Raw genomic sequence first — 53928 nt, forward strand, 5'->3', positions numbered from 1 at the left:
TGCGAGGAGAGCTGCACCGTTGCGCTGCGGCCGTCCGCCGACTCCGCCCGCTCGACGCGCAGACCCGTGAAGTCCGCGGTAGGGACGCTCCGGACGTACGCGGAGACGGCGGCCGCGACATCCGGGCTCCGCAGAGTCGGGCGGAACCCCCTCTCGGTCTCGAGCACCTCCTCTAGCGCGAAGGCCTCGGAGCCGACGAGGGCGGCGCCGTCAGCTAGGGTGAACAGCCGCTTGCGCTCGAGGTAGAGCGAGGTCGCCGCGACCACGAGCAGGACGAGCGCGACACCGAGCAGCCCGTAGAAGATCGTGAGCGGGAGGGTGGAGCCCCGCTCGTCCTTCACCGTGAACCCCAGAACCGCGACACCTGCCCGGTCGCTGTGGCGTGCAGCGGCACTGAGAGCGGGACTTCGGCGACGAGCACGGGCGGCACCAGCGGGAGGGCGGCGCGGAGGTCGACGGAGACGGTCACGAAGGCGCGGCGGGTGAGACAGGCGGCGGGCGTGCAGGTGATCGTGAGCTTCGCCTTCTCCGTGATGCCGTGGTCGGCCAGCGCGAACTCCAGCGCCCGTGCCGCGCTGGCCTTCGCGGAGGGCAGGTCGGGGGCCTGCACGAACACTCGCGCCGCCTGCCGGGCGGCGCCCTCCACGGCGAACGCGGCGGCCTGGATGCTGGCCATCGTGAGAACGAGGTACACGGTCGGCACGAGGAGCAGGAGGCCGACCGTCAGGAACTCCAGCGATGCCGAGCCCCGATCGTCAGCGAAGCGACTCGACCGCGGCATGGCCCGACACCTCCAGAGCCGTGGGTCCGAGCAGCCCGACGAGCGGCAGGGGCGCCCGCACGGTGATGATCAGCGCGCGGCGGCCCAGGTACGAGCCGGTGGCGGCCGTGACATCCCGCGCGTACTGCTCGCCCAGCGCGGTCGAGATCAGGTCGGCCGTGCGCGCGACGCCGTCTTTCGCGGAGTTGTCGGCGAGCGCCCCGAACCGGGCGCCCTCCGCGGCCGCATCGACGAGCGTGTTGCGCACGAGCAGCGCGAGCCCGAGCTGCAGCACGCCGAGGGTCAGTACCGTGAGGAGAGCGCCGACCATGACGAACTCGGCCACGGCCGAACCGGACTCGTCGTTCAGTACCCGGCGCACTCAGAACCCGGTGACGCGCTCGATGGCCTGCTGGAACACGGCGCTCAGTGCCGGTCCGGCGAGGCCCCAGATGATGATGACGAGGCCCGCGGTCATGAGGGTGATGAGCACCCAGCCGGGAACGTCACCGCGGTCGTCAGAGAGGGAAGGAAGTCGGCTCATGCAGACCATCGTGGTTCGGCGGGCCACGCGGGCCCGCCGACTGTCCACAGCCCCTACGCGAACCCGAACACCGGCGGCAGCGCCACGACCATGAGCAGCACCCATCCCGCGAACACCGGCAGGTACCCGGTCTGCCAGCGCTCGACGTGCACCGCCGGCCGCCCCTGCAGCACGCGCGCGATGAGGTAGGCCGTGACCGCGAGGTTCACGAGCAGCAGCACGTTCAGGCCGAGCGCCGCGACACGGTTGGCCGTGAAGCCGAACTCCCCCACCCGCGCCAGCATCGACACGAGCACCAGCACGTCGAGCACGATCGCCGCGACGACCGCGACGAGCCTCAGAACGTCCATGGTCCGGATGCCTCGGCCCGACTCCCGCGCGGAGATCCCGTAGACCACCAGCCCGAGCACCACGAGCAGAAGCACATCGAACACCGCGAGCAGGTCGCGGTCGAACTCGCGCCCGATCCCCACCGCCGCGTAGCCGACCGCGGCCACGAGCAGCATCACCGCGAACAGCGGCGTGAAGATCGCGGTGAGCACGGGGGCGAGGTTCTCGATGACGCTCTTCTTCGCCTCGACCAGCCAGGCGGCCACCACAGTGGCACCGGCGGCGCCCGAGGGCAGCACCCAGTTCATGACCTCGCCGATCGCGTCCGGGGCGATCGGGGCGAGGATGAGGCTCGTGAGACCGAGCAGCACCGCCCCGCCCAGGGCGATGAGCGCGTAGTAGATGACCCACTCGCCGGTGAACCTCACGAAGTCCATACGGCGGGCGGATGACCGCAGGTCGCCGCCCACGTACGCGACACCGACCACGAACCAGAGCACGATCGGCAGGTGGATCGCGACGAGGATGCCCGTGGCCGAGTCCGACTCGAACGGGAACAGCGTCACCACCGCCGCGAGCGCCGCCACGACGGCCAGCAGCGCGAGAGCCCGCGCCACCGGCATCCGGCGCAGCACTGCGAAGTACGCGGCGAGCACCGGCAGCACGAAGAGGCTGACGTCCCGCAGGAACCAGCTGGCCTCGGCGCCGGGCGTGACCGCGAGGAGGCGCCCGACCTGGATCAGCACCGCCGCGAGCAGGGCGAACCCGAGCACGACCACGAGAGGCTGGCGCGGCTCGCCGTCGGTGCGGGAGATCGCGAGCTGCTTCCAGAGGCGGTCGCTGTGCTCGCGGGCGAACTCGGCGGTGAGGGCATCCACCTCGCCGAGCCGCTTCACGGCGATGAGGAACGCCTCGTCGGGGGCGAGTCCGGCCGTCTCGAGGTCGGCGACCTGCTCCCGCAGGTGGCCCTCGAGCTCGTCGGCGTCGGCGGCATCCACGGCACGGCCGCGAAGGATGGCGGCGCGCCATCCGGCGATCTGGTTCTCGGTCTCGGCGTCCATGCTTACGCTCCCGCCGGGGCGGCGAGGCCCCATAGGCCGCCCAGGGTGCGGGTGGCGGTGTCCCACTGGCGGCGCTGCTCGGCGAGCTGCGCACGACCGGTCTCGGTGATCTTGTAGTACTTGCGGCGACGGCCCTCGGGCGAGACGCCCCACTCGGTGCTGACATAGCCGAGGCGGTCGAGCCTGTGGAGGAGCGGGTAGAGCATGCCGTCGGTCCACTCCAGCTCGCCGCCGGAGAGCTCGCGCACCCGCTTGAGGATGGCGTAGCCGTAGTTCTCGCCCTCGACGAGGATCGCGAGGACGAGCGGCGTCGCCATGGCGGCGACGAGGTCCTTGTCGATGTTCACGAGGACAGCATACCTAGGAGAGCTAGGTATATGTACTAGTGCCGCGTGGCGGGGGTGTTCCTCGGGTCGGGGGTGTCGCCGGGGTAGGGCACGTCCGGGCGCAGGCGCTGGAGGTCGGCGACCTCGCTCGCGGCAATCTTGCCCGTGCGGGCCCGCTCGGCCATGTGCAGTGCCCACGCGTCGTTGCTGGGGTTGAGGCCGTCTGCCTGCAGACCTGAGTTCTGCTGCATGATGACCCACGCGTATGCCGCGCGCTGCTTCTTGCTCGACCTCAGGTACTTGCGGAGCAGTGAGATGAAGAACGGCAGGAAGAGGAGGCCGATCAGGAAGTAGATGACTCCGCGACCCGGCTCCTCCGTATCGAGTACGACCGCGATCGGCCCGCCGACGATCCCCAGGAGCGCGCCGAGCCCGCAGATGACGATCTGGGTCTTCCAATAGCCGTTGCCTGAATACGGTGCGGTGGCCATGGTTCGGAGCTTAACAGCTCGGCACGACGCGTCAGAACCCCACCTGCAGCACGGCGATCCCCGGGAAGATCGCGAAGGCGATGGTGATCGGGAGGATCAGGAACACCAGCGGCACGAGCATCCCGATCTCCTTCTTGCCCGCCGCCTCGAGCAGCCGGCCCTTGGCCTCTTCACGCGCGTCCTGGGCCTGGGCGCGCAGCACCTCGACGAGCGGCGTTCCGCGGTCGAGCGCGCCGAGCACCTGATCGGCGCAGCGGGCGAAGGGCGGCAGGTCGAGGTCTCGCGCCAGCGCGCCGAGGGTGTCGGCGAACGGCAGGCCGGTGCTGACGGATGCCACGACTCCCGCCAGCTCGCCGGCGAGCTCACCGTGGCTGACCTTGGCCACCCGCCGCAGCGCGTCAACCACGCCCTCGCCCGCGGAGAGGCACAGCGCGAGGAACTCCAGCACCACGGGCAGCTCGGCGGTAAGCCGCGCGAGCCGGGCAGAGGCCGCGCGGTGCAGCAGGCGATCCGGGAGCAGCACGCCGGCCGCAGCCGAGACCGCGACGATCACGAGCTGCACCGGCACCGGGACAGGCCGCGTGAACCCCAGCGCGAGGGCGACCGCGACACCGAAGGCGAGGCCCGCGAGACTCCAGAGCAGCTGGCGCGAGCGGAAGGCGGCGAGGGTGAGCGGCGAACCGGCCTGGCGCAGGCGGCGGGCCGTGGCATCCGCGCCGCCCAGGATCGAACCGAGCGCGCGCTGGCCGCGCTCGATCACCGGGGCCAGCACCAGCCCCACGACCGGGAGCGGCCCCGGCGGCGGGGGCGAACTGGCTTCCCGCGCCGACTCCGACACGTCCGCGAGGTACGGCGCGACCCGGCGGGCGAGCCGCGGGCGGCTCATGCGCGGGACGAGGCCGACCACGATCCACAGCCCGAACCCGAGCCCCAGTCCGCACACGACAGCCCAAGCGATCTGCCCGCTCACGCGAACCACCGCCGCTCCTCGGGCAGCCTGCCGACCGCGAGCATCACCCGGTACGCGACCACCGACACCGCGAGGCCCGCGACGATCAGCGCGGTCCCGCCTGGCGTGGCGTACGCGACGGCCGCCTCGGGCCGCGACGCGAGCAGCGCGAGCACGATCCACGGCGCCGCGACCCCCAGTTTCGCCGCGTTCATCACCCACGACTGCCGCGCCTCGATCTCGGAGCGGATCGCCGCCTCCTCCCGCAGGTACGCCCCCAGGTTCCGCAGGATCGTGGTGAGCTCGCCGCCGCCGACCTCCCGCGACATGCGCAGGGTCTCGAGCACGCGATCCGCCACCGGGTCTGCGAGCCGGGCCTTGAGAGTGTCCAGGCACGGGCCGAAGCTGCCCGTGAGGCGGTAGTCGGCGGCGAACTCCGCGAAGGCCGTCCTGGTGAGGGCAGGGCCGGCGACGCCGAGGCCCGCGACCGCATCGGGCAGCGCGAGCCCGGCCCGCACGGCCGACACGAGGTGGTCCACCACGTCGGGCCAGACGACCCGGGTCGCGCGGCGGTGGGCGCGGGCCCGCCAGGAGACGAGCAGGGCCGGCAGGGCGAGCGCGGCGGCTCCGGCGGCGAGCGCGAGCACCGCGACAGGGGCGAGCGCGAAGGCGGCGGATGCCACGGCCGCTCCCATCACGAGGGACACCGCGCCGAGCATCCCGGGCGTGATGCGCTCGAGCCCCGCCTGGGTGAGCCGCTCCCGCCAGAGTGCTGCGAGCCGGGAGTGCCGTGGCATCCCGCCCTGCTTTCTCGGCCAGAGCCAGGGCGAGGCGCACAGCAGGACGCCCGCGGCGAGGAGTGCGCCGAGCAGTGCGCTCACCTCGCCGCCCCCAGCACGGCCGCGGGGTCGAGCCCCGCCGCGGCGAACTTCGCGGTGCGCGCGGGGTAGCCGCCCGTTGCGACCAACTCTCCGGAGCGCCGCGCGAAGATCGTACTCGCCTCGACGATGCCGCCCTCGGTGCGGCCGGTGGGCGCGAGGATCTCCATCACGCGGCGGGTTCCCGTGCGGTCGAGCTCGCACTGGACGACGAGGTCGACGCAGGCGGCGACCGTGGGCACGACGAAGGCGGAGTCGATGTTGCGCCCCGCCAGCAGCGGGAGGGTGCAGAGCTTGACGAGGGCGTCCCGGGCGCTGTTCGCGTGGATGCTCGACATGCCGGGCAGCCCGCTGTTGAGCGCGATGAGCAGGTCGAGGGACTCCGCCTCGCGCACCTCCCCCACCACGATCCGGTCGGGCCGCATCCGGAGAGCCTCCTTGATCAGCCGCCGCAGGGTGACCTCGCCGGTGCCCTCGAGGCTGGGCTGCCGGCACTGCAGCGCGACGGTGTCCGGTGCGTCGAGGGCGAGCTCGAACGTCTCCTCGACGGTGACGATCCGCTCGTTCAGCCGCGCCGACGAGAGGAGAGCACCGAGCATCGTCGTCTTGCCGCTCTGGGTGGCGCCGCTCACCACGATGTTCTGCTGCGCTATCACGCCCATGTGGAGGAACTGCGCCGCCTGCTCAGACAGGCTGCCGAGCGCGACGAGACCGCCGAGATCGCGGATGCACCGGTTGAACTTGCGCACGTTGACGGACCAGTGGCGTCGAGTGATGTCCGGGATGACGACGTGGAGCCGTGACCCGTCGGGCAGGGACGCATCCACGAACGGGGAGCTCAGGTCGACCCGTCGCCCGGATGACTGCAGCATCCGCTCCACGAGGTCGCGCACCTCCCCCTCCTCGAGCACCAGCGGCGTCTGCTCCGGCACGCCGGACCTTGCGACGAACACGGCATCGGGGGCGTTGATCCACAGCTCCTCGACGGACGGATCGTCGAAGTACGGCTGCAGCGGGCCGAACCCGGTCAGTACCGCGACGACCTCCCTGGCCGCCTGTGCCTCGTCCTGCAAGAGGGGCACGGACCCGCCAAGGGCCCGCTCGCTGTAGCGCCGCACCTCGTCCCGCACGTAGGTCTCCGCGAGCTCCGCGTCCGCGGCGAGGTCGATACCTTCCCGCCGCACACGCTCACGCACGTGGCCGGCGATGGTCGTGAGGGCGTCGGGCATGCGGCTGATCCTCTGGGAAGCGGCATCCCGCGTGAGGGCGTTTTCCACAGGGTCAAAACGTGTCTTCGAGCGCCGACGGAGAATTCAGTTTGAAGTGGCGCGCTAGTCGATACGGGATGGGTCTAGCGATAGTCGCTGTGCTCACAGCTTGCGCGTCTCCGGTGCCGATGACTGCCAGTTCGGATGCGTCAGACCCGGCCTGCGCGGCGGTCATCGTCAGGCTTCCCGAGGATGTCGTGGGCCTTGCGATTCGAGAGACCACAGCCCAGGCCACAGGAGCGTGGGGGTCGCCGGCTCAGGTACTACTTCGTTGCGGAGTCGCGCCGCCCGCTCCCTCCAGCCTGCCGTGCGCAGAGTACGGCGGAGTTGATTGGCTCGTGGACAGCACGGCCGCGGATTCCTATGTCATGTCCACTACGTACGGCCGTACGCCAGCCGTCGAGGTAGTCCTCAGCGACAGGCTCGACCAGCCAGCCGCGGTCCTCGCTGACATCGCCGGGGCAGTGGACGTCATTGCAGCCACACGACGGTGCCTGTGAGGGCGTTTTCCACAGCGGGTAGACAGATTAGTCGTGGCGCTGGGTGCAAAATGCGTGCAGCCAGTGCAGGATTGTTGCGTGACCTTCAGCCTTCACCCCATCGCGGGTACCCCCAACTACCTCATCCGCCAGAAGAAGGCGGACGAGCACTTGGTCACACTGGTCGCCGAGGTCGTCGAATACCCGGACGGATACACGCTCTACCGCATGGATGCCACGGGCGAACTGGCCACGGAGCTGCCCACGCCGGACGACGCGCTCGCCTTCTACAAGGCCTGGGTCATCGAGACCAACCCGACCATCGAGGGGATCGTCGAGGGCTAGTCCGCCGCGCCAAGCGCTCGCAGTGTGCGCTTCGGCGCGCGAGTTGCCCCAAAGTGTTGAGTTCGGGCATGAGGCAGGACAGATTGGGGCAACTCGCGAGGTAGTGAGCCCCCTTAACGACGCAGGCGCCCCGACACGAATGCCCGGGCGCCTGACGAGTGGACTAGATCAGCTGTAGACGGCCGCGACGGTGCGGCGGTCCTGCAGGAGCTGGGGCCACAGGCGACGGCGGTCGCGCACGACGAAGCCGCGGGCGATGAAGCGGTCTTTGCCGTCGAAGCGCGGCGTGTAGGGCGAGCGGCCGTGCATGGCGCGCAGGTTGTCGAGCATGAGCAGGTCGCCGGGCTGCAGGTTGTGGGCGTCCCGGTTCTCGATGTAGACCTGCACGACCTTCTCGAGCAGCTTCTGCGCGTCTGCGGTGATGCCGTGCATGAGGTCCTGGTCGACGAGGACGTAGGGGTCGTCATCCGGCCCGCTGAGAATGGGGAACGGGCCGCGGATCGCGTCGGGGTCCGGGATGAACGGCTGGAACGACTCGTCGATGGTGGTCGCCCACAGCGGCTGGCGGAGCTTGGCGACCTCCTCCGGCGAGAACAGCTCGGCGATCTTGCGGCCGGAGAACGCGTAAGTGTACGCCTCCGGGTCGCCGCGCAGGGCGCCGAGGATCACGTAGTCGGGCTTGAAGTCGGAGAAGCACTGCTCGGTGTGGGCCTCGAGCTCGACGCGGGAGCCCTGCGACTGCTGGGTGGTGGCGAGCTTGGGGTTCGGCACCATGTCCTGGATGAGGTGGCCGTTGCCCTCGGCCTCGTAGGCGATCATCGTGCCGAGCAGCTGGGCGAGAACTGCCTGCTGCTTCGCGAACGTGGTCTTGGCGCCGAGGCCGAGCTTGTTGTCGAGGGGGGTGTCGACAAGGTCGTCGTCGACGATGAGGCCGCGGATCACGAGGATGCCCGTGTCGGAGCCCACGTTGGAGAAGTTCAGGATCGCGTCGCGAACCTCGACAGGCACGTTGAACGACGCGGCCGCGGCCTGGAGGTTGAAGTCATCGGGCTGGGTGTTCGCGTCGGCGGTGATGGTCAGCGCAGCGGTGCGGATAGCCTCGGCCTGCGCGGCATCGAGAGTGAAAAGGCTCGGCTGGAGCTCGTGAACGGTAATGTCGCTCTCCTTGTTTCTCTGGGCGGCGCTGGTTGGCGTCGCTACCTAAATTACACCCCCGTTTTCGAGTGTAAGGGTACCCTCAGTAGCCTCATAGGACCTTCGTCCCTCCTAGACTCGTAGCTGCCAGCGGGAGTGGTGAAATTGGCAGACACGCAGGATTTAGGTTCCTGTGCTTTCGAGCGTGCGGGTTCAAGTCCCGCCTTCCGCACCGGATGCTCACCGGTCACGCGACCGGCGCGACCCGCGCGTAGACCGGCACCGCCACCGCGACGACCACCGCGTGCATGAGGCCGAGCGCGAGCGCCCCGGTGAGGTTCGTGCCGGGGATGAACTGCACAATCGCGAGAACGACGTCCGGCACCCACGACAGCACCAGCGCGACCGGCACGAGAACCCGCAGCACGCGTGCGGGGTTCGCGGCCCGGCCGCGGACGATCCGCCAGCCGACGTAGCCCGCCAGCACGCCCGCCACCGTGAACGCGAGGTAGACCGGGGGCATGAGCGGCGCGTAGGCGCTCGAGGCGCCGGCGGCCACCGCGGAGAGGGCGATGACCGAGTTGACGACCCCGGCGACGGCGACCGCGGCGACGAGGAGAAGGGCGGTGCGCGGCACGGACGAGGTGCTGCTGGAGACGGTGTGCGTGGTCATGGGGGGGCTCCCTGTAATTAGTACGGATTTGGTACTAATGCACGATACGCCTGAGCTCTGCCGGGGGAAAGTCCCCGGCCGAGAGTTACTCCAGCGGGAGTAGGCCGTCGATCTGGTCCGCAGCGTCGAGGATCGACTGCAGCAGCTCGGCGAGCTGCGCTCGGGCGCCCGGGTCGACCGGCTCGAGCAGGCGCCCCACCTCGGCCGTGACCCGGGTGACCAGAGTCTCCGCAATCTCGCGCCCCCGCGCGGTGGGCACGATGAGGCTCGCACGGCGATCGGCCGGATCGGTCTCGCGCTCCACGAGCCCGCTCGACAGCATCCGGGCCAGCACGCCCGTCATGGTCGACTTGCCGACGCGGACGTAGCGGCCGAGCTCCCCGACCGTCTGCGGGCGGCGGGAGACGGCCACCAGGAGCCGGCCGGTCCGGAAGTCGAATCCCAACTCCTCCGAGATCACCTCGTAGCGGTCGGTGACGAGAGCGGCGATCCTGATCAGGGCCGGGCCGGCGAGGGCTGTGGCATCCACGCACGAAGTCTAGGCCGAGGCAAGGGGCAGCCTCTGTCGCCCTCCCGTTCTACGCTAGGAGAATGGCCCGCACGTACTCCCTGCGCCGTCGGTGGCGCTCCCATGACTTCGACATCGTCAACGATGACGACAACGTGCGCGGCCAGGTCATCCAGTCGCCGGCGGGATTCACGGTGTACCTGATCGGCGAGTTCCAGCCGCTGCTCCCCGCCCTGCCCGACGCCGAGTCGGCGCTCGAGGCGTTCGAGTCCTGGGCGTCGAAGAACAGCACCGCGACCATCCCGGTGCTCCCCAAGCGCGACAAGCCCTAGTCGGCCGAGCGGCTCCCCCGCGGCTCCGCGATGAGCGCCTCCAGGGGCATCATCGCGGCACCGAGCGCCACCGTGTCGCCCCCGAACCGGCACGCGGCGAGCGCGAACTGCGAGCCCGGGCGCACGAGCGCCTCGGCGCGCGTGGCCTCCTCGATGCGCGAGCTGAGGCCCTCCATGAGCCGCAGTCCGACCCATCCGCCGATCACGACCCGCTCGGGGTTGGTCAGGTTCACGAGCCCGCCGAGCGCGGAGCCGAGCGTCGCAACGAGCTCGTCGACCACGGAGACCGCGACCGGGTCCGTGGACTCGAGCAGCTCGCCGATCGCCCGCCACCCCGAGCCCTCGAACCTTCCGCCGGCTTCGCGCCACTGCTCGAGGATCGCGTCCGCGCCTAGGTAGGCCTCCACGCAGCCGTGCCCGCCGCAGCGGCACAGGCGGCCGCCGCGGACGATCTTGACGTGGCCCCACTCCCCCGCGCTGCTGGTGAGCCCGCGGGCGAGCTCGCCCTTGGAGACGATCGCGAGGCCGACGCCGCGGCCGAGAAGTACGACGAGAGCCTCGCCGACACCGCGGGCCGAGCCGTCCCACAGCTCGGCCATCGCCTGCGTCTTGGCGCCGTTCTCGGCGAACACGGGGATGTCGTGCGAGACGAGGTCGGCGACCGGGATGGGCGGCCAGCCGAGGCTCTGCGCGTAGAGCACCTGGCGGCCGTCGGCATCCGACTCGACAATGCCGGGCAGGCCCAGGCCGATGCCGACCATGCGCTCCCACGCCTGCGGGTTGCGGTCGCGCAGGGCGTCGAGGGCCTCGTCGAGGTCGGCGGCGATCGCCTCGATCGGCTCCCCCGCGCGCCCGCCCCTGAATTCGCGGTCGATGCGCGCCATCGAGAGGTCGAACAGCTCCACCGCGACCCCGCGCTCGCCGACATCCGCACCGAGGAAGTAGGCGCCCGCCGGGTTGGGGGCGAGCAGCGTCACGGGCCGCCCGCCGCTCGAGGCCACGGACCCCGCCTCGATGATGAGCCCCTCGGAGATGAGCTCCGAGACGAGGTTGGTGACGGAGGCCACGGAGAGGCCGGACTCGCGGGCGAGTTCGGCGCGCGAGGTCTGGCCGGTGAGGATCACACTCCGCAGCGCCTGGGCGCGGTTGCGCTGCCGCACCTCGCTGACCGTCGCGGGACCCGCTGCGGTGGTTGCGCTGCGCCCGGTCATGAACCCCGAACCTACCAAGTCTGGTCGCCGCCGGAGGGATAGATGCGGCTGATCGTCGTCTCACTCGTCGCGATGACCCGGATGCCGCGGTCGGAGCGCTCGACCCGCACCCGGGCATCCACCCCCTCGCCGTCGACAACCCGCGCGCTGCCCGCACCGGCGACCTCGTACTCGAGCCAGTCGCCGGCGGAGAGGTCGACGACGAGCTCCTCCGTCACACGGTACGGCCGGCCGTCGCTCTGCTCGAACGGGTTCTCGGGGTTGTCGCCCTTCCGCGCCCAGCGCAGCGGCACGGTGTCGTCATCCCGGATGCCCGCCACCCCGCCCCTCGCGGCGACCGAGTACGACTCCCCGGCGCCGCGGAAGCCGTAGCCCCACGCCGGGATCACCGCCGGTCTCGAGGCCAGCAGCGCGGACACCACCTCGGGCTGCCAGCGCACGTTCTCGACCTTCATCGCCTCGAGCAGGTCGTCGAACACCCGCTTGGCCTCGACGGGCGTGATCGCGGCGGGATCGTCGATCGACGCGACCACCCGGTCCCAGCCCTCGGGGGCGACGATCGACGCGGGCGAGGTGCGCGTGTCGATCTTCTTCCAGGGCCAGAAGTTCCAGCCGATGTTGTGCGCCTCGTACAGGCGGAAGGCGGTGTAGATCCACTCGAGCGTGTTCTCGCCGCCCTCGCCCATGTAGATGGGCAGGCCGAGTCGGTCCCGCGCGTCCAGGAACCTCTGGATCGTCGCGACGTCGGGCGACGACCAGTACTTGTGGAACTGCAGGAGCGAGTTCTCGTCCCACACCTCCGTGAAGATGTCCCAGTTCGTGGCCCAGTGGGCGCCCTCGTACACGATGAGGTGGTCGGGGTCGATCGCCCGGATCTCGCGCGTGAGGTCGCGGTAGAGCTCGGCGAGGGCATCCGCGTAGGTGTACTGCCACTCGTTGGGCAGGGGCTCGTTGAGCAGGTCGTAGCCGAGCACCACGGTCTCATCCCGGTAGCGGGTGGCGAGGTCGCGCCACAGCCGCAGCGTGAGGTCGCGGTAGCGGGGCTCCATGAACAGCTCCGGGAGGTTCTGCGGGGAGTCGTCGATGTTCGTGCCGGTCTGGCCGCCGGGGGCGCCGTGCAGGTCGAGCAGCACCCAGAGGCGGTGCTCGCGGCACCACTCGATGAGGCTGTCGATCAGCGCGTAGCCGGCCTCGATCGGCTCGCCGTTCTCGTCCTGGATGACGCGCGAGTTGATCGGGAGGCGGACATGGTCGAATCCGGATTCCGCGATCAGCGCGATATCCGCGCGCGTGATGAAGTTCGCCCGGAACCCCTCCCAGAACTGCTCGGCGCCCGTGACGCCCAGGAGCCGCTCGGTGAGCCACTCGATCTCGCGCGGGGACTCAGCCCCCGGCCCGAACCGCCACATGTAGCCCTCCGGCAGCATCCAGTTGCCGAGCCCGACGCCGCGCAGGAGCAGCTCGCGGCCGGCGCCGTCGACGAGCCGGGCATCCCGGGCGCGCACGAAGCCGTCGAAGGTCGCGGGGCGGCGCTCGAAGACGGGGGTGGGGAGTAGGTCGGTCATGATGCCTTTACTTGAGTCCGGAGAGGGCGAAGCCCTGGATGACATAGCGCTGGAAGACGATGAACACGATGAGGATCGGGATGACCATCACGGAGGCCGCCGCCATCTGCAGCGAGGGGTTGACGGCGAGCTGCTGGTTGAGCAGCGCGAGCCCCACCGAGAGCGTGTAGAGCTTCTGGTCGCTCGCGATGATGAGCGGCCAGAGGAAGCTGTTCCAGCCGGAGATGAAGGTGAGCACGACCTGCACGGCGAGGATCGGCCGCGACATGGGCAGGACGATCTGCCAGAACGTGCGGAACTCCCCTGCGCCGTCGAGGCGCGCGGCCTCGAGCATCTCGGTGGGGATGGTCGTCATGAACTGGCGGAACAGGAAGATGCTGAAGCCGCTCACCAGGGTCGGCAGGGCGATGCCCACCAGGGTGTTGGTGAGCTTCATGCCGTTGAGGATCAGGTAGGTCGGGATCATCGTGACCTGCACCGGGATCATCATCGTCGCGAGCACGAGGAAGAACATCCAGCGGCGGCCCCGGAAGTCGAACTTCGCGAACGCGTACCCGGCCATCGCCATGAGGAGGAGGCCGATGAAGCCGATCGCGACGACGATGACGGTGTTGAGGAAGTAGCGCCCGAAGTCGAGCTCGGTGAAGAGCGTCTGGTACCACTCGAGAGTGGGCTCCTGCGGGAGGATCGTGGGCGGGAAGTCGATGGACTCGCGCTGCGGCTTGAGCGAGGTCGCGATCATCCAGATGAACGGGAACGCGGTGATGAGGGCGCCGACGCCAAGGGCGATGCCGATCGAGAGGGTGAGGCCTCGCGAGCGGCGGCGGTTCGAGGTATCCCGGTTAGTACTCATCGTCGGCCCTCCGCAGGCGCAGCTGGATCAGCGTGATGATGGCGATGATCGCGAACAGGACCACCGAGCCGGCGCTCGCGTAGCCGAACTGGTTGAGCCGGAAGCCCTCCTTGTACAGGAAGATCGACACGGAGGTCGTGGCCCCGAGCGGACCGCCGTCGGTGAGCACGAAGGGCTCGTCGAAGAACTGCAGCCACGCGATCGTGGTCGTCACCGAGACGAAGAAGATCGCGAACCGGAGCAGCGGGACGGTGATCGAGAAGGTCTTGCGCCACTCGCCCGCGCCGTCGATGGATGCCGCTTCGAGGTACTCCTTCGGCACGCCCTGCAGCGCCGCGAGGAAGATGATGATGTTGAGGCCGGTGCCGCGCCAGACGGCGACGAGGCCGACGGAGAACTTGGAGAGCCAGGGGTCGGAGAGCCACTGGACGGGCTCCGCCCCGACGAGCGACAGCAGGTAGTTGAAGAGGCCGAACTGGGTGTTGTAGAGGTAGCTCCACACCAGGGAGACGGCCACGATCGCCGTGATCGCCGGGATGAAGTAGAACGAGCGCAGCGCCCGGAAGAACCAGTTCTGGCTCCGGTTGAGCAGCAGGGCTGTGGTGAGCGAGAGGACGACGATCGCGGGGACGCCGATCACGGCGAAGAGGCCCGTGTTGCCGAGCGCCTGCCAGAAGTCCGGATCGGCGAAGAGCTTCACGTAGTTGTCGGCGCCGACGAAGTCGACGTTGCTCCAGCTCGCGAACGCCGAGATGTTCATGTCCGTCGTGCTGATGACGGCGGCGACGAGGATCGGGAAGATGCCGAACGTGATCAGCAGCAGCATCGCCGGTGAGACGAACAGGTAGGGAGTCAGGCGGTTGCGCACGATCATCCTTTCCTGGTCGAGGTGGGGTGGGGGCCGCCCGGGCGGGCGGCCCCCGGTAGTGCTACTTGAGGGAGAGGCCCTTGGTGGCGTCGAAGAACGTGGCCAGCGACGAGTCGCGGTCGGCCCCGGTCAGCACGATCGCGTTGAGGGCGTTGAGCAGGCCGGTGCCGACCACGCCGTCCCAGTTGGCGACGATGGGCAGAACGCGGGCCGTGGCGAGCTGGTCGGTGTAGACCTTCACGTTCGGGTCGGCGTTGAGCGTGGCATCCGTGAGGGCCGCGTTCACCGTGGGCAGGGCGCCGGTCAGGTCGTACCAGGCGAGCTGCTGCTCGGGCTGGGAGATGTACTCGAGCAGCTTGAGCGAGGTGTCCTTCTGGTCGGTGTTGTACCAGACGCCCAGGTTCGAGCCCGCGAAGAGCGAGATCGATCCGCCGTCACCGGCGGGCAGCGGGCTGGCCTGCCACTTGCCGTCGAGCTCGGGCGCGGCATCCGAGATGCCCTTGCCCAGGTACGGGCCGCTCACGAGCATCGGGGCGATGCCGGAGATGAACCCCTGCTGCTGGTCGAAGTCGCTGTTCGTCGGAACGCTGCCGTCGGCGTAGAGGCCGGTGTAGAGGTCCACCGCGTCGGAGAACTCGGGAGTGTCGAAGTTCACGTTGCCGTCGGCGTCGATCACCTCGCCTCCCATGCTCCACGTCATCTCGATGGGCAGCGGCGCGTCCCACTGGGGGATGTAGTAGCCGTACTGCCCGTCACCGCGGCCCGCGAGGGTCTTCGCGTCGGCGCGAAGCTCGTCCCAGGTGGCGGGCGGGGCGTCGATGCCGTTCTCGGCGAGGATGTCGGTGCGGGTGAACAGAACGCGCGTGTCGCTCGTCCACGGGATGCTCACGATCTTGCCGTCGACCGCGGTCGAGGCGCCGGCCACGCCCGCAGGGAAGTTCTCCGGCGCGAGGCCCGGGTAGTTCGCGAGCTCGTCGTCGAGGGGCAGGAGCGCGCCGGCCTCGGCGAACGTGGCGAGCTTCGAGAGGCCGATCTCCAGGATGTCGGGGCCGGAGCCGGACGCGACGGCGGTGGTGAGCTTCTCGTCGATCGAGTCCCAGGGGATCGCGACCACGTCCACGTCGATGCCGCTGTCGGCGACGAGCTTCTCGAAGTTCGCCCCGGAGTCGCCCATCACCCAGACGGTGAGGGGGCCGTCGGCCTCCGCGGGCGCCGAGGGGGCGCAGCCGCTCACGCCGAGAGCGAGGCCCGCGATGGCGATGCCCGCCAGCACGGAGGTTGCTGTTCTCTTCATTGAGGTTCCTTTTCTCTGTGTGTGCATTATCTAGGTGGTGCGGTATGGGTAGTGCAATCAGGCGGCGGAATGCGCGACCGCGGCCCGATGGTCTTCGATGAGGCGCCGGTACCAGTGGGCGCTCAGCTTGGGGATCCGCTCCTGGGTGCGGTAGTCGACCCAGACGAGGCCGAAGCGCTTGCTATAGCCCTCGGCCCACTCGAAGTTGTCGAGGAACGACCACGCGTAGTACCCGCGCAGGTCGACCCCGGCCTCGATGGCGTCCCCGGCCGCGGAGAGGTAGCCGCGCAGGTAGTCCACGCGCTCGGTGTCGACGACGTCTCCGTTCGGGTCGACGTAGTCGTTGTAGCTCGCGCCGTTCTCGGTGACGTAGATCGGCAGCGGGGTGAACTCGCGCGAGACGCGGGTGAGTACCGACGTGAGCGAGGCCGGGATGACCGACCAGCCGAACGACGTCGTCGCGGGCTCGGCCGGCACTTCGAGCACGTCGAAGGGCTGCGACTCGTCGTGGCTCGCGATCACGCGCTGGTAGTGGTTGACCCCGGCGAAGTCGGTGGGCGCGGCGATGATCGCGAGGTCGCCGTCCAGCACGACCTCGGCGAGGCCGCGCTCTCCGAGCGTGTCCCACACGGCGGCGGAGTACTCGCCGAGGTACACGGGGTCGAGGAAGATGCGGTTGCTCGACGCGTCGAGGCGGAGGGCCGCGGCGGCGTCATCCGGAGCGTCGGTCGCTGGGACGATGTCGGTGACGATGTTGGTGATGCCGACGGATGCCCCCGGCCGCGCCGCGCGGATGCCGGCGACCGCCAGCCCGTGAGCGAGGTTGAGGTGGTGGGCGGCGTGGATCGCGGCGCGGTAGTCCTGGCGGCCGGGAGCGTGCGCGCCCCTGCCGTAGCCGAGGAAGGAACTGCACCACGGCTCGTTGAGCGTGACCCAGTCGCTCGCGAGGTCGCCGAGCGCCTCGACTGTCTTGGTCGCGAACTCCGCGAAGCGGTACGCGGTGTCGCGCACCGGCCAGCCGCCCTCGTCCTCGAGCGGCTGCGGCAGGTCCCAGTGGTAGAGCGTGACGAGCGGCCGGATGCCCCGTGCCGAGAGCCCCGCGAGCAGCTCGCGGTAGAACGCAACCGCCGCCGGGTTGAGGTGGCCGCGCCCGCCCGGCTGCAGCCGCGACCACGACACCGAGAGACGGTAGTCGGTCACGCCCAGGCTTGCGAGCACATCGAGGTCGGCCTCCCACCGGTGGTAGTGGTCGCACGCGATGTCGCCGGTGTCGCCGTGGTGGCTGAGGCCGGGGGTGTGCGAGAACGTGTCCCAGATGCTCGGACCGCGGCCGCCCTCGTGCGCCGCACCCTCGATCTGGTAGGCCGCGGTGGCGAGCCCCCAGCGGAAGCCCCCCGGGAAGACGCCGACGTTCTCGACGGAGGCCTCGGCGCGGAGCCGGGCGGCGGGAGTGGTGTCGGTCATCGTTGATCGCATTCGGGTCGGGGTGCCGGGCTCTCGTCCCGACTTATTTCAAGACTTACTATAAGCCCTGTTGGAAGTATGTCAAGTCGCATCCCGGGGATATCCCCAGCGTGTAGGGGCGCAGCACCTAGTACCCTGACTGGAACGCCCTGACTGCCGCCCCCTCTGGCGCGCAGCCGACGACTGGAGCCCTGCCCCTTGGTACACGCCGCACTCATTCCCTGGCTCGACCCCGCAGCAATCGCCGGCGCCGGAGCCTGGGCCCTGCCCTTGGTCTGCGCGATCGTCTTCGCGGAGACGGGCCTGCTCCTGGGCTTCCTCCTCCCCGGCGACACCCTGCTGATCATCACGGGCGTGTTCACGTTCTCGGGAGTGATCCACATCGACATCTGGTGGGTCTGCCTGGCGATCAGCCTCGCGGCGTTCCTCGGCGGTGAAGTGGGGTACCTCATCGGGCACCGGGTGGGCCCGCGGATCTTCGAGCGGAAAGAGAGTGGACTGTTCTCCATCGAGAACGTCAAGCGCACCAACGGATTCTTCGAGCGCTTCGGCGGCCTCGCAGTCATCGTCGCCCGCTTCGTGCCGATCGTGCGCACCTTCGCCCCAGTCGCCGCCGGCGTCGGCCACATGAACTACCGCAAGTACTCCCTGTACAACGCGGTCGGCGCCCTGATCTGGGGCTCGGGCCTCACGTTCGTCGGCTTCCTGCTGGGATACATCCCGCCGGTGAAGGACTTCGTCGTCGAGTACATCGACCTGATCCTGCTCGCGGCCGTCGTCATCACCCTTGTGCCGACGATCTTCCACTACGTGCAGTCGATGCTGAAGGCCCGCAAGAAGCGCGCTGCCGGCGTGATCAGCGACGCCGAGGCCGAGGCGCTCGTGCTGAGGCCGAACGAGTTCGACCAGAAGCTGGGCGACTAGCTAGAGGGGCGCCTGCCCTGCGCGAGTCTGCAGAAACTGCCCTTCGCGCTCGGATCTGGAGCACATTGTGCAGACTCGCGCGCGCAGGCCACCACGACAGTGCAGAAAGTGCGCCGCATCCGCGGAGCTGGAGCAGGTTTCGACGACTCGCGGACGAGGGTCTAGATCACGGCACGACTCGCGGACGAGGGTCTAGATCACGGCACCACTCGCGGACGAGGGTCTAGATCACGGCGCGATGCGCGGACGAGGGTCTAGATCACGGCACGACTCGCGGACGAGGGTCTAGATCACGGCGCGATGCGCGCCCTCAGGGCCGCGATCGCCTGCTGCGCGCCGCGGCGGACGTCGATCTCGGGGTCCCTGAGCAGGGGCTCGATCACTTCGATGTTGGAGCCGATGACGCCGAGGGCACGGGCCGCGGCAGCGCGGACCCGCGGGACCTCGTCGGTGAGAAGCTCGGTGAGGATCGGCTCCACGTCGAGCTTCCGCGCCGCGGCGACCCTCGCGGCCATCTCGCGGACGCGCCAGGCCTGGTTGTTGAGGGCGGCGGTCACGGCGAGCACCGCCGAGTCGTTCCAGACGTAGAGCAGGGCGCGCGTGCCCCACAGCTCGGGCCAGTAGAGCACGGGTGCTCCGTCGAGGATGCCGCGGGCGTGCTCGCCGCCCACGTAGAGGAGGAAGTCCTCCCCCTCGTTGTTGCCGGCGAGCAGCGACAGCGAGCGGAGTACGACGGTGTTCTCGCCGTACTCCGCCACTGCTGCAGCGAGCCGCGCCTCGATGGGCAGCTCTACGGGGACGGGGGAAACGCGGTCACCTGGCACGCGTCAACCCTACGTGCTCGCGTCACCCCCGGCGCTACGAGCGCGGCTCCCAGCGGAACATGACCTTCGCGGCGAGGAGTGCGACGACCGTCCAGGCCACCGTCGGGAGGAGCAGCAGCGGCACCCTAGACAGGTCGCCGCCGTACCAGACGATCGTCATGAGCTCGGGGATCGCGCCCAGGGGCAGCGCCTGCTTGACGAGCCCGAGATCCTGGGTGCCGGTGAGGGTCACCCAGAACGACACGCCCACCGCGACGAAGAACAGCGGCAGCGTCGTGAACTGCGCGTGCTCCGGCGAGGTCGTCACCCCGGCTGTGGCGATCGCGAACCCCGCGAACATCACGTCGACGAGCACCACCACCGGGACGAGCAGCCAGACGTGGACGGGCACGGTCGAGGCGGAGATCGCGAGCCCGGTCATGATGATGCCGACCTGGAGGAGGCCCACGAGGATGATCGGGGCGATGAGCCCGGCGATGATCGCGGGGTCGGAGGCGGCGGTGCTTCGCAGGCGCTTGAGGAACAGGTTCTGGCGGCGCGCCGCGAGCGTCGTAGTGCCCGTGACGTAGACGCCGAGGCCGAGCATCGTCGCGATCTGCAGGGTCGCCGCGAAGGCCAGCCCGCCCTCCGGTGCACGGTTGAGGATGAAGATGCCGCCGATGACCAGCGGGGAGAGAATGCCGAGCGTTGCGACGAGGCGGTTGCGCACGAGCATCCGGAGTTCTGAGACGGCGATGGCGATCATGACTGGGCTCCAATGGTGAGGTCGCGGAAGAGGTCGTCGAGGGAGGAGCTGGTGGCGCTCAGCTGGTCGAGGCGGTGGCCGCCACGGTCTGCCCACGCGAGCAGGGCGGTGAGATCGCCCTGCAGGTCGTCGGTGGTCACGACCACGAGCCCGTGCTCGGTGGCGGTGATGGGCTGCGGCAGATCGGCCCCGGGAGGCGCCACGAAGCGGATGTGCGAGGGCTCCGCCGCCACCAGCTCGGCCAGGGTGCCCTCGCGCTTGAGCACGCCCTGGTGCATGAGGCCGATGCGGTCGGCGTAGCGCTGAGCCTCTTCGAGGTAGTGGGTGGTCAGGATGACCGTGGTGCCCTGGTCGCGGAGTTCGCCGACCACGTCCCACAGGCTCTCGCGGGCCGTCGGGTCGAGCCCGGTGGTCGGCTCGTCGAGGAACACCAGCTCGGGCGCGCCCCAGATCGCCATCGCGAAGTCGAGGCGCCGCTTCTCGCCGCCCGAGAGCTGCACGACACGGGTCTCGGCCTTGCCGCGCAGGTCGACCGTGTCGAGCAGCTCATCGACCGAGTCGTCCCGGCCCGAGAGGCGGCCCGCGAGGCGGAGGGACTCGACGACGGTCAGGTCCCCGGCGAACCCCGAGTCCTGCAGCATGATCCCGACCCGCGGGCGGATGCGGCGGCGGTCGGTCGGGTCGCCGCCCAGCACGGACACCGTGCCCGAGGTGGGCCGGCGGTGGCCCTCGATCACCTCGAGCGTGGTGGTCTTGCCCGCGCCGTTCGTGCCGAGGAGTGCGTACACCTCCCCCCGCTGCACGGCGAGGTCGAGGCCCTGCACTGCGGCGAAATCGCCGTACCGATAGCTGAAGTTCGTCGCTCTCACGACTGTCTCTGTGGTCATGGTTCCACGGTCGTGCAGCGGCGGCGGCCCCGGTAGGGCGAGCGGGCACGTCCTGGTATGACACCTGTCACACGAGGGCGTGACATCGCGCGCTGCTCTCGCGCGGGCATCCACGAGAGGATTGGAGCATGGAGACCACGGGGGCCGAGCGCGCGCTCGCGCGCATGCGACGGTACACGAGCTGGTCGCTCGTACTCATGACCGCCTTCTTCGTCGTGATCTCGGCGGTGGGCACCACCTCGACCTGGTACCGCATCGCCCTGATCCTCGTCGGCGCGGGCGCCACGTACTACATCAGCTGGTGGGAGCGGATGCCCCCGCTGTGGCTCACCGTGCCGCTCGTGGCCGCGGCATCCGCACTGTGGACGGTGTCGGTCTTCCTCCTCCAGTCGCCGATCTCCGCCCTCGTGCTGTTCATCATCGCGATGGTGCCGATCTCGCAACTGCGGCGGCACCGCACCGCCCTCGCCCTTCTCTCGGTGGTACTCGCTCTCGTGCCGGTGGCGGTCGCGTGGCTGGTCTGGCCCGAGAAGCTCTGGGTGCTCCCCGCCGTGTCGGCAGTCGCCTGCGCCGGCGCCGCCGCGTTCCTGCTGTTCCTCAACCGCTACGCGTGGGGGCTCTATCTCGAGATCGACGCCGCGCGGGAGCTCGCCGCCGACCTCGCCGTCGCGCAGGAGCGCTACCGCTTCGCAAGCGACCTGCACGACATCCAGGGCCACACGCTGCACGTGCTGCGGCTCACCACCAAGCTCGCCGGCAAGCTCATCGACAGTGACCCGGATGCCGCGCGCGCCCAGCTCGCGGAGGCCGACGCCCTCATCGCCGAGACCCTGGCGAACACGCGCAGCCTCGCGTTCGGCGACCGGAAGGTGACCCTCGCCGGCGAGGTCGCCAACGCCGAGAGCCTGTTCGAGGCTGCGGGCATCGCGTGCACCACCACGGGCGCGCCCACTCCCGGACCGCACGAGGAGCTCTTCGGGCTGGTCGTGCGCGAGGCGACCACCAACATCCTCCGGCACGCGCAGCCGACCACCGTTACGATCGCGATCGAGCCGCAGCGCCTGACGGTGGCCAACGACGGCAGCCCCGCGACGAGCCGGCCCCCGAGCGGGCTCGCGCGTCTCGCGGAGCGCTTCGCGGCGGTGGGCGGCACGCTGCGCACGAGCACCCGCGACGGCGTCTTCACGACCGAGGCGGCGGCCGGATGATCCGCGTCCTCATCGCCGACGACGAGAACCTGCTCCGCGTGGCCCTCGCCTCCCTCCTCGACCTGGAGGACGACATCACCGTGGTGGCGCAGGCGGACAACGGGCCGGACGCGGTAGCCCGCGCTCGGGAGCACGCCCCCGACGTCGTCCTCCTCGACCTCGAGATGCCGGGCATGGACGGGATCGAGACCGCCGCCGCGATCCTCGAGCACCGGCCGGGCCAGCCCATCATCCTGCTCACGCGGCACGCCCGGCCGGGGGTGCTCAAGCGGGCGCTGGCGGTGGGCATCCGGGGCTTCCTCGGCAAGACCGTCGACCCGGAGCGACTCGCCCTGATCATCGCGGATGTGCACGCCGGGCGCCGCTACATCGACTCCGAGATCTCCACGGCGGCCATGATGGACGACTGCCCCCTCAGCGAGCGCGAGCTCGACGTGCTGCGGCTGACGGCCGAGGGGTACTCCGTGCGGGAGATGAGCGCCAGCCTGCACCTCGCCTCCGGGACGGTGCGCAACTACCTCTCCGCGGCGCTGCAGAAGACCGGCACGTCGTCGCGGCACGAGGCTGCCCGGCGGGCGCGCGAGCGCAACTGGCTCTAGCCCACCCAGATCGAGGCGAGGGCCTCCGGCGCGAGCTGCCGGCGCTGCTCGGGGGTGACCACGGCGTCGACGACGATACCCTCGGCCTCGAGATGGCGCAGCAGCAGCGGGTCGCGGTCGGAGATCCGCACGACGCGGCCGCCGGCCACGTCGGCGAGCAGCCGCGCGGCCGGGCGGTCGACGGCTCCCTCCGCCGTCGGGATCGGGTCGCCGTGCGGGTCGCGCACGGGATGCCCGAGCTGGGCGTCCAGCGCATCGAGCAGCCGGTCGCTCATGGCGTGCTCGAGGATCTCCGCCTCGTCGTGCACCTCGTCCCACGTGTAGCCGATGTGATCGACGAGCCAGGTCTCGATGAGCCGGTGGCGGCGGAGCATGCGCAGGGCCAGCGCCGTGCCATCCCGGGTCAGCTCGATCGCGCCGTAGGGCTCGTGCACCACGAGGCCCTGCGCGACGAGCTTCTTGACCATCTCGGTGACGGACGACGCGGCGAGCCCCAGCCGCGCGGCGAGCGCGCCCGACGTGATCGGCTCGGGCTGCCACTCGGTGTGCGCGTAGATGACCTTGAGGTAGTCCTCGACGACCGAGTTCACGTGCCGCTCACCACCAGGACGATCAGCAGCACGTTGAGGACGGTGATGAGGCCCGCCGAAGCCCAGCCGGCGACCCGCAGCCACGGCCGGTTGACGAACTCGCCCATGACCTTCGTCGAGCTCGCGAGGAACACGAGCGGGATGAGGGCGAACGGGATGCCGAAGCTCAGCACCACCTGGCTGAGCACGAGTGCGCGCGTGGGGTCGAAGCCGATCCCGAGCACCACGAGGGCGGGGATGAGGGTGATGACCCGCCGCGCGAGCAGCGGCACCCGCACCTTCAGGAGCCCGCCCATGATCGCCGAGCCGGCGTACGTCCCGACGCTCGTCGAGGCGAGGCCGGACGCGAGCAGGCCGATCGCGAACACGACCCCGATGGCGGGGCCGAGCGTCGCGACCACGGCGGCATGCGCGCCCTCGATCGAGTCAGTGCCGTCGATGCCGCGCAGCGCCGAGGCCGCGAGCAGGAGCATGGAGATGTTCACGGCCCCCGCGACGAACAGGGCGCCGCCCACATCCCAGCGCGTGGCGCGGAGCAGCCCGGCGATGCGGCCCGGGTCGTGCGACTCGCCGTGGCGGTCGCGGGCGAGCGCCGAGTGCAGGTAGATCGCGTGGGGCATGACCGTCGCACCGAGCATGCTGGTCGCGAGCAGCACCGAGTCGGTGCCCTGGAAGCGCGGCACGATGCCCGCGACCGCCTCCGCGGGGTCGACGCCGGTGAACAGCAGCCCGGTCACGAACCCGACCACGATCACGCCGAGCAGCACGATGATCACCAGCTCGAAGGAGCGCTGGCCGCGGCGGCTCTGCACGCTCAGGAGGACCATGGAGGCGATGCCGACGATCACTCCGCCCGCGAGCAGCGGGATGCCGAACAGCAGGTGCAGCGCGATAGCGCCGCCCAGGACCTCGGCGATGTCGGTCGCGGCGGCCACGAGCTCGGCCTGGACCCAGTAGGCCCGGCGGGGGGCATCCCGCAGCCGCTCGCCCAGCAGCTCGGGAAGGCTGCGGCCCGTCACGATGCCGACCTTCGCGGACTGGTACTGCACGAGCACCGCGATTGCGTTGGCGACGACGAGCACCCACAGCAGCAGGTACCCGTAGCGGGCGCCCGCCGTGAGGTTCGCCGCGACGTTGCCGGGGTCGACATAGGCGATCGCGGCAACGAAGGCGGGGCCGAGCGCGAGGAGGGTCGCACGGGCGCGGCCCTGGGGCGCGATCCGGGTCAGCTCCGGAGATTTCGGCATACCGAAACCTTACAGGGGACCAAGGGCCTAGTCCACGGAGCGCCGCTCGGGCAGTCTGGTCACATGGCAGTTATCGAGAACTCCACGCTCGCGATCATCGGAGCCGGCGCTGTCGGCACCTCGCTCGCCTACGCCTCCCTGATCCGGCAGTCCGCGCGGGAGATCGTCCTCTACGACATCGACTCGGCGCGGGTCGAGGCCGAGGTCCTCGACCTCGCGCACGGCACGCAGTTCACCGGCGCCTCCGTCGTGACGGGCGGCGACGACCTCGACGTGATCATCGGGGCGAACATGGTGGTCGTGACCGCCGGCGCGAAGCAGCATCCCGGCCAATCGCGGTTGGAGCTTGCCGCCGTCAACGTGGGCATTCTGCGGCACCTCATGCCGAAACTTGTCGAGCGGGCACCGGACGCGGTATTCATGCTCGTGACGAATCCGTGCGACGTCCTCGCCGTGGCCGCCCAGCGCATCAGCGGACTGCCCGCCTCGCGGGTCTTCGCCTCCGGCACCGTGCTCGACTCCTCCCGCCTGCGGTGGCTGCTCGCCCGGCGCGCGGGGGTCTCTCCCACCAGCGTGCACGCGATGATCGTCGGCGAGCACGGCGACTCGGAGTTCCCTCTCTGGTCGCAGGCCAGCATCGGTCCGGTGCCGATCCTCGACTGGCAGCCGGCCGAGGGCATGCCGTTCACGGCGGACGAGCTCGATGCCATCGCTGCCGACGTCAAGGGCGCCGCGTACCGGGTGATCGCGGGCAAGGGCGCCACCAACTACGCCATCGGGCTCTCGGGGGCGCGCATCGTGGAGGCCGTGCTGCGCGACGAAGGGGCCATCCTCCCCGTCAGTTCCGTGCTCGAGGACTACCACGGCGTGAACGGCATCGCCCTCTCGGTGCCGAGCGTCGTGGATGCCCAGGGGGTGTCCCAGGTGATCGAGATGCCGTTCTCGGTGCACGAGGAGCAGCAGCTGCACAGGTCCGCGGAGGCGATCACCGCCTCGCTGCAGGAGCTCGGCCTCTAGCTACTCCCCCAGCAGCTCCCGGCGAACCACGGGCATGATCGCGGCGAACGCGAGGGCGCGGTGCGAGATCGCGTTCTTCTCTTCGGGCCGCAGCTCCGCCGAGCTCACCGAGAGCCCGGCCGGCTTGAAGACCGGGTCGTAGCCGAAGCCGTTCGGGCCGGTCGGCTCCTCGAGGATGGAGCCGTGCCAGATGCCGAGCTCGACGAACTCCGCCGAGGGCTCGGCCGGGGCATCCGGGCCCACCGAGCCGACGGGCGGCGGCACGACCAGCGCCGCCGCGCACGTGAAGTGCGCCGCGCGGTTCGCCTCGTCGCCCAGGTTCTTCAGCAGGAGGTCGACGTTGTCGGTGTCGCTCCTCGTGCCCGCATACCTTGCCGAGTGGATGCCCGGGGCCCCGTCGAGCGCGTCGACCGAGATGCCCGAGTCGTCGGCGATGGCGGGCAGCCCGGTGAAGGCCGCCGCCGCCCGCGCCTTGATGAGCGCGTTCGCCTCGAACGTGTCGCCGTCCTCGACCGGCTCGGGCCCGTCGTAGCCGATGAGCTCGATGCCCTCGAGGGCCGGGCCGAGGATCTTCCGCAGCTCCTCGACCTTGTGGGCGTTGTGCGTGGCGAGAACGAGCTGGATCATCGCGCGAGCGCCTCCACCTGCAGCTTGGTGAGGTCGGCGGCGCCGCCCACCGCGAGGTCGAGCAGGGCGTCCAGCTCGCGGCGGTCGAAGGGCGCGCCCTCTGCGGTGCCCTGCACCTCGACGAACAGGCCGCGACCGGTGACGACCACGTTCATGTCGGTCTCGGCGCGCACGTCCTCCACATAGGCGAGGTCGAGCAGCGGCTCCCCGTCGATGATGCCGACGCTCACCGCGGCGACCGAGTCGTGCAGGGCCTTCGCGTTCTTGCCGATGAAGCCCTTCGCACGGCCCCACTCGATCGCGTCGGCCAGCGCCACGTACGCGCCCGTGATCGCCGCCGTGCGCGTGCCGCCGTCCGCCTGCAGCACGTCGCAGTCGATCACTATCGTGTTCTCGCCGAGGGCCTTGGTGTCGATCACGGCTCGCAGCGAGCGGCCGATGAGCCGCGAGATCTCGTGCGTGCGGCCGCCGATCTTGCCCTTGACCGACTCGCGGTCCATCCGGTCGTTGGTGCTGCGGGGCAGCATCGCGTACTCGGCCGTGACCCAGCCCTTGCCCTTGCCGGTCAGCCAGCGCGGAACGCCGTTCGTGAACGACGCCGTGCACAGCACCTTGGTGCGGCCGAACGAGATGAGGGCGCTGCCCTCTGCCTGGTCGCTCCAGCCGCGCTCGATCGTCACTTCTCGCAGCTGGTCTGCCGAACGGCCGTCATGTCTCGTCATCGTGCTTCTCTCTGAATGGGGATGGATCCGGTCTCGAACGACTCCACGCTCGCGACCTCGGGCAGGAATCGTGCGGCGAGCCGCTTGAACGCCGCGGTGTCGGCGGTGGCCTCGAACTCGTGGATGGCCGGCGCCGTCGCCGTGCGCTCCAGACCGTGCGCCACGAGTGTGCGGTACACGTCGTAGGCGGTCTCCTCCGCGCTCGACACGAGCGTCACCGCGTCGCCCATCACGTACTGGATGGCGGCGGACATCAGCGGGTAGTGCGTGCAGCCGAGCACGAGCGTGTCGACCTCTGCGGTCTTGAGCGGCGCGAGGTACTCCTCCGCGACAGCGAAGAGCTCGGGGCCGCTCGTGACTCCGGCCTCGACGAACTCGACGAACCTGGGGCAGGCCTGCGTGAACAGCTCGAGCCCGGATGCGGCGGCGAAGGCATCCTCGTAGGCCTTCGACTTGATCGTGCCGACAGTCCCGATGACGCCGACGCGCCCGTTGCGGGTCTGGCGGACCGCGCTGCGCACGGCCGGCTGGATCACCTCCACCACGGGGATGCCGTAGCCGTCGGTGAAGCGCTCACGGGCATCCCGGAGCATCGCCGCCGACGCCGTATTGCAGGCGATGACGAGGACTTTCACGCCCTGGGCGACGAGGTCGTCCATGACGGCGAGCGCGTAGCCCCGCACCTCCGCGATCGGCTTCGGGCCGTACGGCGAGTGGGCCGTGTCGCCCACGTAGAGGATGGACTCGCGCGGCAGCTGGTCGATGATGGCCCGCGCGACGGTGAGCCCGCCGACCCCTGAGTCGAAGACTCCGATCGGCGCGTTGCTCATTCGTACGAGGTTACTAGTCTCTAGAGATGAGCACAGCGCTACCCAGCACCGCCCTCCTGACGGACCGCTACGAGCTGACCATGCTCGATGCCGCGATCGGCAGTGGAGCCCACGAGCGCGAGTGCGTGTTCGAGGTGTTCGCGCGGCGCCTGCCCGAGACGCGGCGCTACGGGGTCGTCGCCGGCACCGGGCGCCTGCTGTCGCTCATCGAGGACTTCCGGTTCGGGGATGCCGAGCTCGCGTGGCTCCGCGCGTCCGGCGCGGTGCGGCCGGAGACCGTCGACTGGCTCGCGGACTACCGCTTCCGCGGCACCATCACGGGCTACCAGGAGGGCGACCTCTACTTCCCGGGCTCCCCCATCCTCGTCGTGGACGGTACCTTCGCCGAGGCCGTCCTCCTCGAGACCCTCACCCTCAGCGTGCTCAACTACGACTCGGCCGTGGCCTCGGCGGCGGCCCGGATGGTGTCCGCGGCCTCTGGCAGGCCGCTGGCCGAGATGGGGTCCCGGCGCACCGGCGAGCGGTCGGCAGTCGCCGCGGCGAGGGCGGCGTTCATCGTCGGCTTCGGAGCCACCTCGAACCTCGAGGCGGGGCGCTCGTGGGGCATCCCGACCATGGGGACCGCCGCGCACTCCTTCACACTCCTGCACGACAGCGAGGAGGAGGCGTTCCAGGCGCAGGTCGACGCGCTCGGGCCGGGCACCACGCTGCTCGTCGACACTTACGACATCCCCGCCGCGGTGGAGCTGGCGGTCAAGGTCGCCGGCACGGGCCTCGGCGCCGTGCGCATCGACTCGGGCGACCTCCCCGCGCAGGTGGCCGCGGTGCGCGCCCAGCTGGACTCGCTCGGCGCCACGAACACCCGCATCACCGTCACGAACGACCTGGACGAGTACACGATCGCGGCCCTGCGCGCCGCCCCGGTCGACTCGTTCGGCGTCGGAACGTCGGTCGTCACCGGCTCCGGCGAGCCGGCCTCCGGCATGGTCTACAAGCTAGTAGCGCACCGGGATGCCGCGGGCGAGTGGGTCAGCGTCGCCAAGAAGTCCGCGGCGAAGGCCACCGTGGGCGGGCGTAAGCACCCCGTGCGCTCGCTGCACTCCTCAGGGCTCGCGAAGGCGGAGACGATCTACGTCGACTCCGCCCCGGCCGGCGGAACCGCGGAGCGCCCGCTGCTCGTGCCGCTGCTGACGAACGGCACCGTCGACGCCCGCTACACCGGCCCGGAGGGCACCGCCCTCGCGCGCGAGCACCACGAGCAGGCAGTCGCGGAGCTGCCCGACGACGCGTTCCGCCTCAGCCGCGGCGAGCCCGCGATCCCGACCGTGTACGCCTAGGCGCCCCGCCCCGCGCCCCGCGCCGCGCTGCCCGCCCCGCGCCGCGCCTGCCCCACATCCATCCGCGACTTGCCGCAAAGTGCACTGGTCACCGGGTGAACACGACATGTTGCGGCAACTCGCGGGCTCTGCCCTCCCAGCCGCGGGATGCCAACCGGTGAGCGACCCTGGCAGCTAGTGCCCCCGGGCAGTCGAAGAGCTCATCGGCGGTTGCTCTCACCACGAGCCATCCGTGATCGATCAAGCGCTCGATCCGGGTGATGTCGTGACGATACTGTCTGTCCTCACCGTGATGCTTTCCTTCATACTCGTAGGCGACGCGGTAGTCCTGCCATGCCTGGTCGGGCATAGCCAGGAAGGATCCGCGCTCGTCCAGCACGTGCTCATTGATCCTCGCCTCAGGCAACCCCGCGAGCCGGAACACGATGCGCGAGAGTGACTCCGGCCGCGAGAAGGGGCCGATCGCGACGTGCTCCAAGGCTCGCCGCCTTCTGGCGCCCCCTCTGCCTCCCGCGCGCAGGTGGGCCGCCTCAATCTCATCCACCGTCGCCAGCGGCAGGATGTTCTTGAGCGGCAGCCCCGTCACGAGAAAGTCAGCCAGTGCCACCAAGTCTGGCCAGCCCACGATGGTGGACATCTGGGCCCATGCTCTGGCGGGAGCGACCACCGGCAGCCCGCTAAGGAATGTTGTCTCGTCGTCGGCGAGCGACTCGCTATGGCCGACGACGCCCCGACCGCGAAGGGCTCGCGTCGGCGCCGGGCTTGTCACGTGCAGCCGGTCATCCGTGAGCCCAAGAGGCAGGGGCATTCCCCACAGCCGGGCGGCAGTGAGATGGCTGAACACGTCGGACTCCCGCATCCTCACGCGCAGCGCGGTGCACCTGTCGACGAGAGTGGTGGGCGGGATGACCATCCTCACGCCATGGAACGGGCGAGCCAGCGCCGCGCTGCGCAGACGGCCCGCCGTCACACCGGCAGCCAAAGCTGAGCCGACCGAGAACGGCCCTCGGGGGAAAGGGGGAGGCGTATCGGGCATACGTCAGGGTGGCGTAGACCGGTGAAACTCGTTCCGGCCGATCCACAGGCAACGAGTTGCCTCACCTTGTCGCCCAAACCTGCCGCCCCGAGCGTGTTGCGGCAAGTCGTGCGTCAAGCGAGCACTAGACGCTAGTCCTTGAGCTTCTCGTAGATCTCTTTGCACTCCGGGCACACCGGGAACTTCTGCGGGTCGCGGCCGGGCACCCAGAGCTTGCCGCACAGGGCGAGCACCGGATTGCCGGTCAGCGCGGACTCCATGATCTTGTTCTTCGGGGCATAGTGCGAGAAGCGCTCGTGGTCCCCGTCCTCGACGAGCTCCTTCGAGAGGAGCTCTTCGAGTTCGCGGTCCAGGGTGTCGGTTCCGCCACCGGTCTGGTCGAGGTCAGCCATCCTGAGATTCTACGTCCGGGGGCTGCGGCGGCGCAGGCTGGCGACTAGTTCTGGAGCGTGAACGCGAGCAGCTCGGGCGCGCGCTTGTCGACGATGTGGCCGCCCCAGAACACGCCGCCCACCAGTACCCCGATGCCGATGACGGCCCCCAGGCCCAGACCGAGGTACTGCACCGAGGGAAGCTGCGGGAAGACGAACACGAGCACGACGACGGGCGCCGCCAGCACGACCGTCACGAGGAACGAGAGCGACTGGATGACCGAGCCGCTGGCACCCGCCGCCTGCGGTTGAGCGAAGGGGCTGTCGCCCGGGTGCACGGCCGGGTACGGGAAGGCGGCGGAGATGACGCTCGAGATTCCGAGCGCGACGAGCAGCACGCACAGGCTGAGGCCGACGAGGCCCGGGAAGATCGAGTAGTCGGCCACCACGATCACACTCGCGAAGCTGCCGACGAGCACGAGAGGGATGCCGAGGAGCAGCGCCGGGATTATGCGGCCCCAGCGGTCGTCGGTGCCCTTCGTGTCCGCGGAGACGTGCGCCCAGAACGCTGAGCTGTCGTAGGCGATGTCGTTGTGGACAGTCCACCCGAGGAAGAGGCACATGATCGGCACCGGCAGCCACACGATGAAGTCCGCGGGAACACCGGCGATGAGCAGGGCGATCACCATCACGACCGGCACCACCGGGATGACGGCGAGCGACACCCGGTAGCGGGCATCCCGGCCCCAGTAGCTGAGGCTGCGCGCGGCGATCGCTCCGAGCGGGGTGGCCGGGAGGCGCTCGAACCAGCCGAGACCTGCGTAGTGGCGGGCCGCGGTCTCCGGCTGCGGGCGCACGATCACGTCGGCGACGAGCGCGCGCCACGCGAACCACAGCAGCAGCAGGAAGACGGCGGCGATGGCGATCTTCAACCACGCGATGTCCGTGCGGCCGAGGGACGCGTCGCCGGGCGCGCTCCACGCGGCGCCGAACGGGGTCCACGACACGATGGCGGCGATGCGGCGCATCACCGGGAGCCCCTGCGCCTGCCAGTCGGTGGTGGCGCCGAGCGCGACCAGGGGCGCGACGATCGCCAGCACCAGGACGAGCAGGATGCCCGAGGCATCCCGCGAGCGCCGCGACGACAGGAAGGCGGCCGCGGTGCCGGTCGAGACTCGGGCGGCGAGCACGCAGGTCGGAATGATGAGCAGCGCCGCGAGCAGGGAGAACAGCACCGGGACGACGCCGCGCGACCACGCGACCACCTGAGCGATCGAGAAGATCACGACGATGAGAGTGGGCAAGCTCACGGCCGCGGCGATCGCGATCGAGAGCGCCAGACGGCCCGTCTTGATGCCGAACAGATTGAATTTGCGCGGGTCGACGCCGTCGTCAACGCCGAACACGAGGGGCAGCAGCAGGAACGCGAGCACGACGAGAGCGCCGAAGACGATGAGGATGACCCGCGCGATGTCCGGCGTCGCACCCCGCAGCGCGCCCAGGCCGGCGGCGATGACCGCGGCCAGGCCGAGGCCGTAGAGCAGGCCGAAGATCATGCCGGCGAGCTGCTTGGGACCGCGCCGGAAGTTATTGGCGAGCAGCGTCAGCCTCAGTCGGAGAAACTGTGCAACCACTCGAGCCCCTCCACGGTCGTGCGGCCGCCGGCGAGGTCGACGAAGCGCTCCTCGAGGGTCTGCCCGTTGCGCACCTCCGCCATTGTGCCGTCGGCGAGGATCTCCCCGCGCACGACGACCGCGACGTGGTCGCAGATGCGCTGGACGAGGTCCATGCTGTGGCTCGACAGCACGACGGTGCCGCCCGCGGCGACGTACTTCTTGAGGATCTCGGTGACCGTTGCCGCCGAGACCGGGTCGACGGACTCGAACGGCTCGTCGAGCACGAGCAGTCGCGGCGAGTGGATCATCGCCGCGGCGAGCGCGATCTTCTTCGTCATCCCGGCCGAGTAGTCGCTGACCAGGCGGCCGAGGGACTCCTCAAGTCCGAACGCCTGGGCGAGGTCCGCCGTGCGCGCGCGCACGACGGCGTTGTCGAGCCCGCGCAGAACGCCCGCGTAGTAGAGGAGCTGTCCGCCGGTGAGGCGGTCGAAGAGCCGCAGCCGGTCGGGCAGCACGCCCATCATGCGCTTGGCCTGCACGGTGTCGGTCCACACGTCGGAGCCGTTGACCACGACAGTGCCCGAGTCGGGTCGGAGCAGGCCGGTGATCATAGACAGCGTCGTGGTCTTGCCCGCGCCGTTCGGGCCGACGATGCCGTAGAAGGCGCCCGCCGTGACCTCAAGGCTCACTCCGTCGACCGCGATCTTGCCGTCGAAGCTCTTGGTGAGACCGCTCACGGAGAGCACCGAGCCGGAGCGCTGCCTGCCCGCCGCGATCTCGGGGAACAGCTCCTTGCCCGGCTTGCCGCGCTTCTTGGCGGGCTTCACGACAGGGGCCGGAGCAGCGCTCTCGTCAAGGGCGAGCGCGGTGACGTCCTCCGCGATTGCCTCCGGCTTGGCCGACCTCGCCGCACGCTGCTCGCGCGCGGCGGCAACACGGGCGCTGGATGCCGCGGCAACCCGTCGTCCCCACGCCGAGAGGCTCGCGGCGAATCCCGGCGAGCTCGCGGTCACGGCTGCGGGCTCGGCGACGGGCTCGTCGATGTGGTCGTCGGCGACGGGCTCGGGCTCGACGATCGGCTCCGGCTCGACGATCGGCTCCGGCTCGACGATCGGCTCGGGCTCAACGACCGGCTCCGGCTCAACGTCGACGGGGGTCTCTGCCGCCGCAGCCTGCTCGCGCAGTTCCGCGTCGCGCGGCGAGAGCACCGTGGCATCCTCGAATTCAAGCTCCTCGACGGGCGTCTCGACCACAGGAGGCGCCTGCTCGACGGGCGGTTTGGGCGCCGGCCTGCGTGCGGCCGGCTTGCGCACGGGAGGCGGTTTGCGAGTACCGCTGGGACGGCTGTTCGTCCGAGGCGTCGGCTTTTTGGCAGGGCCGGAGTCTGGGGCGTTGTCCACTGCACAAACCTACCAAGCCTTCGAGCCCGTCTTGAGCTAGCATCACAAATAGGCAACAACCCGGCAGTTCCCGTGTTCTACACAGGTGCGTTCAGTACGGTGGATACAGCACAAAGGTGTGTCCGCATAGCATCCCCATGGTTAACGTTCGGCAAACAGTTCTCGCCGATCGCTACGCATGCCTGGGGACCTGACACAACCAGGGAGTCCACTCGTGACCACGCAGATCGTAATCCTCGCCGCCGGAATGGGCAGCCGCCTCGGCCGCACCCTTCCGAAGCCCCTCACCGAGCTCTCGGACGGCCGCACGATCATGAAGCAGCAGTTCGACAACATCCACCACGCGTTCGGCAACAACGCGCAGGTCACCATCGTCGTCGGCTACAAGCTCGAGCACATCATCGAGGCGTTCCCCGAGGCCTCGTTCGTCTACAACGAGCAGTACGACCAGACCAACACGTCCAAGAGCCTCATGCGCGCCCTTCAGGCGTCAGCCCCCGGCGGCGTGCTGTGGATGAACGGCGACGTGGTCTTCGACCCGACCGCCCTGGAGCGCGCTGCCAAGATGGTCGCCCGCGACCAGTCCTTCGTCTCCGTCAACACCGCCAAGGTGTCTGACGAAGAGGTCAAGTACACGACCGACGCCGAGGGCTACATCAAGGAGCTCTCGAAGACCGTCGTCGGCGGCCTCGGCGAGGCAGTGGGCATCAACTACATCTCACGCGACGACAAGGCCGTGCTCCTGCGCCAGCTCAAGCGCGTCGGCGACCAGGACTACTTCGAGCGCGGCATCGAGCTCGCGATCGAGCAGGACAAGATCCGCATCGAGCCCGTCGACATCTCCGACCTGTACGCGGTGGAGATCGACTTCGCCGAGGATCTCGAGCGCGCGAACCTCTTCGTCTAGCCCGAGGCCCAATCGCGGTCGCGACGAGCGCGAGACCATACGATAGAGCGCGTGTCCGCGATCGATGTAGTGCGCCCCCCGCGCTCGCCCTTCGACCGCTATCGGCGGTCCCTGTGGCTGCTGACCGTACGCGATCTGCGCGTGCGCTACTCGACCTCGGCTCTCGGCTACTTCTGGTCGATCCTGGATCCGCTCGTCATGGCGGGCATCTACTGGTTCGTCTTCACCCAGGTCTTCCACCGCGGGGTGGGCAACGAGCCGTACATCGTCTTCCTGCTCACCGCGCTGCTCCCCTGGATGTGGTTCAACGGCGCCGTCTCCGACTCGACGCGCGCCTACATCCGTGAGGCGAAGCTCATCCGCTCCACCAAGATCCCGCGCACGATCTGGGTGGTCAGGCTGGTGCTCTCCAAGGGCATCGAGTTCATCGCGAGCCTGCCCGTCCTGGCGATCTTCGCGATCTTCGCGGGCGCGACGCTGAACTGGGAGGCCGTGTACTTCCTGCTCGCGATCGTGATGCAGGCCGTGCTGACCGTGGGCGTCGGGCTCATCGTCGCGCCGCTCGTCATCTTCTTCCGCGACCTCGAGCGGGCGACCAAGCTCGCGCTGCGCTTCCTGTTCTACGCGAGCCCGATCATCTACGGCGTCACCGACCTGCCGAAGAGCCTCCACCTGCTCGCCAGCTTCAACCCGCTCACGGGCATCCTCTCGATGTACCGCGCAGCGTTCTTCCCCGAGCAGCTCGATCTGCTCGCCATCGGCATCGGCGGCGGCATGACCGTCGTGATCTTCGTGATCGGCATCCTCGTCTTCACCCGTACCGAGCGCGCCGTGCTGAAGGAGATCTGATGGCAGCGCCGGTCATCCGGGTGCAGGAGGCGGGCATCCGGTTCAAGCGGAACCGCCGCTCGCGGCGCAGCTTCAAAGACCTGTTCGCCGGGCGCAAACGGAGGGCACGCGCCAACGAGTTCTGGGCGCTGCGCGACGTGAGCTTCGACGTGCAGCAGGGCGAGGCGATCGGCGTCGTGGGGCGCAACGGCCAGGGCAAGTCCACGCTCCTCAAGCTGGTCGCAGAGGTGATCCTGCCCGACGAGGGCACGGTGACCGTGCACGGCGGCGTGGCACCGCTCATCGAGATCACGGGCGGCTTCGTCGACGACCTGACCGTGCGGGAGAACGTGTTCCTCACCGCGGGCCTGCACGGCATGACCAAGGCGGAGATCACCGCGCAGTTCGACGAGATCATCTCGTTCGCCGAGATCGGCGACTTCCTCGACACCCCGTACAAGCACCTCTCGAGCGGGATGAAGGTGAGGATCGCCTTCGCGGTCATCTCCAGGCTCGAGGAGCCCATCATCCTCGTCGACGAAGTGCTCGCCGTGGGCGACAAGGGTTTCCGCGAGAAGTGCTACACGCGCATCGAGGAATTGCTCGCCGGCGGCCGCACCCTCTTCTTCGTGTCGCACAACGAGAAGGACCTCCGCCGCTTCTGCACGCGCGGCCTCTATCTCGACAAGGGGGCGCTCGTGCTCGATGCCCCGATCGACGACGTGCTCGACCGCTACAACGCCGACTACGGAAACTGAACCCCCAGATCCAGATCGGGCCTGTCGGCTACGGTTGACGCATGGCCAAGTCCCGCGAGATCGAGGTCTCCAACCCCATGGTGGTGCGCGGAATCGACCGCGTGCTGACCGTGCAGCGCCCTGTCGTGCTCGCCCACATCCGGGGCATCCGGCGCGGGCGCCCGAACGCGACCCCGGAGGAGATCATCCGCACTCTGGAGCGCCGCTACCTCGCGGCGGTCACCACCGGCGGCGCCCTGGTCGGGGCCAGTGCAGTGGTTCCCGCGATCGGCACGGGCGCCTCGCTCGCCCTCTCCGGCGTCGAGACCGCGGGCTTCCTCGAGGCGAGCGCGCTCTTCGCGCAGTCGGTGACCGAGGTGCACGGCATCGTCGTGGACGACCCGGACCGCGCGCGAGCCCTCGTTATGACGATGGTGCTCGGCACTGCCGGCACCGACCTCGTCAAGCAGCTCGCGGGCCAGGCGGCGGGCGGCGGCGGCAGGTCGGCGTTCTGGGGCGAGATGATCACCAAGAGCATGCCGCGCACGATCGTCGGCCCCATCGCCGACCGCCTCAAGAGGACGTTCCTCAAGAAATTCGCGGTGGCCCAGGGCACGAACGTGGTGGGCAGGCTCATCCCGTTCGGCATCGGGGCCGTGATCGGCGGCGGCGGCAACCACCTGCTCGGCCGCCAGATCGTGCGCGCGTCCCGCGAAGGGTTCGGCCCCGCTCCCGTCGCCTTCCCCGAGTGGCTCGCGGTCGTCCCCAAAGAGCCCAAGGCTCCCAAAGCCCCGAAGGCACCTCGCCCCGCCCGCGAGGTCGGATCGAGGCGCCTGCGCGTTCCCGCGCTCCCCCGGCGCGCCCCGAAGGCGGTAGAGCCTCCCGCCGAGTGAGCTGTCGCGGGTCGGCGCTACTCTTCATATATGTATGAGGATGCCTACCGCGTGCCCTTCACGCTCACCCGCCAGCCACCCGCCTACCGCCTACGCAACGACGGCGACGAGCCCGTCCACGGTGTCGCCGTGATCATCCACGGTGCCAGCGCGCTTGCGGCGAACAACCCCGTCAAGCTCCAGCCCGGCGAGGAGCTGGAGGTGACGATCGACGCGCAGTACCGCACGCCGTCGTCGCTGGTGGTTGTGCGGTGGTTCCGGCCCAACGCCGTCGAGTACCTGTGGCGCGCGGACCTGTAAGTCAGCTCTCGCCGGGCGTCGAGTCCTCGTCGTCGTCGTCGAACGGGTCGCCCTCGCTGCCGCGCGCGTCGTCCACGTGCAGGCGCTCGTGCTTCTCCCACTCCTTCATGAGCTTGGAGATCGCTGCACGGAAGCGCCGCGTCGCCTCGCCGGGCGTCGTGTTGCCGAAGTGGCGCTCCACCCAGAACCGCAGGCGCTCCTGTGCCTCCTCATCGTGCAGCACGCGCTCGGCGACCGCCACGATGTCGGACGCGTCGGAGGCGGGCAGCCACTCGCACGCGCCGAGGTACCCGGTCTCGTCGACCTCGGCCTCCGGCGCCACCGGCCGCGCCACCAGTAGCGGCTTGCCGGTCGCGAGCCGGTCGTAGACCATCGCCGAGATGTCGGTGATCGCGACATCGGCCGCGGCCAGCTGCCACCCGAGCGCGCTGCCCTGGTCGAAGATGTGCTGGGCGCCGGGGTCGGCCGCGTTGGCTCGGGCGATCGCGGCGATGATGGTCTCGTTCGCGGCCTTGTACTCCGGGTCGGCCACGCCGCTGCGCGGGTGCGGCCGGTAGATGAGGCGGTGGTCGGGCGAGGCGAGCAGGGCGGCCGTGAGCGCGACGCCGTGCGAGGCGATCGACCCGTACGCCGCGGCGGCGCGGTCGCCCTCCCAGGTCGGGGCGTAGAGAACCACGGTGCGGTGGTCCGGGGTGTAGGGCAGCTCGCCATCGAGGTGGTCCGCCTGGGGCCGCCCGATCTTGATCGCCCGCTTCTTCATGTCGAAGTCCCAGAGCTTGTGGCTCAGCCTGTCGATCGCGGCATCCCCGGCCACGAAGCTGTAGTCGTAGGCCTTGAACTGGTTGGTCGTCATGTACATCTTGTCGCTCTCACCGTGGTTGATGAAAACGTGCCACATGCGGCCGTAGCGGAACATCTGGAAGTTCTTGGCGTTCTGGTTCACGTAGAACACGATGCGGAGGTCCTGCGTGTGCACGAACCGCTCGAGGTCGGCGACGCTGCGCAGATACAGCGCGGGGACCGGAGCCTCGTCCCACAGCGCGAGCACGGTGCTGGGCGCCCGCGAGATGATCGCCACCGGCCAGGTCGAGTTCAGCTCCGCGAGCGGCGCGTACCACTGCCGCACCTGGTACAGGTTGACCTTCGTGTCGGCGAAGTAGACGGCGATCTTGATCGAGCCGGCTTCGGGCGCGGGATGCTCGGACGCGCGCCGCGCGACCGCCGCCCTGTTCCGGCGCGAGTTGAGAACGTTGCGCACCAGCCGGCGCGCGGTCTCGATGTCAGATCTCAGGGACATTAGTCCATCAAACCAGCGGCGGACGGCCCGCACGCGTCATGCGCCACACCGTTACCCACTTGATGCGTCGTCGTCCCCCGGGCTTCTCCCGCCACCCCGCCACCCAGCCGCCGAGCCACGCGCGCAGCCCCGCCGGGCGCCGGATCGACCTCAGCAGCTGGATGCCGGTCCAGCTGCCGACATAGAAGGGGACGAGTATCCATGGCAGATTCCGCTTCGCCAACCACACCCGGTTCCGGGCGTTGAGCCGGTAGTAGTAGGAGTGACGGGCCGGGTCGATGGCGGGATGGTTCGCCACCAGATCGCCCGCGTACAGCACGCGGTGGCCGGTATCCCAGACCCGCCACGCGAGCTCGATGCCCTCGTGCGCGTAGAAGTAGGGCGCGCCCCAGCCTCCCGCCGCGTCGTACACCGCTCGCGGGAGCAGCGTCGCACCCTCCCACACGGAGAAGACGTTGCTCGAGTGCTCGGGGTCTCCCTTGCGGATGCGCGGTATCCAGCGGCGCGGGTTCGACACCCCGGTGGGGTCGACGACGCGGGGCTGCAGCAGGCCGATCGTCGGGTCGGCCTCGATCTTCGCTATCGCATCGGCAAGGAACGTGGGCGACGGGATGCTCGCGTCGTCGTCGAGGAAGAAGACGTAGTCCCCCGCGACCACCTCGGCGCCGGCGTTGCGGCCCGCGGGGATCCCGACGTTCTCGGGCAGGTGCACCGAGCGCACTCCGGCGGGGAGGCCCTGCGGCGCCCAAGCGTTGCCGACCACGACGGTGTCGAGGCGCACGCCGGTCTGCGCGGCGAGGCTCGCGAGACCGCGAGCGAGGTCATCCGGTCGCGTCCCCTGCGTGAGGGAGACCACGCCGACTGTGTGATTCAGGAGCGCACTCGCTTCGACGCCATGATCGCGACGAAGTGGCCGAACAGGGCCAGCACGGCGAGCGGCAACAGCGCGAGCACCAGGATGCGGTCGGCGAGCAGCGGCGGGAGGAAGAGCCCCACGATCGCGGCGGCGAAGGCGAGGATCGTGAGCTCGACCGAGTGGTACAGCCGGTGGAACGGCACGAACTTCGCAGCCCTGCGCAAGCGCGCGACGAGCGCCTGGCTCGGCTCGGCCTCGCCCTTGCGGTCGCTGAGCTTCGCCAGGCCGGCGTTGGCCCGCGCGACGTGGACCATGTCGTTGAGCGCCTTGTTGAGCACGATCACGAGCGCGAGGGCGAACCCTACGGTGGTCCAGGCGTAGTCGCCCGGGAACTCCAGGGGCCAGCCGGCGGCACGAATGCCCAGGACGATGGGGATGAGGGCCTCGGTCGTGTAGTGGCCCACTTTGTCGAGGAATACGCCGGCCGGCGAGCTCGTGCCCCGCCAGCGGGCGACCTCGCCGTCGGAGCAGTCGACCAGCATCTGAAGCTGGCCGAGGATCAGCGCGAGGGCGGCGCCACCGATGCCGGGGATGAGCAGGGCGGCGGCAGTCGACCAGCCCACGACGATCATGAGCCCGGTGACGCCGTTGGCGCTGATGCTCGTCTTGAGCAGGGCCCACGTGAGGTACGGGGAGAGGTTTCGCAGGTAGAGCGAGGCCGTCCAGTGCTCGGCGTTGGCTCGCTGGCGCACCTCCGGCGGCTGGCTCACCGACCGAAGTTCGGCGATGCTCGAGGGTCGGGTCCCACGACTGTCGATGGTCACAGACTCACCTTCCCGTGTGCACGGTGATGTTGCGGGTCAGCTTCAGGAAACCGAGAACGAAGCCGATGCCCCACCCGAAGTGGATGCACGGCAACACTACGAGATACCAGAGACCCGTGGTGAGTCCTTCGCGGGCGGCATTCACGGAGGCCGCGATCACGAGCAGCGCGTACACGGCCGGTACCGCGAACGCGAGCGTGAGCCAGGCCGGCCCGGTGGCCAGCCCTACTACTCCGAGGATCGCTGTCACGAGAATCCCGAGCACGGCGACCGGCGGGATGAAGTACCGCAGCCCGGAGCCGAACCGCCGCGCGAGTTCGCCGCGCCAGATGCCGGTCGCGACGAACTGGCGGATGAGCTTGCGCAGGCTCGAGCGGGGCCGGTAGACGACTGTGAGCTCGGGCGTGAACCAGACAGTGCCGCCGGTCTGGCGCAGGCGGCGGTTGAGCTCCCAGTCCTGGCCGCGCTTGATGCCCTCGTCGAACAGGCCGACTTCGACCAGGCGGTTGCGCTGGAACACGCCCAAGTAGGCGGTCTCCGCCGGGCCCGCCTTGCCGCCGACGTGGTGCTGGGTGCCGCCGAGCCCCTCGGGCGAGCCGTAGGCGTGGGCGACCGCCTTCTGGAACGGGGTGGTGCCCTCGGCCTTCATGATCCCGCCGACGTTGTCGGCGCCCGTCTCTAGCAGGGTGCGCACCGCGATGCGGGTGTAGTCGCGAGGGAGGACGGAGTGGGCATCCACTCGCACGACGATCGGGTTGCTGGATGCGCGGATCGCGACATTCAGGCCACCCGGCGTCGAGCCGAGCTCGTTCGGGATGCTGCGGATGCGCGGGTCTGCCCGGGACATCTCCGCGATCACGTCGTTGGTGCCGTCGACGCTCGGGCCCAGGGCGAGGATGACCTCGAACGGCCCCTCGTAGTCCTGATCGATCAGGCTGTTGACCGCAGCCTCGATGTGCTCGACCTCATTGAGGACGGGCATGACATACGAAACACCGGGGAGGGTGTTGGGCTGCTTCGCCATGGGATCCAATGAGTCGAGCTGGTAGTCGGGCGAGCCTACCAACAGGCAGGCTCGACCGACCCCTGCTGACTACTTGAGCTCGCCGAGTGTCACATCCACCTGCGAGGCCTTGCCGTCGCGGACGTAGGTAACGGTGGCCTTGGAACCTGCCGCCAGCGTGCGGACCTGCGCGGTGAGGTCGGTCTTGCCGGTGATGGGCAGGCCGTCGAACTTCGTGATGATGTCACCGGCCTTGAGACCGGCCGCTGCCGCCGCGCCACCGTCGGTGACGTTGATGATGCTGGCGCCGACGACTGTCGGGTCTTTCTGGTTGGTGTCCTCGGTGACGTCGGCGACCGAGGCGCCGAGCAGGCCGTGGGTGGCGGTGCCGGAGGCGATGATCTCCTTAGCGACGCGCTGTGCCAGGTTCGCCGGGATGGCGAACCCGACGCCGATGCTGCCGGACTGACCGCCGGACGTGGAGCTGCCGGCCGAGGCGATGGCCACGTTGACCCCGATGACCTTGCCGTCGGAGTCGAGCAGCGCGCCGCCCGAGTTGCCGGGGTTGATCGCCGCATCCGTCTGGATGACCGAGAGCGAGATCGTCGAGGTCGAGCTCGTGGGCGCCTGCGGCTGGCCCGGGAGGTCGAAGTTGAAGAAGTTGCCGTTCGGGTCGGGCGTGCTGTCCTGGGTGCTCGTGTCATCCGGTACCGCCGACGAGGCGATAGTAATGCTGCGGTTGAGCGCGCTCACGATGCCGTCGGTGACGGTGCCGGCGAGGCCGAGGGGCGCGCCGATCGCAATGGCGGTGTCGCCGACGTTGAGGTTGCCGGAGTCGGCGAACTCCGCCGGCTGCAGGTCGGTCACGCCGTCGACTTTGATAACGGCGAGGTCGGAGATCGGGTCGGTGCCGACAACTTTCGCGTCGAACAGCCGGCCGTCGCTGGTGGTGACCTTGACCGTGCCGTCCGAGGCGGCGCCGTCGAGGGTGACGACGTGCGTGTTCGTCAGGATGTAGCCGTCCTTACTGAGGACGATGCCGGAGCCGGTGCCGCCCGCGGAGGCGGCGGTGACACTGATGGTCACGACGGACGGCATCGCCTTCGCCGCGACGGCCGTGACCTGCGTGGCGCTCTTCGTGTCGTTGACGGTGATGGTCGTGGGGTTCGCGCTGCCGATCACGGGAGAGCTGCCCGCGCTGGTGGAGGTCGCCCAGAGGGTGACTCCTGCGCCGGACACGCCGCCGATGATCGCGCCAACCGCGAGGGCGGCGACAACGCCGACCACGACGGGGCTGCGCTTGAAGGATGCGCCGGTGTGCACCTCCTCTGTGGCAGGTGCGGTCTCAACGCCTCCTTCCGCAGTAAGCCTCGCCTGGGTCTGCTCCAGGGACTCTGTGCTGTCGGTAGAACCCGGCGTCGGGTTCTGGGGGGCGTCGGTCATAGTGAATGCTCCTTCCAAGCGATGCCAAGCATTCATCGCCAACCTGAACATTCTATTTAGGTGGGCTGTGAGCCTGCCGACGCTCTGCCGGGCGTACGCCGGTGGTCCTCTTGGGGGTCGGCGGGGAGGCCGAGAGCCCCGAACTCTCGCCGAGTTCGCCACTTTCGACAGTGCCCGTCGAGTCGCACTGCCGTCCTTGGCGAACTCGGTGAGCTAGCAGCCCGGTCCGGCCGGATTTCGCCTGCAGTCGTGCTCGACAAGAACTGTCGTGGCGTCCCCGACGCTGATCGTGAGCCGGTTGGCAGGGATGGTCAGCGTCCCGGCGATCGGCACCCAGGGACCGCCCGCGTACCGGTACTCCGCGGCGAAGTCCACGTCGAGGTCGATCGTGAACCTGCCGCGCTGCTCGTAGACATGGCTGGTCGGGTTGCTGTCGAACTCACGGACGCCCAGCGACCGCCACGTGCCTCCGGGCACGGGATGGCTCGCCGCCGTCCCGTCACCGTAGGACCAGTGCCACCGCACGGGCGTGAACCGCACCGAAGCCGGCTTGCCGAGGAGTGTGCCGTCGACGATGTGCTGAGAGCCCGTGGCATAGAAGTTCGTGTCGAGCCCCACGACGGTCCAGCCGTTGGGCTGGGAGTGGTCGACGGCGGGGTTGGGGCGGAACGCGGCGATGTCGGACAGGGTGACGGGCGACGAGACCGTACCGATGAACGGGCGGATGCAGGTCGTCGATGTGGGGTTGTCGCAGTCGGCGAACGGGTCCGCGTCGGTGGGGGTGGGGTTGTTGCCGGGTGTACCGCCGCCGTTGTTGTCGGAAACTGTGAGGGTCACCACTTCGGAGTCCACAGTTGCCGTGGGACATCCCGTGGTGCTTCTCACCTCGTCGGTGCACTCGGCCGCATCTGAAACGCTGGCGACGGTCGAGACCGCGAGAACAGCCGCCAACACAGCACGAACTAGCACTTGCCGTCACCCCACACCTCTCGGCTGGACACGAGAAGGCGCTGATCGGGCCCGAAATCGAACGAGATCTCGAAGAGGGTCCGGTCGGGACGATTCGGGGATACGACCGACCGGCCCGTGGAGTCCAGAACATCGACTGCTGAAACGTCATCACAGAGGAAGACCACGACCATCTCAATGTCGCTAGACGGATCGAACCGTTGTAGCTCGATGGAGTGCACTTCAGAGCGTCCGGTGCTCCGCCAACCCTCGGCCTCTACTTTCTCAAATCCTGAGATAGATGCCTCAAGAAACTTGCCTGTGGCCACATCCTCGAGCCGTTCGGGGCGCGCCCCACCATCACTGAATATCGAATCCGAAACCGCCAAGTAAGCCCCATACGCCTCCTCCGCCGCCGCGAGCGCCTCCTCGTCGGACGCGAACACCGGTGTCGCACTTGCCGTGGGCACCGGCATCCGGCCGCGAGTGGGGCCGGTGCATCCCGCGATACCGGCTACCAAGAGCACTGCTACTAGCCCTACAAAGATCTTCTGCATCCCGGGAAGGTATCCGCGAGGCGTGACGTGCCGCCGGAAGTTTTCCACACGGCATAAGCTCGGGCCGTGAGTGTGCCTGGGTCTTGGGAGCGTGCAGCACGCGGCGCCATGCTGCTGGGGGCTGACGACGAGCTGCGTCCGACGATCTTCGCGGAGATGTCGGCACTCGCCGCGTCGACCGGCGCCATCAACCTGGGGCAGGGGTTCCCCGACGAGGACGGACCGGCCGAGGTGCTCGATGCGGCCCGCCGGGCCATCTCCGACGGCGTCAACCAGTACCCGCCGGGCCTCGGCATGCCGGTGCTGCGCGAGGCGGTCGCCGAGCACCAGCGCCGCTTCTACGGTGTGCAGGCTAACCCGGCCACGAACGTGCTCGTGACCGCTGGGGCGACCGAAGCCCTGGCCGCGACGATCCTCGCCCTCACCGAGGAGGGCGACGAGGTCGTCACCCTTGAGCCCTTCTACGACGCCTACGGTGCGATGATCGCCTACGCGAAGGCGACGCACGTGACGGTCCCGCTCCGGGCCCCCGACTTCCAGCCCGACCACGACGACCTGCGCGCCGCCGTCACCGACCGCACCCGCCTCATCATCGTCAACTCGCCGCACAATCCGACAGGCAGTGTGCTCCCCCGCGAAACGCTCGAGCTGCTGGTCGAGCTCGCGCACGAGCACGACGCCCTCATCGTCACCGACGAGGTCTACGAGCACCTCACGTTCGACGTCGAGCACATCCCGATCTCGAGCCTGCCGGGGGCGTTCGACCGCACGATCACGATCTCGAGCGGGGGCAAGACCTTCAGCACGACCGGCTGGAAGATCGGCTGGATCGTCGCCCCCGCCGAACTGCTGAAGGCCATCGTGGCGGTGAAGCAGTTCCTCACCTACGTCAACGGCGCGCCGTTCCAGCCGGCGATCGCCGTGGGGCTGGGGCTGCCCGACGAGTACTTCGCTGGGGCCGCCGCGACCCTCCGTGCGAAGCGCGACATCCTGAGCGCAGGTCTGGGCGCGGCCGGCTTCACGATGAGCCGACCGCAGGCGGGCTACTTCGTGATCGCGGATGCCGCGCCCCTGGGCGTCTCGGACGCCGCCGAGTTCTGCCGCTCCCTCCCCGCCCTGGCCGGGGTCGTGGGCGTGCCGGTGACCGCGTTCGTGCACCCCGACCGCCGGACCGGGTTCGAGTCGCTCGTGCGGTTCGCGTTCTGCAAGAGGTTCGACGTGCTGGAGCGTGCGTCCGCCCAGCTCTCGGAGCTCCGAAGCCCGTAGTTAAGCGCTTGACGAGGACCCCGCGCGCGGCCTAGTGTCCCCGTATGACCTCACGCATCGACTGGGTGGCCGACAGCTGCCGACTGCTCACCGCCATCTCCGCAGAGTTCGCCGCGACCCAGCCGTTCGCGGGGCTGACCATCGGCACGGGCATCCATCTCGAGCCGAAGACCGCCGCGCTCATCATGACGCTGGCCCGCGGCGGCGCGCGCATCGTGGCGACCGGCAACCTCAACACCACGCAGCAGGAGACCGTGGACTACCTCCGCGACCACGGCATCGACGTCATCGGCGGCCCCACGAGCGATCCCGCCCAGCACGACCGCGACCTCCGCGAGCTCATCGCCACCGAGCCCGACCTCCTGCTCGACAACGGCGGCGACCTGTTCGCCCGCTACCTCGAGAGGCCGTGGGCGGGGCTGCTCGGGGGCACCGAGGAGACCACCTCCGGCCGCGTCCGCCTCGCTCCCCTGCGCGACGAGCTGAAGGTGCCGATCCTCGTGATCAACGACAGCCCGATCAAGCAGTTCGCCGAGAACCGGCACGCCGTCGGGCAGAGCGTGCTCGAGAGCTACCTGCGACTGACGAACCGCTCCACCGGCGGCAAGCACATCGTCGTCTTCGGCTACGGCTCCTGCGGGCAGGGCGTCGCGGCGAACTTCCGCAACGCCTACGGCCTCGTGACGGTCATCGACACCGATCCGGTCAAGCGCCTGGAGGCGAGCCTCGACGGCTTCGATGTGAGCGCTCGGGATGCCGCGCTCCGCCGTGCCGACGTCGTCATCACGGTCACCGGCGCCCGCGACATCCTGCTCGCGGAGGACCTCCCCCTCCTCAGGGACGACGTCGTGCTCATGAACGCGGGCCACTTCCCGCTCGAGATCGACGTGCCGGCGCTGCTGGGCCACCCCGACGTGGAGCGGGTCACGGACGCGACCGAGGGCCTGCAGACGCTGCACACCCGCGACGGCCGCCGCCTCCACCTCGCCACGGGCGGCCACATGGCCAACCTCGCCGGGCCGCGTCCGCTCGGCAACTCGATCGAGTCGATGGACCTCGGCTTCGCGCTCCAGGCCCGCTGCCTCGAGGCGATCGCGCTCGGCCGCGCATCGGCGTCCGACATCGTGGTGCCGGTTCCGCGGCTCATCGACGAGGCTGTCGCGAGCGCCTACCTCGACCTCGTCGCGAGCTAGGAGTACGGCTAGCGCGCAACGGCAGTGGACTCGCGCGCGACGACGCTCGCGCGGAGCATCTCGGTCGCGGGCGGCTCGACGCCCAGCAGCATCTCGTTGAGAGTGAGCCCCGCCCGCACGCCGAGCTCCCGGGCGGAGAGGTCGACGCTCGTGAGCGACGGGGTCACCATCGCGGAGTACGGCAGGTCGTTGAACCCCGCGACGGAGAGCTTGCCCGGCACCGAGATGCCGAGGCGGGCGGCAGCCTGGAGGACTCCGTAGGCGAGAAGGTCGTCGGCGCACACGACCGCCGTGACACCCGCGTCCACCCACTGGGGCAGCGCCTCGAGTGCACGGTCGAAGGCGGACTGCGTGGTCATCCGGGAGACCGCGAGGTCGGGCACGCTCAACTCGGCACCGCGCGCCAGCAGCTGGTCGTGCAGGGCGTCGCGCCGGTGGTGCAGGGTCGGCTTGTCCCTGCCGACGCCGACGTAGGCGACGCTGCGGTGCCCGAGACCGACCAGATGGTCGGCGAGCGCGATGCCCGCTGCCTCCACATCGAGCTCCATGCTCGACATGCCCGCGCGGGTCTGCCCGGAGTCGAGCAGGATCGTCGGGCAGGTGGGCGAGATGCTGTCGAGAAGAGTGCTGTCGGGATGCGCGAGCACAAGCCCCGCGAGATCCCCCGCGAGTGCGCGCTGCACTGTGGAGGGGTCGTAGTCGTCCCCGCGCCGGGGCCACAGGATCGTGAGCGACAGCGTGTCGTTGAGCGCGGAGACCAGCCCGTCGAGCACCATCGCGAAGAACGGGTTCGCCGGGTCGGGCGACACGAACGCGACCGTGTCGCGCCTGCCCTGCGCGAGGGCGCTGGCTGTCGTGTTCACCCGGTAGTCGAGCTGCGCGATCGCCTCCCGGACGCGGCGCTCCGTCTCCGGGGTGACCCTCCCCGCGGACTTCCCGTTGGCGACGAGCGACACGGTGGCCACCGACACCTCCGCGAGCTGTGCGACATCGCGCGCGGTGGCGCGACGGGTCAGCTCAGGGGACATGGTGACATGCTCTCACGAAGACTCGACCGGTCTGTGCACCCTGTGCACGGCAGGGCTAGACGGCGGCGCCGACCGCGCTCAGGGGCAGCGTCATGCTGAAGCACGTGCCGACGCCCTCTTCGCTCTCGACGCCCATCTCGCCGTGGTGCGCCGTGACGATCGCCTTCGTGATCGTCAGGCCCAGGCCCACGCCGGGAACCGCGTTGCGAGTAGCCGTCGACGCGCGGAAGAAGCGGGAGAACAGCTTGTCGAGCTCCGAGGCCGCGATGCCCATGCCGGTATCGCGCACCGTGATGACGGCCTTGTCGCCGGTCACCTCGAGCGCGAGGGTGACCGTTCCGCCCCGCGGTGTGAACTTGACGGCGTTCGAGATGAGGTTGTCCACAGCCTGACCGAGGCGCACGGGGTCACCGTGCACCACGGCCGGGCCGTCGGGCAATTTCTGGACGAGCTGGATGCCCGCGGTATCCGCGACGGGCCGTGCAGACTCGATGGCTGCCGTGACGATGGACTCGAGCGGCACCATGCGCGAGTCGAGCGGGAACTTGCCCGACTCGACCTGAGCGGTGAAGAGCAGGTCCCCGACGAGGCGCAGCAGCCGGTGCGCGTTGCGCTCGGCCACGCCCAGGTACTGGAGGTGCTCCTCGGAGAGCGGGTTGTCCTCGTCGTCGCGCATGAGCTCGAGGTAGCCGAGGATCGAGCTGAGCGGGGTGCGCAGCTCGTGCGAGATGAGTCCGACGAACTCGTCCTTGAGGCGCGCGACCTCACGGGCCTGCGTGACGTCGGAGGCCACGAACAGGTAGCCGCGGGTGCGGCCCTCCTCGTCGACGCGCTTCGTGACCGAGAGCTGCACGGGCACGAGGCTGCCGTCGCTGCGGCGGTAGGTCCATTCGCGCGACTCGGCCTGGCCGAGGCGGGCGGTCTCGACGAGCGCGGAGAAGCCGGGGTTGAGCACGGTCTCGCCGGGCGGGTAGTTGAGCTCTCGAGCGCGCTCCTCGAGCTCCTCCGGGAGGTGGAAGTCGTAGATGTAGAGCTTGTCCTCGGCATCGGCGGCCGAGGGGCCGAGGATCTTCGTGGCACCCGGGTTCCAGGCATCCACGAGGCCTGTCGCGTCTGTGCCGATCACCGACTGCTCGGTGACGGCGGCCCACACCCCGCGGAACATGCGGTCGAAGGCGCGGTACTTGGCCTCGGACTCCTGAAGCTGCGCGGCGTACTCGACGGTGCGCTGGAGCATCCGCTCCTTGTCCTCGGCGAGCGCCTTGATCGCGCGCAGCTGCTTGCGGCTCTGCCGCGCGAGCTCGTTGACGATCGCGGCGGCGACCGCGAACACGAGCGGGGTGAAGAAGCCGCGCAGCCACTCGCCGGGCGTCTGGGGCCAGCTGAGCGACACCAGGAACGGCATCATGAGGGCGACGGATGTCCCGAGCCCGGCATAGGCGATGTACCGGCGCCCCTCGGCCGCGGCGAGCCACACGACGGGCAGGATGATGAGCGAGGCCCACAGCGACGCGGTGCCGCCCGTGCCGGCGCGGAATGCCCCGAGGCCGAACAGGTCGATCACGGGGATGAGCAGGGCGTAGCGCTCCAGGTACTCGGAGCGCGTGAACACGAGCGAGAGCAGCGTCGCGAAGGCGATGATGCCGATGCCCGCGACAGCAACGGTGGTGTTCGAGAAGCCCAGGCCGGGCACGACGAGCGTGAGCACCGCTGCCGCGACGACCGCGATGGCGGTCGCCGACTGCTTGACGGCGGGCGAGGGATGGTCGAGGTCGCTCGACAGTCGCTCGCTGATGCGGTTGAGGAGGTCACTCATCGGGGTTCCTTCCCCACAGCGAGCCAGGCCGCCAGCTCACGAGGGCTGAACGGCTTGGCGAGAAAATAGTCGGCACCGGCCTCGATACCGATGGACTGGGACTGCTCGTCGACGGATGCCGAGAGCAGGAGGATTCGGACGTCGCCGATGGAGGAGTCGCCGCGCACGGCACGGCACACCTCGAGCCCGGTCATCTCCGGCATGGAGACGTCGAGGATGGCGAGGTCGGGCTGGTGCTTCTGGATCGCCTCAAGGGCACGGGCACCGTCACCGACGCTCGCGAGGAGCTCTAGTCCGGCTTTGCCGACCGCGATCGAGACGAGGCTGCGGATGTCCTGGTCGTCGTCCGCGACGATGACCGTGGTACTCACAGCGCCACCCACCTGGGGACGGTGTTCATCAGCACCTGCAGCACCTGCGCGCCGGTGAAGGGCTTGGGCAGGGTCGCGTCGGCGATCGGGAAGTCAGAGGCGTCGAGCACCGAGGTGATCGCGATGGCGCAGGCCGGGCGCTCGGACTTGAGCTTGCTGGCCAGCTGCCAGCCGTCCATGCCCGGCAGCTGCAGGTCGATGACGGCGAGGTCGTGGTGCTCCAGCTCGTAGGCGGTGATCGCCTGCTCGGCCGAGGAGACGACGGTCACGTCGCATCCGGCCCTCTCGAAGTAGCGGCGCAGCAGCCCTGCCTGGTCCTCGCTGTCTTCCACGACGAGAATCCGCACCCGGTCGATGGCGGACTTCTCCATTACAAGCTCTCCCTGGTACATGTCATCGCCGCCTAGACCGAAGCCGAGTCGCGGACGATCTCGAGCGCCTCGGTGTACGAGCCGGTGCCGTAGCGCGACCAGGCGCGGGCGGTGGCGAGTGCGAAGTCGGGCTGGAGGTACGCGGGGCGCTCCTGGCCGACCGCGAACGCGCCGAGCATGGCGAGCTTGGTATCGGTGAAGCCGTCGATGGAGACGAAGCGGTTGGGGCGGAAGTCCGGAGTGGACGAGGTGCCCTGGTAGCAGGCGACGGTACGGACCTTCGACGCCGCGATGAGCGTCGCGTCGTGCACGGCCCGGTGGTCCTGGTTGTCGTCGTTCTTGCTGTGCACGTAGACGACGGTGGCGCCGACGTCGTTGATGATCTTGCGGATGATGTCGACGAGCGGCAGCCCGCTCGGGTGGCCTCCGGCGAGCGCGTCCTCGAGGAGCAGGTCGGCGCCGATGATCTGGGCGGAGGTCGAGCTCTCGTTCCAGGCGTGCTGGATGCCGCCCTCGCGCATGCCGGCGGAGAGGGTGAGGATCGTGACCTTGTCGCCCGCAGCGCGGTGGGCGGCCAGGATCCCGGCGACACCGGACTCGACGTCGTCCGGGTGGGCGCCGATCGCGAGCACGCTCTCGGCCGAGGACACCGCCGTCGCCGACTGGCGACCGGCGATGGCGAGGCGCGTGACGTGGCTGACGAGGTCGGCCGAGCTGACGGGCTTCGTGAGGAACTCGCTCGCGTCGTGCCGCAGTGCCGTGATGGCGTAGTCCACGGAGGCGTGGGCGGTCATGACGATGACCGGCAGGCCCGGCATGATCTGCCGCACCTGCGCGATGAGGTCGAGTCCCGACATCCCGGGCATCTCGATGTCGGTGAGCAGCACGTCGGGCTGGAACTCGGCGACCGCGTTCGCCGCAAGGCGCGGGTCGGCGAGCGTGATGACCACGCAATCGCCGCGCTTCTCCAAGACCGTCTTGGAATACAGCGCGACATCTGGGTCGTCTTCAACGATGACGACTCTAAACAGTTCAGGCATCCGTTCCCCCCTGGGATGAGATGTCCCTCACTGTACGGACACAACCGATCGGGGTACATCCCCCCAAGGTGGTGCCCCTAGATCTGGTGCACCCCGAAACGCCGTAGCGCCAAAGCGGGGTTCGTCTGTCGCACGGATGCCACGCGCTCCAGAGTGACGTCGGCGACCGCGATCGCGGACTCCTCGCCGATGGTGACGAGCTCGACGCCCATCGGGTCCACGACCATGCTGTTGCCCGCGCCGATCGGCGGGGCGTGGTCGGCCGCGGCGACGTAGACGGTGTTCTCGATGGCCCGCGCCGTGACGAGCACGCGCCAGTGGTGCTCCTTGAGCGGGCCGCGCACCCACTCGGCCGGCACGAGCACGAGCTCGGCCCCGGCATCGACGAGGCGGCGGGTGACCTCGGGGAAGCGGATGTCGTAGCAGGTCTGCATCCCGACCGTGAAGCCCTGCCAGCCGAACGTCTCCGGCGGCTCGATCACTCCGGCCTGCACGCGGTCGGACTCACGCTGGCCGAACGCGTCGTACAGGTGCAGCTTGCGGTAGGTGGCGACCACGTCGCCGGCAGGGTCGACGGCGACCAGGGTGTTCGAGGCCTTCTCGCCCGCGCGCTCCAGCATGCCCGCGACGAGGTGGATGCCCAGGCTCGTCGCGATCGCCGCGAGCCCGGTCACGAAGGGCCCGTCGCGCTCCTCGGCGGCGGCGACCGAGGCATCGCCCAGCTCGGCCTCGAAGAAGGACGAGTACTCGGGGAACACGACGAGCGTCGCACCGCGGCGCGCCGCCTCGGTCGCGAACTCCTCGATGACGGCGAGGTTGCGGTCGCGGTCGTCCCCGGGCACGAACTGGGCTACGGCGAGCAGGCTCATACGAACGAGCGTAGCCGCGGGTTGAGTAGCGCGCTCTGGTTCGGTACGGCCGCGGGTTGAGTAGCGCGCTCTGGCGCGCGTATCGAAACCGGGTTTCGACACGGTTTCGATACGGCCGCGGACGGCCTACTCAACCCGCTCTGCCGCGGCCGCGGGCGGCCTACTCAACCCGCGTTGGCCGCGATCTGCTGGCGGTACGGCAGCAGTGCGGCTTTGAGGCCGACGCCCACCACGCCGACGAGGCGCCCCGCGCGGAAGTAGCCGACGGCGACCTCCCCCGTCAGGTCGCCCTCGAGGATGCGGATGTCGTCGGCGAGGCCCGGCAGCCCGTACGCCTGCAGCTTGATGTCGAACTGGTTGGACCAGAAGGAGGGCATCGGGGCGAACGGCACGGCGGCGGCCGTCGACACGTCGCCCGCGAGGGCCGCCGCGAGCACCGCGCCCGCGCGGCGGCCGGTGTCCGTCGGGATGTTCCAGTGCTCCACCCGCCGCGGAACGTCGTCGAACATCGGGTTCGGGAAGCGAGCGATGTCGCCCACCACGTACACCTCGTCGAGGGCGGTGCCCTCCAGCGTCACGGCGCGCAGCGCGTTGTCGGCGAGGACCCCGTCGCTGAGGTAGAGCCCGGTGCCCGCGAGCCACTCGGAGTTGCAGTCGGAGCCGATCGCCTCCACGACCACGTCGGCGTCGGGCAGTTCTGAGCTCTCGAGCCGGAAGACCACGCCGTCGAGCTCGAGGCGGCGGCGCAGCTCGGCGGCGAGCATCTCCCCCAGCGGCCGGATCATCGGCTCGCGGCTCGGTGTCACTACCGTCACGGTGCAGCCGAGCTTCGTCGCGGTCGCGGCGAGCTCGCAGCCGAGGAAGCCCGAGCCGATCACCGTCACGCGCGCGCCCGGCACGAGCTCGGCGCGCAGCGCCATCGCGTCGTCGAGGGTGCGGATGGCGTGGTGGCGGGGGTCGAGGCGGCGGGGGCGCAGTCCGGTCGCGATCACGAGCGCGGAGTACCCGGTGACCGCCCCGTCGTCGGTGGTCACCGTGCGGGCGGAGAGGTCGGCCGACGCGGCGCGCGAGCCGAGCATCCACTCGACGTCTGCAGTCTCCGCGCGGGCGGGAAAGGCCACGGCCTCGTGGGTCACGTCGGTCGCGAGCACGTCCTTCGACAGCGGCGGCCGGTTGTAGGGCGCGTGCAGCTCGTCGCCGATGACCCGGATGCCCCCGCTGTAGCCCGCGCGGCGAAGCGATTCCGCGGTGCGGAGTCCGCCCATCGCCGCGCCGACGATGAGTACGGGGTCGGTCATTCGACGATGCGGATCGCCTGCATGGGGCACACGTCGACGGCGTTCTCCACGTTGTACCGCAGCGACTCGTCCGCCTCGGCGAGGTACTCGAGCTTGTCGTCCGCGTTGAGGGCGAACACCTCCGGCGCCTCGAACACGCACTGGCCGTAGTGCTGGCACAGGCTCATGTCGACGTCGATCTTGAGCGTCATTGCTCTTCCTTCACTGTTGACGGGTACAGGTCTTTCGAGGGGGTGCGGATGCCGCGGAACTCCCAGTCGCCCCCGAGCGCCGTCGAGACTACCTCTTCGCTCTCGGTCGGCTGTGCGCCCACATCGGCGCGGATCGGCGTGGGCCCGGTGACGACGTGGTTGCGCAGGGTGCCGAGCCCCTCCACCTCGACCTCGACGACGTCCCCGGGCTCGACGGGCCGGGAGTACGCCGGGGTGCCCGAGAAGAGGAGGTCCCCCGGCTGCAGAGTGATCGTGCGGGCGATGTCGGCGACGAGGTAGTGCATGTCCCACTCCATGTTGTCGGTGTTGTCGTCCTGTCTCACCTCGCCGTTGACGATGGTGCGCAGCTGCTTGCCGCGGAAGTCCCAGTCGGTCACGAGGCCCGGCCCGACGGGGGCGAGCGTGTCGCTGCCCTTCACCCGCAGCATCGAGCCCGCGTCGGTGTCGCGGAAGTCGTGCAGCCCGAAGTCGTTGCCGATCGAGTAGCCCGCGATGTAGTCGCCCGCCTGGTCGGGCGAGATGTTGCGCGTCGTGTGGCCGATGACGATCACGATCTCG

62 protein-coding genes and 1 tRNA gene (2 of these 63 running past the window's edge) are annotated in these 53928 nt (G+C 69.7%); 16 read left to right on the forward strand and 47 right to left on the reverse strand.

Going from position 1 to position 53928, the window contains the following annotated elements; all coding sequences use genetic code 11:
• The 10 genes in view from AC1RTC_RS06755 to AC1RTC_RS06800 are tightly spaced (at most 53 nt apart) and all read right to left on the reverse strand, a layout consistent with a single transcriptional unit that may run on beyond the window.
• A protein-coding gene (locus AC1RTC_RS06755) for a pilus assembly protein TadG-related protein (RefSeq protein ID WP_493154711.1) crosses the window boundary here: on the reverse strand, window positions 1-341 show its 5' portion. Its footprint begins 85 nt before the window's first position; the window shows 341 of its 426 coding nt (coding positions 1-341); the start codon lies at window positions 339-341; the stop codon falls past the left edge of the window.
• Window positions 338-781, reverse strand: a complete 444-nt coding sequence (locus AC1RTC_RS06760) for a hypothetical protein (RefSeq protein ID WP_493154712.1) — start codon at window positions 779-781, stop codon at window positions 338-340. The genes AC1RTC_RS06755 and AC1RTC_RS06760 overlap by 4 nt, the downstream gene beginning before the upstream one ends.
• The gene (locus AC1RTC_RS06765; RefSeq protein WP_493154713.1) at window positions 756-1106 is read right to left on the reverse strand and encodes a TadE/TadG family type IV pilus assembly protein; all 351 of its coding nucleotides are present in this window, start codon (window positions 1104-1106) and stop codon (window positions 756-758) included. Before AC1RTC_RS06765 ends, AC1RTC_RS06760 begins: the two co-directional genes overlap by 26 nt.
• Window positions 1107-1142: 36 nt before the next feature.
• Window positions 1143-1304: a hypothetical protein gene (locus AC1RTC_RS06770; RefSeq protein ID WP_493154786.1), complete on the reverse strand. Its 162-nt coding sequence runs from the start codon at window positions 1302-1304 to the stop codon at window positions 1143-1145.
• 53 nt (window positions 1305-1357) lie between these two features.
• The gene (locus tag AC1RTC_RS06775; protein ID WP_493154714.1) at window positions 1358-2695 is read right to left on the reverse strand and encodes a permease prefix domain 1-containing protein; all 1338 of its coding nucleotides are present in this window, start codon (window positions 2693-2695) and stop codon (window positions 1358-1360) included.
• A 2-nt stretch (window positions 2696-2697) separates the two neighbouring features.
• Window positions 2698-3042 (reverse strand): PadR family transcriptional regulator, encoded by a 345-nt coding sequence (locus AC1RTC_RS06780; RefSeq protein WP_493154715.1) that lies wholly within the window; start codon window positions 3040-3042, stop codon window positions 2698-2700.
• Between the two features lie 35 nt (window positions 3043-3077).
• Entirely contained in the window at window positions 3078-3512 is a 435-nt protein-coding gene (locus tag AC1RTC_RS06785) for a hypothetical protein (RefSeq protein ID WP_493154716.1), read from the reverse strand.
• 31 nt (window positions 3513-3543) lie between these two features.
• Window positions 3544-4482: a type II secretion system F family protein gene (locus AC1RTC_RS06790; RefSeq protein ID WP_493154717.1), complete on the reverse strand. Its 939-nt coding sequence runs from the start codon at window positions 4480-4482 to the stop codon at window positions 3544-3546.
• A complete protein-coding gene (locus AC1RTC_RS06795; protein WP_493154718.1) occupies window positions 4479-5342 on the reverse strand; it encodes a type II secretion system F family protein in 864 nt (287 codons plus the stop codon). Before AC1RTC_RS06795 ends, AC1RTC_RS06790 begins: the two co-directional genes overlap by 4 nt.
• Window positions 5339-6568, reverse strand: coding sequence for a TadA family conjugal transfer-associated ATPase (locus AC1RTC_RS06800; RefSeq protein ID WP_493154719.1), 1230 nt, complete (start codon window positions 6566-6568; stop codon window positions 5339-5341). Before AC1RTC_RS06800 ends, AC1RTC_RS06795 begins: the two co-directional genes overlap by 4 nt.
• Window positions 6569-6684: 116 nt before the next feature.
• Here AC1RTC_RS06800 and AC1RTC_RS06805 point away from each other — a divergent pair, with 116 nt between their 5' ends.
• Together AC1RTC_RS06805 and AC1RTC_RS06810 are read left to right on the forward strand one after the other, a co-directional pair.
• Entirely contained in the window at window positions 6685-7107 is a 423-nt protein-coding gene (locus tag AC1RTC_RS06805) for a DUF3515 family protein (RefSeq protein ID WP_493154785.1), read from the forward strand.
• A gap of 78 nt (window positions 7108-7185) precedes the next feature.
• Window positions 7186-7431: a hypothetical protein gene (locus tag AC1RTC_RS06810; RefSeq protein ID WP_493154720.1), complete on the forward strand. Its 246-nt coding sequence runs from the start codon at window positions 7186-7188 to the stop codon at window positions 7429-7431.
• A 168-nt stretch (window positions 7432-7599) separates the two neighbouring features.
• Here AC1RTC_RS06810 and AC1RTC_RS06815 read toward each other — a convergent pair whose 3' ends face one another.
• Window positions 7600-8439 carry a TauD/TfdA family dioxygenase gene (locus AC1RTC_RS06815; RefSeq protein ID WP_493154721.1) on the reverse strand — a complete coding sequence of 280 codons (840 nt, stop codon included), beginning with the start codon at window positions 8437-8439 and terminating at the stop codon, window positions 7600-7602.
• Window positions 8440-8715: 276 nt separating this feature from the next.
• Here AC1RTC_RS06815 and AC1RTC_RS06820 point away from each other — a divergent pair.
• Window positions 8716-8797: transfer RNA gene (locus tag AC1RTC_RS06820), tRNA-Leu, on the forward strand.
• A 15-nt stretch (window positions 8798-8812) separates the two neighbouring features.
• Here the strand turns inward: AC1RTC_RS06820 and AC1RTC_RS06825 are convergent.
• Together AC1RTC_RS06825 and AC1RTC_RS06830 are read right to left on the reverse strand one after the other, a co-directional pair.
• Complete coding sequence (locus AC1RTC_RS06825) at window positions 8813-9238, reverse strand: DUF6069 family protein (RefSeq protein ID WP_493154722.1); 426 nt, start codon at window positions 9236-9238, stop codon at window positions 8813-8815.
• An 85-nt stretch (window positions 9239-9323) separates the two neighbouring features.
• The gene (locus AC1RTC_RS06830) at window positions 9324-9767 is read right to left on the reverse strand and encodes a MarR family winged helix-turn-helix transcriptional regulator (RefSeq protein ID WP_493154723.1); all 444 of its coding nucleotides are present in this window, start codon (window positions 9765-9767) and stop codon (window positions 9324-9326) included.
• Between the two features lie 62 nt (window positions 9768-9829).
• Between AC1RTC_RS06830 and AC1RTC_RS06835 the strand changes: the two genes are divergently transcribed.
• Window positions 9830-10078 (forward strand): hypothetical protein, encoded by a 249-nt coding sequence (locus tag AC1RTC_RS06835; protein ID WP_493154724.1) that lies wholly within the window; start codon window positions 9830-9832, stop codon window positions 10076-10078.
• On the opposite strand, the gene AC1RTC_RS06840 is transcribed toward AC1RTC_RS06835, so the two are convergent.
• From AC1RTC_RS06840 to AC1RTC_RS06865, 6 genes are read right to left on the reverse strand one after another with little or no spacing between them, the layout of a single operon-like run.
• Entirely contained in the window at window positions 10075-11289 is a 1215-nt protein-coding gene (locus AC1RTC_RS06840) for an ROK family transcriptional regulator (RefSeq protein ID WP_493154725.1), read from the reverse strand. The two genes, AC1RTC_RS06835 and AC1RTC_RS06840, sit on opposite strands and share 4 nt — an antisense overlap.
• Before the next feature lie 11 nt (window positions 11290-11300).
• Window positions 11301-12854 (reverse strand): glycoside hydrolase family 5 protein, encoded by a 1554-nt coding sequence (locus AC1RTC_RS06845; RefSeq protein WP_493154726.1) that lies wholly within the window; start codon window positions 12852-12854, stop codon window positions 11301-11303.
• Window positions 12855-12861: 7 nt separating this feature from the next.
• The gene (locus AC1RTC_RS06850; RefSeq protein ID WP_493154727.1) at window positions 12862-13707 is read right to left on the reverse strand and encodes a carbohydrate ABC transporter permease; all 846 of its coding nucleotides are present in this window, start codon (window positions 13705-13707) and stop codon (window positions 12862-12864) included.
• A complete protein-coding gene (locus AC1RTC_RS06855) occupies window positions 13697-14581 on the reverse strand; it encodes a carbohydrate ABC transporter permease (RefSeq protein WP_493154728.1) in 885 nt (294 codons plus the stop codon). Before AC1RTC_RS06855 ends, AC1RTC_RS06850 begins: the two co-directional genes overlap by 11 nt.
• Window positions 14582-14636: 55 nt before the next feature.
• Complete coding sequence (locus AC1RTC_RS06860; RefSeq protein ID WP_493154729.1) at window positions 14637-15869, reverse strand: extracellular solute-binding protein; 1233 nt, start codon at window positions 15867-15869, stop codon at window positions 14637-14639.
• A 57-nt stretch (window positions 15870-15926) separates the two neighbouring features.
• Entirely contained in the window at window positions 15927-17333 is a 1407-nt protein-coding gene (locus AC1RTC_RS06865) for a GH1 family beta-glucosidase (RefSeq protein WP_493154730.1), read from the reverse strand.
• Window positions 17334-17531: 198 nt separating this feature from the next.
• Here AC1RTC_RS06865 and AC1RTC_RS06870 point away from each other — a divergent pair, with 198 nt between their 5' ends.
• A complete protein-coding gene (locus AC1RTC_RS06870; RefSeq protein ID WP_493154731.1) occupies window positions 17532-18257 on the forward strand; it encodes a DedA family protein in 726 nt (241 codons plus the stop codon).
• 290 nt (window positions 18258-18547) lie between these two features.
• Here the strand turns inward: AC1RTC_RS06870 and AC1RTC_RS06875 are convergent, their stop codons facing one another.
• Genes AC1RTC_RS06875 through AC1RTC_RS06885 form a run of 3 tightly spaced genes read right to left on the reverse strand, consistent with a single transcriptional unit; the run spans window position 18548 to window position 20713 of the window.
• Window positions 18548-19081, reverse strand: a complete 534-nt coding sequence (locus tag AC1RTC_RS06875) for a HEAT repeat domain-containing protein (protein WP_493154732.1) — start codon at window positions 19079-19081, stop codon at window positions 18548-18550.
• Between the two features lie 34 nt (window positions 19082-19115).
• Window positions 19116-19826 carry an ABC transporter permease gene (locus AC1RTC_RS06880; RefSeq protein ID WP_493154733.1) on the reverse strand — a complete coding sequence of 237 codons (711 nt, stop codon included), beginning with the start codon at window positions 19824-19826 and terminating at the stop codon, window positions 19116-19118.
• Complete coding sequence (locus AC1RTC_RS06885; RefSeq protein ID WP_493154734.1) at window positions 19823-20713, reverse strand: ABC transporter ATP-binding protein; 891 nt, start codon at window positions 20711-20713, stop codon at window positions 19823-19825. Before AC1RTC_RS06885 ends, AC1RTC_RS06880 begins: the two co-directional genes overlap by 4 nt.
• A gap of 128 nt (window positions 20714-20841) precedes the next feature.
• Between AC1RTC_RS06885 and AC1RTC_RS06890 the strand changes: the two genes are divergently transcribed.
• Together AC1RTC_RS06890 and AC1RTC_RS06895 are read left to right on the forward strand one after the other, a co-directional pair.
• Entirely contained in the window at window positions 20842-21921 is a 1080-nt protein-coding gene (locus AC1RTC_RS06890) for a sensor histidine kinase (protein ID WP_493154735.1), read from the forward strand.
• Complete coding sequence (locus tag AC1RTC_RS06895) at window positions 21918-22520, forward strand: response regulator transcription factor (protein ID WP_493154736.1); 603 nt, start codon at window positions 21918-21920, stop codon at window positions 22518-22520. Before AC1RTC_RS06890 ends, AC1RTC_RS06895 begins: the two co-directional genes overlap by 4 nt.
• Here the strand turns inward: AC1RTC_RS06895 and AC1RTC_RS06900 are convergent.
• Together AC1RTC_RS06900 and AC1RTC_RS06905 are read right to left on the reverse strand one after the other, a co-directional pair.
• Window positions 22517-23110: a metal-dependent transcriptional regulator gene (locus AC1RTC_RS06900; protein ID WP_493154737.1), complete on the reverse strand. Its 594-nt coding sequence runs from the start codon at window positions 23108-23110 to the stop codon at window positions 22517-22519. The genes AC1RTC_RS06895 and AC1RTC_RS06900 overlap by 4 nt on opposite strands.
• The gene (locus tag AC1RTC_RS06905; RefSeq protein ID WP_493154738.1) at window positions 23107-24357 is read right to left on the reverse strand and encodes an Nramp family divalent metal transporter; all 1251 of its coding nucleotides are present in this window, start codon (window positions 24355-24357) and stop codon (window positions 23107-23109) included. Before AC1RTC_RS06905 ends, AC1RTC_RS06900 begins: the two co-directional genes overlap by 4 nt.
• Before the next feature lie 63 nt (window positions 24358-24420).
• Between AC1RTC_RS06905 and AC1RTC_RS06910 the strand changes: the two genes are divergently transcribed.
• Window positions 24421-25374 carry an L-lactate dehydrogenase gene (locus AC1RTC_RS06910; protein WP_493154739.1) on the forward strand — a complete coding sequence of 318 codons (954 nt, stop codon included), beginning with the start codon at window positions 24421-24423 and terminating at the stop codon, window positions 25372-25374.
• Here AC1RTC_RS06910 and rdgB read toward each other — a convergent pair whose 3' ends face one another.
• The 3 genes from rdgB to murI are packed head-to-tail and all read right to left on the reverse strand — an operon-like array spanning window position 25375 to window position 27553.
• Window positions 25375-26001 carry an RdgB/HAM1 family non-canonical purine NTP pyrophosphatase gene (rdgB, locus tag AC1RTC_RS06915; RefSeq protein WP_493154740.1) on the reverse strand — a complete coding sequence of 209 codons (627 nt, stop codon included), beginning with the start codon at window positions 25999-26001 and terminating at the stop codon, window positions 25375-25377. It lies immediately after the preceding gene.
• Window positions 25998-26723, reverse strand: a complete 726-nt coding sequence (gene rph, locus AC1RTC_RS06920; RefSeq protein WP_493154741.1) for a ribonuclease PH — start codon at window positions 26721-26723, stop codon at window positions 25998-26000. Before rph ends, rdgB begins: the two co-directional genes overlap by 4 nt.
• The gene (gene murI / locus AC1RTC_RS06925; protein WP_493154742.1) at window positions 26720-27553 is read right to left on the reverse strand and encodes a glutamate racemase; all 834 of its coding nucleotides are present in this window, start codon (window positions 27551-27553) and stop codon (window positions 26720-26722) included. The genes rph and murI overlap by 4 nt, the downstream gene beginning before the upstream one ends.
• Window positions 27554-27579: 26 nt before the next feature.
• Between murI and AC1RTC_RS06930 the strand changes: the two genes are divergently transcribed.
• On the forward strand, window positions 27580-28890 hold the full coding sequence (locus tag AC1RTC_RS06930) for a nicotinate phosphoribosyltransferase (protein ID WP_493154743.1): 1311 nt from the start codon (window positions 27580-27582) through the stop codon (window positions 28888-28890).
• A gap of 88 nt (window positions 28891-28978) precedes the next feature.
• Here AC1RTC_RS06930 and AC1RTC_RS06935 read toward each other — a convergent pair whose 3' ends face one another.
• The 4 genes from AC1RTC_RS06935 to AC1RTC_RS06950 all read right to left on the reverse strand — a co-directional run bounded on the left by AC1RTC_RS06935 (window position 28979) and on the right by AC1RTC_RS06950 (window position 33166).
• Window positions 28979-29803: a putative endonuclease domain-containing protein gene (locus tag AC1RTC_RS06935; protein ID WP_493154744.1), complete on the reverse strand. Its 825-nt coding sequence runs from the start codon at window positions 29801-29803 to the stop codon at window positions 28979-28981.
• Between the two features lie 254 nt (window positions 29804-30057).
• Entirely contained in the window at window positions 30058-30318 is a 261-nt protein-coding gene (locus tag AC1RTC_RS06940; protein ID WP_493154745.1) for a DUF3039 domain-containing protein, read from the reverse strand.
• Between the two features lie 44 nt (window positions 30319-30362).
• The gene (locus AC1RTC_RS06945; protein ID WP_493154746.1) at window positions 30363-31931 is read right to left on the reverse strand and encodes a hypothetical protein; all 1569 of its coding nucleotides are present in this window, start codon (window positions 31929-31931) and stop codon (window positions 30363-30365) included.
• Window positions 31907-33166 carry an ABC transporter ATP-binding protein gene (locus tag AC1RTC_RS06950; protein WP_493154747.1) on the reverse strand — a complete coding sequence of 420 codons (1260 nt, stop codon included), beginning with the start codon at window positions 33164-33166 and terminating at the stop codon, window positions 31907-31909. The genes AC1RTC_RS06945 and AC1RTC_RS06950 overlap by 25 nt, the downstream gene beginning before the upstream one ends.
• 361 nt (window positions 33167-33527) lie before the next feature.
• Here AC1RTC_RS06950 and AC1RTC_RS06955 point away from each other — a divergent pair, with 361 nt between their 5' ends.
• From AC1RTC_RS06955 to AC1RTC_RS06975, 5 genes are read left to right on the forward strand one after another with little or no spacing between them, the layout of a single operon-like run.
• The gene (locus AC1RTC_RS06955) at window positions 33528-34220 is read left to right on the forward strand and encodes a phosphocholine cytidylyltransferase family protein (protein ID WP_493154748.1); all 693 of its coding nucleotides are present in this window, start codon (window positions 33528-33530) and stop codon (window positions 34218-34220) included.
• 51 nt (window positions 34221-34271) lie between these two features.
• Complete coding sequence (locus AC1RTC_RS06960; protein WP_493154749.1) at window positions 34272-35069, forward strand: ABC transporter permease; 798 nt, start codon at window positions 34272-34274, stop codon at window positions 35067-35069.
• The gene (locus AC1RTC_RS06965; RefSeq protein WP_493154750.1) at window positions 35069-35806 is read left to right on the forward strand and encodes an ABC transporter ATP-binding protein; all 738 of its coding nucleotides are present in this window, start codon (window positions 35069-35071) and stop codon (window positions 35804-35806) included. The genes AC1RTC_RS06960 and AC1RTC_RS06965 overlap by 1 nt, the downstream gene beginning before the upstream one ends.
• Before the next feature lie 41 nt (window positions 35807-35847).
• Window positions 35848-36678 (forward strand): hypothetical protein, encoded by an 831-nt coding sequence (locus AC1RTC_RS06970; RefSeq protein WP_493154751.1) that lies wholly within the window; start codon window positions 35848-35850, stop codon window positions 36676-36678.
• A 30-nt stretch (window positions 36679-36708) separates the two neighbouring features.
• Window positions 36709-36978, forward strand: a complete 270-nt coding sequence (locus AC1RTC_RS06975; protein ID WP_493154752.1) for a hypothetical protein — start codon at window positions 36709-36711, stop codon at window positions 36976-36978.
• A 1-nt stretch (window position 36979) separates the two neighbouring features.
• On the opposite strand, the gene AC1RTC_RS06980 is transcribed toward AC1RTC_RS06975, so the two are convergent.
• The 7 genes from AC1RTC_RS06980 to AC1RTC_RS07010 form a co-directional block, all read right to left on the reverse strand.
• The gene (locus AC1RTC_RS06980) at window positions 36980-38275 is read right to left on the reverse strand and encodes a CDP-glycerol glycerophosphotransferase family protein (protein WP_493154753.1); all 1296 of its coding nucleotides are present in this window, start codon (window positions 38273-38275) and stop codon (window positions 36980-36982) included.
• 7 nt (window positions 38276-38282) lie between these two features.
• Complete coding sequence (locus AC1RTC_RS06985) at window positions 38283-39131, reverse strand: glycosyltransferase family 2 protein (protein WP_493154754.1); 849 nt, start codon at window positions 39129-39131, stop codon at window positions 38283-38285.
• Between the two features lie 14 nt (window positions 39132-39145).
• Window positions 39146-39955 carry a CDP-alcohol phosphatidyltransferase family protein gene (locus AC1RTC_RS06990; RefSeq protein WP_493154755.1) on the reverse strand — a complete coding sequence of 270 codons (810 nt, stop codon included), beginning with the start codon at window positions 39953-39955 and terminating at the stop codon, window positions 39146-39148.
• 4 nt (window positions 39956-39959) lie between these two features.
• On the reverse strand, window positions 39960-40979 hold the full coding sequence (locus AC1RTC_RS06995) for a glycosyltransferase family 2 protein (protein ID WP_493154756.1): 1020 nt from the start codon (window positions 40977-40979) through the stop codon (window positions 39960-39962).
• 69 nt (window positions 40980-41048) lie between these two features.
• Complete coding sequence (locus AC1RTC_RS07000; protein WP_493154757.1) at window positions 41049-42401, reverse strand: S1C family serine protease; 1353 nt, start codon at window positions 42399-42401, stop codon at window positions 41049-41051.
• 213 nt (window positions 42402-42614) lie between these two features.
• Window positions 42615-43238, reverse strand: a complete 624-nt coding sequence (locus tag AC1RTC_RS07005; protein ID WP_493154758.1) for a PKD domain-containing protein — start codon at window positions 43236-43238, stop codon at window positions 42615-42617.
• 125 nt (window positions 43239-43363) lie between these two features.
• Window positions 43364-43906: a hypothetical protein gene (locus tag AC1RTC_RS07010; protein ID WP_493154759.1), complete on the reverse strand. Its 543-nt coding sequence runs from the start codon at window positions 43904-43906 to the stop codon at window positions 43364-43366.
• Between the two features lie 66 nt (window positions 43907-43972).
• Here AC1RTC_RS07010 and AC1RTC_RS07015 point away from each other — a divergent pair, with 66 nt between their 5' ends.
• Entirely contained in the window at window positions 43973-45172 is a 1200-nt protein-coding gene (locus AC1RTC_RS07015; protein ID WP_493154760.1) for an aminotransferase class I/II-fold pyridoxal phosphate-dependent enzyme, read from the forward strand.
• Window positions 45173-45216: 44 nt separating this feature from the next.
• Complete coding sequence (locus AC1RTC_RS07020) at window positions 45217-46365, forward strand: adenosylhomocysteinase (protein ID WP_493154761.1); 1149 nt, start codon at window positions 45217-45219, stop codon at window positions 46363-46365.
• An 8-nt stretch (window positions 46366-46373) separates the two neighbouring features.
• On the opposite strand, the gene AC1RTC_RS07025 is transcribed toward AC1RTC_RS07020, so the two are convergent.
• From AC1RTC_RS07025 to AC1RTC_RS07065, 9 genes are all read right to left on the reverse strand, one after another.
• On the reverse strand, window positions 46374-47393 hold the full coding sequence (locus AC1RTC_RS07025; protein WP_493154762.1) for a LacI family DNA-binding transcriptional regulator: 1020 nt from the start codon (window positions 47391-47393) through the stop codon (window positions 46374-46376).
• 55 nt (window positions 47394-47448) lie between these two features.
• Window positions 47449-49209, reverse strand: coding sequence for a sensor histidine kinase (locus AC1RTC_RS07030; RefSeq protein ID WP_493154763.1), 1761 nt, complete (start codon window positions 49207-49209; stop codon window positions 47449-47451).
• Window positions 49206-49580, reverse strand: a complete 375-nt coding sequence (locus tag AC1RTC_RS07035; RefSeq protein WP_493154764.1) for a response regulator transcription factor — start codon at window positions 49578-49580, stop codon at window positions 49206-49208. The genes AC1RTC_RS07030 and AC1RTC_RS07035 overlap by 4 nt, the downstream gene beginning before the upstream one ends.
• A complete protein-coding gene (locus AC1RTC_RS07040; RefSeq protein WP_493154765.1) occupies window positions 49577-49951 on the reverse strand; it encodes a response regulator in 375 nt (124 codons plus the stop codon). Before AC1RTC_RS07040 ends, AC1RTC_RS07035 begins: the two co-directional genes overlap by 4 nt.
• A 32-nt stretch (window positions 49952-49983) precedes the next feature.
• Complete coding sequence (locus AC1RTC_RS07045; RefSeq protein WP_493154766.1) at window positions 49984-50991, reverse strand: PIG-L deacetylase family protein; 1008 nt, start codon at window positions 50989-50991, stop codon at window positions 49984-49986.
• 77 nt (window positions 50992-51068) lie between these two features.
• Complete coding sequence (locus tag AC1RTC_RS07050) at window positions 51069-51860, reverse strand: carbon-nitrogen hydrolase family protein (RefSeq protein ID WP_493154767.1); 792 nt, start codon at window positions 51858-51860, stop codon at window positions 51069-51071.
• Window positions 51861-52024: 164 nt separating this feature from the next.
• The gene (locus AC1RTC_RS07055; RefSeq protein ID WP_493154768.1) at window positions 52025-53158 is read right to left on the reverse strand and encodes an NAD(P)/FAD-dependent oxidoreductase; all 1134 of its coding nucleotides are present in this window, start codon (window positions 53156-53158) and stop codon (window positions 52025-52027) included.
• On the reverse strand, window positions 53155-53349 hold the full coding sequence (locus AC1RTC_RS07060; RefSeq protein WP_493154769.1) for a ferredoxin: 195 nt from the start codon (window positions 53347-53349) through the stop codon (window positions 53155-53157). The genes AC1RTC_RS07055 and AC1RTC_RS07060 overlap by 4 nt, the downstream gene beginning before the upstream one ends.
• Window positions 53346-53928 carry the 3' portion of a fumarylacetoacetate hydrolase family protein gene (locus AC1RTC_RS07065; RefSeq protein WP_493154770.1) on the reverse strand. The gene runs 305 nt beyond the window's last position, so 583 of the gene's 888 nt are visible here — the last part of the coding sequence; its start codon lies beyond the right edge, outside the window; its stop codon occupies window positions 53346-53348. The genes AC1RTC_RS07060 and AC1RTC_RS07065 overlap by 4 nt, the downstream gene beginning before the upstream one ends.

The organism is Rhodoglobus sp. GW821-FHT12B09 (assembly GCF_058809925.1).

Excerpts from the sequence above, each read along its gene's own strand:
- rdgB (WP_493154740.1), bottom strand. The coding sequence starts at position 26,001 with ATGATCCAGCTCGTTCTCGCCACGCACAACGCCCACAAGGTCGAGGAG.
- AC1RTC_RS06905 (WP_493154738.1), bottom strand. The coding sequence starts at position 24,357 with ATGCCGAAATCTCCGGAGCTGACCCGGATCGCGCCCCAGGGCCGCGCC.
- AC1RTC_RS06935 (WP_493154744.1), bottom strand. The coding sequence starts at position 29,803 with ATGGTCATCCCGCCCACCACTCTCGTCGACAGGTGCACCGCGCTGCGC.
- AC1RTC_RS06785 (WP_493154716.1), bottom strand. The coding sequence starts at position 3,512 with ATGGCCACCGCACCGTATTCAGGCAACGGCTATTGGAAGACCCAGATC.
- AC1RTC_RS06940 (WP_493154745.1), bottom strand. The coding sequence starts at position 30,318 with ATGGCTGACCTCGACCAGACCGGTGGCGGAACCGACACCCTGGACCGC.
- AC1RTC_RS07040 (WP_493154765.1), bottom strand. The coding sequence starts at position 49,951 with ATGGAGAAGTCCGCCATCGACCGGGTGCGGATTCTCGTCGTGGAAGAC.
- AC1RTC_RS06930 (WP_493154743.1), top strand. The coding sequence starts at position 27,580 with ATGAGCACAGCGCTACCCAGCACCGCCCTCCTGACGGACCGCTACGAG.
- AC1RTC_RS06880 (WP_493154733.1), bottom strand. The coding sequence starts at position 19,826 with ATGATCGCCATCGCCGTCTCAGAACTCCGGATGCTCGTGCGCAACCGC.
- AC1RTC_RS07060 (WP_493154769.1), bottom strand. The coding sequence starts at position 53,349 with ATGACGCTCAAGATCGACGTCGACATGAGCCTGTGCCAGCACTACGGC.
- AC1RTC_RS07020 (WP_493154761.1), top strand. The coding sequence starts at position 45,217 with ATGACCTCACGCATCGACTGGGTGGCCGACAGCTGCCGACTGCTCACC.
- AC1RTC_RS06825 (WP_493154722.1), bottom strand. The coding sequence starts at position 9,238 with ATGACCACGCACACCGTCTCCAGCAGCACCTCGTCCGTGCCGCGCACC.
- AC1RTC_RS06895 (WP_493154736.1), top strand. The coding sequence starts at position 21,918 with ATGATCCGCGTCCTCATCGCCGACGACGAGAACCTGCTCCGCGTGGCC.
- AC1RTC_RS06980 (WP_493154753.1), bottom strand. The coding sequence starts at position 38,275 with ATGTCCCTGAGATCTGACATCGAGACCGCGCGCCGGCTGGTGCGCAAC.
- AC1RTC_RS06800 (WP_493154719.1), bottom strand. The coding sequence starts at position 6,568 with ATGCCCGACGCCCTCACGACCATCGCCGGCCACGTGCGTGAGCGTGTG.
- murI (WP_493154742.1), bottom strand. The coding sequence starts at position 27,553 with ATGAGCAACGCGCCGATCGGAGTCTTCGACTCAGGGGTCGGCGGGCTC.
- AC1RTC_RS06845 (WP_493154726.1), bottom strand. The coding sequence starts at position 12,854 with ATGACCGACCTACTCCCCACCCCCGTCTTCGAGCGCCGCCCCGCGACC.
- AC1RTC_RS06775 (WP_493154714.1), bottom strand. The coding sequence starts at position 2,695 with ATGGACGCCGAGACCGAGAACCAGATCGCCGGATGGCGCGCCGCCATC.
- AC1RTC_RS06835 (WP_493154724.1), top strand. The coding sequence starts at position 9,830 with ATGGCCCGCACGTACTCCCTGCGCCGTCGGTGGCGCTCCCATGACTTC.
- AC1RTC_RS07045 (WP_493154766.1), bottom strand. The coding sequence starts at position 50,991 with ATGCCTGAACTGTTTAGAGTCGTCATCGTTGAAGACGACCCAGATGTC.
- AC1RTC_RS07025 (WP_493154762.1), bottom strand. The coding sequence starts at position 47,393 with ATGTCCCCTGAGCTGACCCGTCGCGCCACCGCGCGCGATGTCGCACAG.
- AC1RTC_RS06885 (WP_493154734.1), bottom strand. The coding sequence starts at position 20,713 with ATGACCACAGAGACAGTCGTGAGAGCGACGAACTTCAGCTATCGGTAC.
- AC1RTC_RS06995 (WP_493154756.1), bottom strand. The coding sequence starts at position 40,979 with ATGGCGAAGCAGCCCAACACCCTCCCCGGTGTTTCGTATGTCATGCCC.
- AC1RTC_RS06770 (WP_493154786.1), bottom strand. The coding sequence starts at position 1,304 with ATGAGCCGACTTCCTTCCCTCTCTGACGACCGCGGTGACGTTCCCGGC.
- AC1RTC_RS07010 (WP_493154759.1), bottom strand. The coding sequence starts at position 43,906 with ATGCAGAAGATCTTTGTAGGGCTAGTAGCAGTGCTCTTGGTAGCCGGT.
- AC1RTC_RS07050 (WP_493154767.1), bottom strand. The coding sequence starts at position 51,860 with ATGAGCCTGCTCGCCGTAGCCCAGTTCGTGCCCGGGGACGACCGCGAC.
- AC1RTC_RS06850 (WP_493154727.1), bottom strand. The coding sequence starts at position 13,707 with ATGAGTACTAACCGGGATACCTCGAACCGCCGCCGCTCGCGAGGCCTC.
- rph (WP_493154741.1), bottom strand. The coding sequence starts at position 26,723 with ATGACGAGACATGACGGCCGTTCGGCAGACCAGCTGCGAGAAGTGACG.
- AC1RTC_RS06890 (WP_493154735.1), top strand. The coding sequence starts at position 20,842 with ATGGAGACCACGGGGGCCGAGCGCGCGCTCGCGCGCATGCGACGGTAC.
- AC1RTC_RS06760 (WP_493154712.1), bottom strand. The coding sequence starts at position 781 with ATGCCGCGGTCGAGTCGCTTCGCTGACGATCGGGGCTCGGCATCGCTG.
- AC1RTC_RS06975 (WP_493154752.1), top strand. The coding sequence starts at position 36,709 with ATGTATGAGGATGCCTACCGCGTGCCCTTCACGCTCACCCGCCAGCCA.
- AC1RTC_RS06855 (WP_493154728.1), bottom strand. The coding sequence starts at position 14,581 with ATGATCGTGCGCAACCGCCTGACTCCCTACCTGTTCGTCTCACCGGCG.
- AC1RTC_RS06860 (WP_493154729.1), bottom strand. The coding sequence starts at position 15,869 with ATGAAGAGAACAGCAACCTCCGTGCTGGCGGGCATCGCCATCGCGGGC.
- AC1RTC_RS06910 (WP_493154739.1), top strand. The coding sequence starts at position 24,421 with ATGGCAGTTATCGAGAACTCCACGCTCGCGATCATCGGAGCCGGCGCT.
- AC1RTC_RS06970 (WP_493154751.1), top strand. The coding sequence starts at position 35,848 with ATGGCCAAGTCCCGCGAGATCGAGGTCTCCAACCCCATGGTGGTGCGC.
- AC1RTC_RS06805 (WP_493154785.1), top strand. The coding sequence starts at position 6,685 with ATGGGTCTAGCGATAGTCGCTGTGCTCACAGCTTGCGCGTCTCCGGTG.
- AC1RTC_RS07055 (WP_493154768.1), bottom strand. The coding sequence starts at position 53,158 with ATGACCGACCCCGTACTCATCGTCGGCGCGGCGATGGGCGGACTCCGC.
- AC1RTC_RS06840 (WP_493154725.1), bottom strand. The coding sequence starts at position 11,289 with ATGACCGGGCGCAGCGCAACCACCGCAGCGGGTCCCGCGACGGTCAGC.
- AC1RTC_RS06965 (WP_493154750.1), top strand. The coding sequence starts at position 35,069 with ATGGCAGCGCCGGTCATCCGGGTGCAGGAGGCGGGCATCCGGTTCAAG.
- AC1RTC_RS06865 (WP_493154730.1), bottom strand. The coding sequence starts at position 17,333 with ATGACCGACACCACTCCCGCCGCCCGGCTCCGCGCCGAGGCCTCCGTC.
- AC1RTC_RS07030 (WP_493154763.1), bottom strand. The coding sequence starts at position 49,209 with ATGAGTGACCTCCTCAACCGCATCAGCGAGCGACTGTCGAGCGACCTC.
- AC1RTC_RS07000 (WP_493154757.1), bottom strand. The coding sequence starts at position 42,401 with ATGACCGACGCCCCCCAGAACCCGACGCCGGGTTCTACCGACAGCACA.